General features: G+C 44.5%; 53 protein-coding genes (1 of these 53 running past the window's edge). 34 read left to right on the top strand and 19 right to left on the bottom strand.

Annotation, left to right across the window (positions count from 1 at the left end):
- Positions 1-1,036: the 5' portion of a maltose/maltodextrin ABC transporter substrate-binding protein MalE gene (malE, locus tag VHA02S_RS13415; RefSeq protein ID WP_005453405.1), read on the bottom strand. 143 nt of this gene lie to the left of the window's left edge; only the first 1,036 of its 1,179 coding nucleotides appear in the window; the start codon lies at positions 1,034-1,036; its stop codon lies off the left edge, out of view.
- Positions 1,037-1,704: 668 nt separating this feature from the next.
- Here malE and malK point away from each other — a divergent pair.
- From malK to katE2, 17 genes are all read left to right on the top strand, one after another.
- Positions 1,705-2,823: a maltose/maltodextrin ABC transporter ATP-binding protein MalK gene (malK, locus tag VHA02S_RS13410; RefSeq protein ID WP_005453403.1), complete on the top strand. Its 1,119-nt coding sequence runs from the start codon at positions 1,705-1,707 to the stop codon at positions 2,821-2,823.
- Between the two features lie 413 nt (positions 2,824-3,236).
- Positions 3,237-4,637 carry an undecaprenyl-phosphate glucose phosphotransferase gene (locus VHA02S_RS13405; protein ID WP_038899231.1) on the top strand — a complete coding sequence of 467 codons (1,401 nt, stop codon included), beginning with the start codon at positions 3,237-3,239 and terminating at the stop codon, positions 4,635-4,637.
- The gene (locus VHA02S_RS13400) at positions 4,627-5,853 is read left to right on the top strand and encodes an outer membrane beta-barrel protein (protein ID WP_005453399.1); all 1,227 of its coding nucleotides are present in this window, start codon (positions 4,627-4,629) and stop codon (positions 5,851-5,853) included. Before VHA02S_RS13405 ends, VHA02S_RS13400 begins: the two co-directional genes overlap by 11 nt.
- Before the next feature lie 12 nt (positions 5,854-5,865).
- Positions 5,866-6,399, top strand: coding sequence for a polysaccharide biosynthesis/export family protein (locus tag VHA02S_RS13395; protein WP_005453398.1), 534 nt, complete (start codon positions 5,866-5,868; stop codon positions 6,397-6,399).
- Positions 6,399-8,594, top strand: a complete 2,196-nt coding sequence (locus VHA02S_RS13390; RefSeq protein WP_005453395.1) for a GumC family protein — start codon at positions 6,399-6,401, stop codon at positions 8,592-8,594. Before VHA02S_RS13395 ends, VHA02S_RS13390 begins: the two co-directional genes overlap by 1 nt.
- Complete coding sequence (locus VHA02S_RS13385) at positions 8,572-9,381, top strand: putative capsular polysaccharide synthesis family protein (protein WP_017188677.1); 810 nt, start codon at positions 8,572-8,574, stop codon at positions 9,379-9,381. The genes VHA02S_RS13390 and VHA02S_RS13385 overlap by 23 nt, the downstream gene beginning before the upstream one ends.
- 2 nt (positions 9,382-9,383) lie before the next feature.
- Entirely contained in the window at positions 9,384-10,436 is a 1,053-nt protein-coding gene (locus VHA02S_RS13380; RefSeq protein WP_009697146.1) for a glycosyltransferase, read from the top strand.
- A complete protein-coding gene (locus tag VHA02S_RS13375; protein ID WP_038899230.1) occupies positions 10,402-11,652 on the top strand; it encodes an O-antigen ligase family protein in 1,251 nt (416 codons plus the stop codon). The genes VHA02S_RS13380 and VHA02S_RS13375 overlap by 35 nt, the downstream gene beginning before the upstream one ends.
- 72 nt (positions 11,653-11,724) lie before the next feature.
- Positions 11,725-12,555, top strand: a complete 831-nt coding sequence (locus tag VHA02S_RS13370) for a putative capsular polysaccharide synthesis family protein (protein ID WP_009697148.1) — start codon at positions 11,725-11,727, stop codon at positions 12,553-12,555.
- Positions 12,555-13,586, top strand: a complete 1,032-nt coding sequence (locus tag VHA02S_RS13365) for a glycosyltransferase (RefSeq protein ID WP_038899229.1) — start codon at positions 12,555-12,557, stop codon at positions 13,584-13,586. The genes VHA02S_RS13370 and VHA02S_RS13365 overlap by 1 nt, the downstream gene beginning before the upstream one ends.
- Positions 13,587-13,594: 8 nt before the next feature.
- Positions 13,595-14,902, top strand: a complete 1,308-nt coding sequence (locus VHA02S_RS13360) for an oligosaccharide flippase family protein (protein ID WP_017188673.1) — start codon at positions 13,595-13,597, stop codon at positions 14,900-14,902.
- A 2-nt stretch (positions 14,903-14,904) separates the two neighbouring features.
- A complete protein-coding gene (locus VHA02S_RS13355) occupies positions 14,905-15,294 on the top strand; it encodes a VanZ family protein (protein WP_038899228.1) in 390 nt (129 codons plus the stop codon).
- 151 nt (positions 15,295-15,445) lie between these two features.
- Positions 15,446-15,766 (top strand): N(4)-acetylcytidine aminohydrolase, encoded by a 321-nt coding sequence (gene yqfB, locus VHA02S_RS13350; RefSeq protein ID WP_005432046.1) that lies wholly within the window; start codon positions 15,446-15,448, stop codon positions 15,764-15,766.
- Positions 15,767-15,816: 50 nt separating this feature from the next.
- Entirely contained in the window at positions 15,817-16,404 is a 588-nt protein-coding gene (locus tag VHA02S_RS13345) for a TetR/AcrR family transcriptional regulator (protein ID WP_038899227.1), read from the top strand.
- 102 nt (positions 16,405-16,506) lie between these two features.
- The gene (gene curA / locus VHA02S_RS13340; protein WP_038899226.1) at positions 16,507-17,538 is read left to right on the top strand and encodes an NADPH-dependent curcumin/dihydrocurcumin reductase; all 1,032 of its coding nucleotides are present in this window, start codon (positions 16,507-16,509) and stop codon (positions 17,536-17,538) included.
- Between the two features lie 15 nt (positions 17,539-17,553).
- The gene (locus VHA02S_RS13335) at positions 17,554-18,171 is read left to right on the top strand and encodes a glutathione S-transferase family protein (protein ID WP_038899225.1); all 618 of its coding nucleotides are present in this window, start codon (positions 17,554-17,556) and stop codon (positions 18,169-18,171) included.
- 300 nt (positions 18,172-18,471) lie between these two features.
- A complete protein-coding gene (katE2, locus tag VHA02S_RS13330) occupies positions 18,472-19,908 on the top strand; it encodes a catalase KatE2 (protein WP_005451376.1) in 1,437 nt (478 codons plus the stop codon).
- Positions 19,909-20,109: 201 nt separating this feature from the next.
- On the opposite strand, the gene VHA02S_RS13325 is transcribed toward katE2, so the two are convergent.
- Together VHA02S_RS13325 and VHA02S_RS13320 are read right to left on the bottom strand one after the other, a co-directional pair.
- Positions 20,110-20,988, bottom strand: coding sequence for an NAD(P)-dependent oxidoreductase (locus VHA02S_RS13325; protein ID WP_017819353.1), 879 nt, complete (start codon positions 20,986-20,988; stop codon positions 20,110-20,112).
- 100 nt (positions 20,989-21,088) lie between these two features.
- Entirely contained in the window at positions 21,089-21,457 is a 369-nt protein-coding gene (locus VHA02S_RS13320; RefSeq protein ID WP_038899224.1) for a DoxX family protein, read from the bottom strand.
- 101 nt (positions 21,458-21,558) lie between these two features.
- Between VHA02S_RS13320 and VHA02S_RS13315 the strand changes: the two genes are divergently transcribed.
- Positions 21,559-22,446: a LysR family transcriptional regulator gene (locus VHA02S_RS13315; protein ID WP_038899223.1), complete on the top strand. Its 888-nt coding sequence runs from the start codon at positions 21,559-21,561 to the stop codon at positions 22,444-22,446.
- 321 nt (positions 22,447-22,767) lie between these two features.
- Here the strand turns inward: VHA02S_RS13315 and VHA02S_RS13310 are convergent, their stop codons facing one another.
- On the bottom strand, positions 22,768-24,639 hold the full coding sequence (locus tag VHA02S_RS13310; RefSeq protein ID WP_038899222.1) for a fructose-specific PTS transporter subunit EIIC: 1,872 nt from the start codon (positions 24,637-24,639) through the stop codon (positions 22,768-22,770).
- A 233-nt stretch (positions 24,640-24,872) separates the two neighbouring features.
- Here VHA02S_RS13310 and VHA02S_RS13305 point away from each other — a divergent pair, with 233 nt between their 5' ends.
- Positions 24,873-25,172, top strand: coding sequence for a PTS fructose transporter subunit IIB (locus VHA02S_RS13305; protein WP_005441202.1), 300 nt, complete (start codon positions 24,873-24,875; stop codon positions 25,170-25,172).
- A 12-nt stretch (positions 25,173-25,184) separates the two neighbouring features.
- The gene (locus tag VHA02S_RS13300) at positions 25,185-25,961 is read left to right on the top strand and encodes a PTS sugar transporter subunit IIA (RefSeq protein ID WP_017188665.1); all 777 of its coding nucleotides are present in this window, start codon (positions 25,185-25,187) and stop codon (positions 25,959-25,961) included.
- A gap of 12 nt (positions 25,962-25,973) precedes the next feature.
- Here the strand turns inward: VHA02S_RS13300 and VHA02S_RS13295 are convergent, their stop codons facing one another.
- Positions 25,974-26,816 carry a helix-turn-helix transcriptional regulator gene (locus tag VHA02S_RS13295; protein WP_005451367.1) on the bottom strand — a complete coding sequence of 281 codons (843 nt, stop codon included), beginning with the start codon at positions 26,814-26,816 and terminating at the stop codon, positions 25,974-25,976.
- Positions 26,817-27,198: 382 nt separating this feature from the next.
- On the opposite strand from VHA02S_RS13295, the gene VHA02S_RS13290 reads away from it, so the two are divergent.
- From VHA02S_RS13290 to VHA02S_RS13275, 4 genes are all read left to right on the top strand, one after another.
- Positions 27,199-29,106 carry a PTS fructose transporter subunit IIABC gene (locus tag VHA02S_RS13290; RefSeq protein WP_038899221.1) on the top strand — a complete coding sequence of 636 codons (1,908 nt, stop codon included), beginning with the start codon at positions 27,199-27,201 and terminating at the stop codon, positions 29,104-29,106.
- A gap of 77 nt (positions 29,107-29,183) precedes the next feature.
- Positions 29,184-30,416 carry a mannose-6-phosphate isomerase, class I gene (gene manA, locus VHA02S_RS13285; RefSeq protein WP_038899220.1) on the top strand — a complete coding sequence of 411 codons (1,233 nt, stop codon included), beginning with the start codon at positions 29,184-29,186 and terminating at the stop codon, positions 30,414-30,416.
- Between the two features lie 201 nt (positions 30,417-30,617).
- Positions 30,618-31,553 carry an ADP-ribosylglycohydrolase family protein gene (locus VHA02S_RS13280; RefSeq protein WP_038899219.1) on the top strand — a complete coding sequence of 312 codons (936 nt, stop codon included), beginning with the start codon at positions 30,618-30,620 and terminating at the stop codon, positions 31,551-31,553.
- 144 nt (positions 31,554-31,697) lie between these two features.
- The gene (locus VHA02S_RS13275) at positions 31,698-32,603 is read left to right on the top strand and encodes a LysR family transcriptional regulator (protein ID WP_038899218.1); all 906 of its coding nucleotides are present in this window, start codon (positions 31,698-31,700) and stop codon (positions 32,601-32,603) included.
- A gap of 64 nt (positions 32,604-32,667) precedes the next feature.
- On the opposite strand, the gene VHA02S_RS13270 is transcribed toward VHA02S_RS13275, so the two are convergent.
- The 6 genes from VHA02S_RS13270 to norV all read right to left on the bottom strand — a co-directional run bounded on the left by VHA02S_RS13270 (position 32,668) and on the right by norV (position 38,643).
- Positions 32,668-33,663, bottom strand: a complete 996-nt coding sequence (locus VHA02S_RS13270; RefSeq protein ID WP_005451361.1) for an HlyD family secretion protein — start codon at positions 33,661-33,663, stop codon at positions 32,668-32,670.
- Positions 33,663-33,986, bottom strand: a complete 324-nt coding sequence (locus tag VHA02S_RS13265; protein WP_005451360.1) for a DUF3302 domain-containing protein — start codon at positions 33,984-33,986, stop codon at positions 33,663-33,665. The genes VHA02S_RS13270 and VHA02S_RS13265 overlap by 1 nt, the downstream gene beginning before the upstream one ends.
- 426 nt (positions 33,987-34,412) lie before the next feature.
- A complete protein-coding gene (locus tag VHA02S_RS13260; RefSeq protein WP_009697166.1) occupies positions 34,413-35,270 on the bottom strand; it encodes a DUF2608 domain-containing protein in 858 nt (285 codons plus the stop codon).
- A gap of 330 nt (positions 35,271-35,600) precedes the next feature.
- Positions 35,601-35,939 carry a TehB family protein gene (locus tag VHA02S_RS13255; RefSeq protein WP_009697167.1) on the bottom strand — a complete coding sequence of 113 codons (339 nt, stop codon included), beginning with the start codon at positions 35,937-35,939 and terminating at the stop codon, positions 35,601-35,603.
- Between the two features lie 42 nt (positions 35,940-35,981).
- On the bottom strand, positions 35,982-37,130 hold the full coding sequence (norW, locus tag VHA02S_RS13250) for an NADH:flavorubredoxin reductase NorW (protein WP_038899217.1): 1,149 nt from the start codon (positions 37,128-37,130) through the stop codon (positions 35,982-35,984).
- 10 nt (positions 37,131-37,140) lie between these two features.
- A complete protein-coding gene (gene norV, locus VHA02S_RS13245; protein WP_038899216.1) occupies positions 37,141-38,643 on the bottom strand; it encodes an anaerobic nitric oxide reductase flavorubredoxin in 1,503 nt (500 codons plus the stop codon).
- A 190-nt stretch (positions 38,644-38,833) separates the two neighbouring features.
- Between norV and norR the strand changes: the two genes are divergently transcribed.
- The 3 genes from norR to VHA02S_RS13230 all read left to right on the top strand — a co-directional run bounded on the left by norR (position 38,834) and on the right by VHA02S_RS13230 (position 41,801).
- Entirely contained in the window at positions 38,834-40,366 is a 1,533-nt protein-coding gene (norR, locus tag VHA02S_RS13240; RefSeq protein WP_038899215.1) for a nitric oxide reductase transcriptional regulator NorR, read from the top strand.
- 97 nt (positions 40,367-40,463) lie between these two features.
- Complete coding sequence (locus VHA02S_RS13235) at positions 40,464-41,111, top strand: HAD family hydrolase (RefSeq protein ID WP_038899214.1); 648 nt, start codon at positions 40,464-40,466, stop codon at positions 41,109-41,111.
- A 156-nt stretch (positions 41,112-41,267) separates the two neighbouring features.
- A complete protein-coding gene (locus tag VHA02S_RS13230) occupies positions 41,268-41,801 on the top strand; it encodes a cytochrome b (RefSeq protein WP_009700145.1) in 534 nt (177 codons plus the stop codon).
- Positions 41,802-41,873: 72 nt separating this feature from the next.
- On the opposite strand, the gene VHA02S_RS13225 is transcribed toward VHA02S_RS13230, so the two are convergent.
- The gene (locus VHA02S_RS13225; RefSeq protein WP_029790113.1) at positions 41,874-42,788 is read right to left on the bottom strand and encodes a LysR family transcriptional regulator; all 915 of its coding nucleotides are present in this window, start codon (positions 42,786-42,788) and stop codon (positions 41,874-41,876) included.
- Between the two features lie 92 nt (positions 42,789-42,880).
- The gene (locus tag VHA02S_RS13220) at positions 42,881-43,750 is read right to left on the bottom strand and encodes an AraC family transcriptional regulator (RefSeq protein ID WP_009697173.1); all 870 of its coding nucleotides are present in this window, start codon (positions 43,748-43,750) and stop codon (positions 42,881-42,883) included.
- Between the two features lie 124 nt (positions 43,751-43,874).
- Between VHA02S_RS13220 and VHA02S_RS13215 the strand changes: the two genes are divergently transcribed.
- Positions 43,875-45,023 carry an aminotransferase-like domain-containing protein gene (locus tag VHA02S_RS13215; RefSeq protein WP_038899213.1) on the top strand — a complete coding sequence of 383 codons (1,149 nt, stop codon included), beginning with the start codon at positions 43,875-43,877 and terminating at the stop codon, positions 45,021-45,023.
- Positions 45,024-45,460: 437 nt separating this feature from the next.
- A complete protein-coding gene (locus VHA02S_RS13210; RefSeq protein ID WP_038899212.1) occupies positions 45,461-46,510 on the top strand; it encodes a hypothetical protein in 1,050 nt (349 codons plus the stop codon).
- A 54-nt stretch (positions 46,511-46,564) separates the two neighbouring features.
- Here the strand turns inward: VHA02S_RS13210 and VHA02S_RS13205 are convergent, their stop codons facing one another.
- Together VHA02S_RS13205 and VHA02S_RS13200 are read right to left on the bottom strand one after the other, a co-directional pair.
- Complete coding sequence (locus VHA02S_RS13205; RefSeq protein ID WP_038899211.1) at positions 46,565-46,891, bottom strand: DUF4156 domain-containing protein; 327 nt, start codon at positions 46,889-46,891, stop codon at positions 46,565-46,567.
- A 79-nt stretch (positions 46,892-46,970) separates the two neighbouring features.
- Positions 46,971-47,435, bottom strand: a complete 465-nt coding sequence (locus VHA02S_RS13200; RefSeq protein ID WP_038899210.1) for a hypothetical protein — start codon at positions 47,433-47,435, stop codon at positions 46,971-46,973.
- 238 nt (positions 47,436-47,673) lie between these two features.
- On the opposite strand from VHA02S_RS13200, the gene VHA02S_RS13195 reads away from it, so the two are divergent.
- Positions 47,674-48,381: a lipoate--protein ligase family protein gene (locus tag VHA02S_RS13195; protein WP_038899209.1), complete on the top strand. Its 708-nt coding sequence runs from the start codon at positions 47,674-47,676 to the stop codon at positions 48,379-48,381.
- A 68-nt stretch (positions 48,382-48,449) separates the two neighbouring features.
- Here VHA02S_RS13195 and VHA02S_RS13190 read toward each other — a convergent pair whose 3' ends face one another.
- The 3 genes from VHA02S_RS13190 to VHA02S_RS13180 are packed head-to-tail and all read right to left on the bottom strand — an operon-like array spanning position 48,450 to position 52,147.
- A complete protein-coding gene (locus tag VHA02S_RS13190; RefSeq protein ID WP_038899208.1) occupies positions 48,450-49,487 on the bottom strand; it encodes an HlyD family secretion protein in 1,038 nt (345 codons plus the stop codon).
- 1 nt (position 49,488) lies between these two features.
- Complete coding sequence (locus VHA02S_RS13185; protein ID WP_017819371.1) at positions 49,489-50,805, bottom strand: glycosyltransferase family 2 protein; 1,317 nt, start codon at positions 50,803-50,805, stop codon at positions 49,489-49,491.
- Complete coding sequence (locus VHA02S_RS13180; RefSeq protein WP_038899207.1) at positions 50,792-52,147, bottom strand: TackOD1 domain-containing metal-binding protein; 1,356 nt, start codon at positions 52,145-52,147, stop codon at positions 50,792-50,794. Before VHA02S_RS13180 ends, VHA02S_RS13185 begins: the two co-directional genes overlap by 14 nt.
- Before the next feature lie 901 nt (positions 52,148-53,048).
- On the opposite strand from VHA02S_RS13180, the gene VHA02S_RS13175 reads away from it, so the two are divergent.
- Positions 53,049-54,650 (top strand): DEAD/DEAH box helicase, encoded by a 1,602-nt coding sequence (locus tag VHA02S_RS13175; RefSeq protein WP_038899206.1) that lies wholly within the window; start codon positions 53,049-53,051, stop codon positions 54,648-54,650.
- A 65-nt stretch (positions 54,651-54,715) separates the two neighbouring features.
- On the opposite strand, the gene VHA02S_RS13170 is transcribed toward VHA02S_RS13175, so the two are convergent.
- A complete protein-coding gene (locus tag VHA02S_RS13170; protein ID WP_050567835.1) occupies positions 54,716-55,585 on the bottom strand; it encodes a Vmh family MBL fold metallo-hydrolase in 870 nt (289 codons plus the stop codon).
- 160 nt (positions 55,586-55,745) lie between these two features.
- On the opposite strand from VHA02S_RS13170, the gene VHA02S_RS13165 reads away from it, so the two are divergent.
- The 3 genes from VHA02S_RS13165 to VHA02S_RS13155 all read left to right on the top strand — a co-directional run bounded on the left by VHA02S_RS13165 (position 55,746) and on the right by VHA02S_RS13155 (position 57,650).
- The gene (locus tag VHA02S_RS13165; protein ID WP_009697182.1) at positions 55,746-56,639 is read left to right on the top strand and encodes a LysR family transcriptional regulator; all 894 of its coding nucleotides are present in this window, start codon (positions 55,746-55,748) and stop codon (positions 56,637-56,639) included.
- Between the two features lie 85 nt (positions 56,640-56,724).
- A complete protein-coding gene (locus VHA02S_RS13160; protein ID WP_009697183.1) occupies positions 56,725-57,102 on the top strand; it encodes an MmcQ/YjbR family DNA-binding protein in 378 nt (125 codons plus the stop codon).
- An 8-nt stretch (positions 57,103-57,110) separates the two neighbouring features.
- Positions 57,111-57,650, top strand: a complete 540-nt coding sequence (locus VHA02S_RS13155) for a nucleotidyltransferase family protein (RefSeq protein WP_038899204.1) — start codon at positions 57,111-57,113, stop codon at positions 57,648-57,650.
- Positions 57,651-57,671 lie beyond the last annotated feature (21 nt).

Below are 57,671 nucleotides of genomic sequence, written 5' to 3'. Positions count from 1 at the left end.
CGTTGTCCATTGTTGCTGCGATACGAGTATCTGAATCTAGCTCACGTTGGAATGAGTTAAGCGCTACTGCACCTAGAGGCTTGTCGTTGTTAACCATACGTAGACCATCGTTAGTTAGTAGGTAGTTCTCGATGAACTCTACCGCTAGGTCTTTGTTAGGTGATGCAGTGCTGATACCAGCAGTTAGTACACCAACGAATGGCTTAGAAGACTGACCTTGGAATTTAGGCAGTGTTGTTACACCGTAGTTGATGCCAGACTTCTCGATGTTGCCCCAAGACCACGGACCGTTGATAGTCATTGCTGCAGTACCTTGGTTGAACGCAGACTCTGATACTGAGTAGTCCATATCCGCAGAGATTACGCCTTTGTCTACTAGACCTTTAACGAAGTTCATCGCGTCTTTCACGCCTTCCTTCGCGATACCAGCATCTTTAATGTCGTAACCTTCAGATGTGTATTTAAACGCGTAGCCGCCATCAGCTGCCATTAGTGGCCATGTGAAGTACGGTTCTTTTAGGTTCCACATGATCGCAGACTTACCGTCTTTCTTAAGCTTCGCATCTAGCGCTGCTACTTCTTCCCAAGTCTTAGGTGGGTTTGGAACAAGGTCTTTGTTGTAGATTAGAGATAGAGACTCAACTGCTACTGGGTAACCGATAAGTTTGCCGTCGTAACGAACTGCATCCCATGCAAAATCAACGATGCCGTCTTGAATTTCTTTAGATGGTTTGATTTCAGCTAGTAGACCAGATTCTGCGTAGCCACCGAAACGGTCGTGAGCCCAGAATACGATATCAGGACCATCACCTGTCGCTGCAGTTTGAGGGAACTTGTCTTGTAGACCGTCTGGGTGAGCCACTGTTACCTTGATGCCAGTGTCTTCTTCAAACTTCTTACCAACTTCAGCAAGACCGTTATAGCCTTTGTCGCCGTTGATCCAGATAGTCAGTTGTCCTTCTTCGATGGCAGCATTAGCACCAAAAGAACCCAAAGCAACAAGAGTACCTAGTGCTACAGCGCTTAATTTTTTCATGTTCGTATCCTTTTTATATTTTTGATGTAGGGCTAGTCCATTGAGGTTCAGCCGTATTTCGACATATATCATCTGAAATAATCCTATATGTCTCATCCTCCTAATCCCTACGCCCTTGCAATTATGACGTATTTTCGTGATCTGAATCGCCAAGGGTTAGAGACTCAAATCACAAAATGAATACTTCCTGTGATCGGTTTCAACTTTAGGTCACGCAATAATGTGATTTCAGCCCAACTCCCACTCTACTCCTCCTTTTTGACTCCTCCCCGCCTACTCCCCCTACAATTATTTCGATTAGGAGGATGTAGCAGTGAACACAATCTTAGAAACTGCAGTCATCCAAGAGTGGATGGTAAGAACCCTTTCCCAGCAGTACCTACCCTATAGGTGAAAAGATTTGCTGGTTTTTCATTGCCATACGAGTGGAATGTCATTATTGGTGTTGTTTGTGGTAATTATTTCACGGGGGAGACAACACGAATAATGTGGGGGAGAGAAACTCGTATTTGGCTATGATGGGTAGTGCTCCAGTTCAGGACATTTGGAGCGCTACCCTGTTTTTCTTACCAATCCCAATAACTTACCGATTCCTACTGTTACTGCTCGCTAGATAATTCATATAATGATGAGCGGTGAATAATAAAAATTGATCGAGGACGAGCTACATGGCGAGTGTCACGTTAAAAAATGTTTGTAAAGCGTATGGCGACGTACTGATTTCTAAGAACGTAGATCTAGAGATCAACGAAGGTGAATTCGTTGTTTTCGTAGGTCCATCAGGTTGTGGTAAATCTACCCTGCTACGTTGTATTGCCGGTCTTGAAGACATTACTTCAGGTGATTTGTATATTGGTGACCAGCGCATGAATGACGTAGAACCATCCAAACGTGGTGTTGGTATGGTGTTCCAGTCTTATGCTCTTTACCCACACCTAAACCTATATGACAACATGTCATTTGGTCTGAAACTAGCAAAAGCTGACAAAGCTGAAATCGATAAGCGTGTTGAACACGCAGCAGAAATTCTACAGTTGGGTCACCTGCTAGAGCGTCAACCAAAAGCACTTTCTGGTGGTCAACGTCAACGTGTTGCGATCGGTCGTACGCTTGTGTCTCAACCAGATGTATTCCTTCTTGATGAACCATTATCGAACTTGGACGCAGCACTGCGCGTAAACATGCGTGCGCAAATCACGAAGCTACAACGCCAGCTTGGTTGTACCATGATCTACGTTACGCACGATCAGGTTGAAGCGATGACAATGGCTGACAAAATTGTCGTTCTTGATGGTGGTTATGTATCACAAGTTGGTAAGCCATTAGAGCTTTACCACTACCCACAAAACCGTTTTGTTGCTGGTTTCATTGGTTCACCAAAGATGAACTTCATGAGTGTTTTCATTGACGAAGTCGAATCAGAGCGCGTAAAAGTACAACTTTCTAACGGTGTATCATTCTGGATCCCAGTAGATGGTACGACGGTGAACCGCGGTGACCGTATGTCACTAGGTATTCGCCCAGAGCACTTAGTTCAAGCCGTTGACGCTGATGCGACAATTCACGGTGAAGTGATGATCGTAGAGAAACTAGGTAACGAGACTCAAGTTTACCTAAACCTAGAAGGTGCGGACGCAGACGTTATCTACCGTCAACCAGATACACTACCAGTAGAGTCTGGTGACAAACTAGAAATCGGTATCCCTGCACATCGTTGTCACCTATTCCACAGCGATGGTCGCGCATGCCGCCGACTACATAAAGAAAACGGCGTAGATTTCGAGTAAAACTTCTTTCACCTTTGCTTGCTACCAATCCCTCTCATTCGAGAGGGATTTTTTATTTCCGAAACTAACGTATTAATTTTCCGTCCTAAGAATTAATTCGATAGACCATAAGCAAATTAAAACCTTAGTTTCTTTTCAATCCTTTACGATTAGTACTTTTACCCGCCCTACTCAGACAAGTATTAAGTTTTTCCTAAACTGCCAATATTAGCCGAAGGTCTAAATTTCATTCTTATTTCCACTTACCTAAACAGAGCGAATTTTTAAACTAATTTCCGAATTATGGTGATTGATAGATCGGTTTTCTGCGGTCACCGACAAACACATTTTATTTATCACTAAAAAGCGTTAACGACACGGATATTGGGAAACGACACCCAATGGCGGTAGCGTGTCTTAAGGGAAATTAGGTTATGAAACACAAAGGACTCATACGTTCTCATGAGATGGAATTCGCATTTTTATACCGCATCTCTGATCTCGTAGTCATCGTCTCGTTTATGCTGTTTTTGGTTGTCAAAGATGCCAACACGTCACTCTACAAAGATTACGTTATCCTATCTTTCGTAGGCAGCGTTTCTTTCCTCATCATGGCTGAGAGCGGAAAGCTATATCGTTCTTGGCGCACCAGTTCATTTAAAGAACAAATATTTATCCTGTGCATTTCATGGTTAGTGACCTGCACCTTCCTGTTTATGGTTCTGTACTTTTCTCAAGTACATGTCTTGTTCGAGCGCTACATTCTTGCATCTTGGTTCTTAATTACACCAGTGCTACTTCTTTCTTGGCGCGTTGCGTTTCGTGCTGTCTTGGCATACATGAGAAAGATGGGCTACAACACTAGAACTGCAATCATTATTGGTCAAACGCCACACGGTTTAACACTTGCAAATGAACTAGAAAGCCACACAGAGCATGGTGTCTTATTTGATGGTTTCTACGATGAGCGCTCTAAAGACCGATTGCCAGAATCCGAATACCCAATAAAAGGCAATGTTGGTCTAGCCTTAGAACGAGCTAAACGCGGTGAAGTGGATTACGTTTATATCGCTATGCCAATGCACGCTAACGAGCGTATTGCATCATTCCTGACTCAGTTTTCAGACACCACGGCGAACACTTACCTTATCCCTGATTTCTTTACCTATAACTTACTGCACTCTCGTTGGGATCAAATAGGTCAAGTTCAAACACTCAGCGTTTTCGATACACCTTTCGCTGGTATTTCATCATGGGTAAAACGTCTAGAAGATATTGTTTTATCAAGCATTATCTTGCTTCTTATTTCACCAATCCTACTCGCAATTGCTATCGGCATTAAAGTTACATCTAAAGGTCCGGTTATCTTTAAGCAATTCCGCTACGGATTGGATGGCAGAAAAATTGAAGTTTGGAAGTTCCGTTCAATGACCACGATGGAGCAAGGGAACGACGTAAAACAAGCCACCAAAAACGATCCTCGCATTACACCATTTGGTGGGTTCCTACGTCGCACTTCTCTTGATGAACTGCCCCAGTTTATCAATGTTCTGCAAGGCACGATGTCGATTGTCGGTCCGCGTCCGCATGCGGTTTCACACAATGAGGAATATCGCCAAATCGTCGACCGTTACATGCTAAGACACAAAGTAAAACCAGGCATCACAGGCTGGGCACAAATCAATGGCTACCGTGGTGAGACCGATACACTCGATAAAATGGAAAAGCGTGTCGAGTTCGATTTGGATTACATCCACCAATGGTCAGTTTGGATGGACATCAAAATCATCTTCCTGACGATATTCAAAGGATTTACAGGTTCAAATGCGTACTAAGTCGATCATGATAAAAAAGACGTACTTGGGGGTTGTTCTAGTACTAAGCTCTGCTGCTTCAATGGCAGAACCGATGGCTTACAGAACCGAATCAGGCATTGAGTTTATCCCTACCGTAGGCGTGTTTTATGAAGGCAATGACAACATTGCGAAAGCTGACCAAGGTGAAAACGTTGAATCAGTAAATATTTGGGGTGTTGAGCCAAGCCTATTAACAAAGATTGAACGCAATCAATACCGTGCAGACTTGCTTTATAAGTTAAGCGCGGGCTTCTCCTCTGATGAACAAAATGATTACGATGATCATCTTATTCAATTCACTAACTTCTTTGAGTTTAATCATCGTAACCGCTTGGTCTTGGATTACCAATTTCGCGCTCAGCATGAAGAAAAAGGTGAAGAGTTTACTGAGGGGCAAGGAAACAAAATTACCGATCCGTTGGAGTTTCATCGCAATGTTTTCAGATCCAATTACATATTGGGCTCTGACGGTTCAAAAGGACGGTTTGAGTTTGGTATAGGTTACCAAGATAAAACCTATCAGAACTACCGTGATGGACTGCCAGGAAAGCCTGACTCTAAAACCAAATACAACGACTTTCGAGCGCCGAGCGCGCATCTCGAATTTTATTTGCGCGCCACACCCAGGACTTATTGGTTAATCGGAACAAAACAAACCTTAACAGATTATCAAACAGATAATCCAAATGTACCTTCCAAAGATAATCACTCGGGCTTCTATTACACCGGTGCTCAGTGGGAAGTCACGGGTAAAACACAAGGTATCGCGCGATTGGGTTACCAAATAAAGGACTTCGATAGTCATCAAAGAGAAACCTTCGAGGGATTTAGTTGGGATATCGGATTGGAATGGCAACCACAGGAACACACGCTCCTGACCTTAAAGACGACTCAAGCTGCGGTTAGCCCAGATCAGGATGGCGATTACAACTTGCAAACTCGTTATACGCTAGCGCTCAAGCAAGATTGGAACAGCTACTTAACCACACGTTTAGAAGCACTCTATCAGCAAGATGACTATACCGGCGTCACACGTAACGAGGATCGCTACGCCTTGTCCGCAGGTGTGGATTATCAAATTAAGCGCTGGGTACTACTTAAGGCAGATTGGCGCTATCAAGATAAAAACTCCAACTTGCAGGGCTATAGTTTTGACCAAAACGTTTGGTCTATCAGTGCCCGATTCTCTTTATAACAAGGAATATCAATGAATCTTTTAACAACGCTGCTTGGCTTAACGCTGGTTCTATTTAGCGCCTTTGTTTCGGCAAATACCAGTGAGCAAGATTATTTGCTCGATACAGGCGATACCATTTCTGTACAAGTGTATGGCGAAGAAGATCTGACGATAAAAAACATCCTAATTACGTCAGATGGCTACTTCGATTACCCATACCTAGGACGCATCAAGGCGATCAACAAAACACCAAAACAGCTGAAATACGAAATAGAAACCGGGCTAAAAGGTGATTACCTCATTAACCCTAAAGTCATGGTCACAATCAACAGCTTTCGACTTTTCTATGTGAACGGTGAAGTAAGAAAACCAGGTGGGTTTGAATATCAACCAGGGCTCACCATAGAAAAAGCGATCGCTCTAGCCGGTGGTTTGACCGACCGAGCATCAAGAAAAAGTATCAACCTTACCCAACATGCAACAGGTAAAACTGTTGAAAGCGTCAACATGCAGCGCTCGGTAGAGCCTGGCGACATTGTATTTATCGATCAGAGCTTCTTCTAATGACAGGCAATTCAATGAACGGAATTCATTCTACTCATCCTTCTTCCAATCGCATCGAGTTGATTCGTTTTGGGCATCACTACCGAACACTTAAAAAGAATTGGTTAAGCATTTTAGCGTTTACCATCATCTTTTCTCTCACTTGCACTTGGTATATCTATTCGAAAAAGTCGGTATACCAAGCCACTGCTACCCTTCTTATTCAAGAAGAGCAAAAAAGTGCACTCTCAATTGAAGAAGTGTACGGCGTGGACACCACTAAAAAAGAGTACTTTCAAACTCAAATCGCCATTCTTAAATCAAATCACATTGCCGACAAAGTGATTACTCAGCTTAACTTAACCCAGCACCCTGAGTTCACAGGGTCAAGTAGATTTGAGCAGAAAATTGATGAGATTAAGTCCATCCCACTAGTACAAGATGTGTTACGAGTGTCTCCAAACCCTGAAGAAACTCAACAGCATGCAAAGCCATACTACCAAGCTCTTCAAGCATTCAAAGAGAAGCTAGAGATCGAACCTGTACGTAACACTCAGCTAGTGAAAATTCGCTTTCGCTCTACTGATCCCGAGCTTGCGACCAAGATTGCGAATGCCGTCGGTCAGGCATACATCGATACCAACTTCGAAGCCAAGCTAGTAATTACTCAAAACGCAGCGACTTGGTTGACCAATAACTCACAAAAGCTAGAACAACGCTTGAGAACGTCTGAGCAAGCGCTACAAGACTTCTTATTGCAAGAAGGTCTGATTGATATCAATGGTATTGATGATATCTACGCCAGTGAACTCGAAGAGCTAAGCCGCAAGTTAAATGCCGCGATTAACAACCGTATTGAAGCGCAGACTCTGATCGACCTTTTGAAGCGTAAATCTTCACAAGACTTAGATAGCCTTCTGTCTATCGACGAATTTGCAAACCAAGCGCAGATCCGCGATCTTAAACTTTCTGAAGCTCAAGCTGAGAAAAATGTCTCTGAGCTTTCTCAACGCTATGGACCAAAGCATGACCGTATGGTTCAAGCTAGGGCTCAGCTAGATTCAATTCGCACCCGAACTCAACAGCTGATTCGCGAAATCTCATTCAGCAAACAACAAGACTTACTCGCAGCGAAAGCGCAAGAAGATATGCTTCGCGCGGAATTAGACAGCAAAAAGTCAGATTTCCAAATGTTAGGCTCCCAAAAAGCCAAGTATGAGCAACTGAAGCGAGAGGTCGAATCGAACAAAGATTTGTATGAAGCGTTTTTGAACCGCGAGAAAGAGACCAGCGCCACTAGCGATTACAAAAACGTCACTGCGCGTTTTACTGATCCAGCAATCATTCCGCTTTTCCCGATTGCGCCACAACGTATGAAGCTGGTGTTAATTGCAACCTTCTTTGGTTTTGCTATTGCCTGTGCGCTTGTCATCATTTTAGAAACATTGCGTGAAGTGATTCGTACTTCCTCAGATGTACAAGAAAAGCTGGGTGTCACCTGCCTAGGCACAATACCAAGAGTGAAAAAGCGTAATCTACGCAAAGGTGGGGTGAGCTATACCGCTTATCTCGACAAAGATGAGAAACTGTTCAGCGAAGCCTGCCGCTCGGTCAGAACCTCTCTCCTGCTCAGATTAACAAACTCGAAACAGAGAGTGCTCCCTTTCACTTCAGCTATTCCAGAAGAAGGCAAAACATCAACGAGCATCAATATGGCAGTGTCTTTTTCCACCATGGAGAAAGTCTTGATCATCGATTGTGACTTACGCAGACCATCGATCGCCAAACGTTTTAATATCTCGGAGTCGAGCCCTGGACTCACCAATATCCTTACGATGGATACATCGCTAAGTGAGTGTATTGTTCGCAGCGAGGAGGCGAATCTAGATGTATTGCCTGCAGGGATTATTCCACCAAACCCACAAGAGTTGTTGGCATCCGATCGTTTCGACAAATTGATCGAATACCTCAAGGGGAAATATGACCGCATCATTATTGATACGCCTCCACTGCTATCAGTGAGCGATGCACTCATTCTAGGTAAGAAAGCAAACGGATTAATTACGGTAATCCGATCAGAATCGACCAAGGCATCATTGGTTAACGCAGCGCTATCTAAACAAATTCAACACTCAGTTCCTTCGCTTGGCGTTCTGATTACTCAGGCAAAATCAAAGGAAGGAGAAGCGAATTATGTCCAGCAGTACGCCTATTAGCCTTAGCATGCAGTGGTACCAACTGTTAAAGGAGCAGGACAGCCCGGTACTGATTTATCAAATGGGAAAAGTGGGGTCGAGCGCGTTGGAGAAATCGATTCCAAAATCGATTCATCTACACGATCTGATGTCTATCGATGCAGAAAAACAGATATCTCCAGTTCGTGCACAACTGCATAACCCTGCGACTAACTACATCAAGCGCTTATTAAAGCGCTTGATCATGAGTCGCATGCTCAAGCGTAAGAAACAAGTCCGCATCATTTCTTTAGTGCGTGAGCCGATTGGTCGAAACATATCCATGTTCTTCCAATCCCTACCATTCTGGATGGCGGCAAAGTACTTAAACGATGACAGTGCAGTACGCTCTGAACGTTCTCAATTGTTACATGAAGCTTTTGAGGAGCATGTAAACCATCAATATCCATTGGAATGGTTTGATAATGAAATCAAGCCACTCACTGGCATCGACGTGTTTACACACCCTTTTGATCATGAGCTTGGATATCAAGTTTACCAAAAGGACAACTTCTCTCTTATGGTTGTTCGTGTCGATAAACTCGATCAGTCACAAAAAGCAATTAGCACCTTTTTACAACAAGAAGTAAAGGTGCAGCATGATAACCAAGCCGATAACAAGTGGTACTCCCCTCTTCTTGTTGAATTTAAACGTACTTTTCATCCAAAAGTAGCGCTCATTGAAGAAATGCTCACTTCTAAATTCACTAAGCATTTCTTTTCTGCATCTGAGATCGAAAAGTTCAAAAAAGATTACTTATCTGCCTAATTATGAAAACAAAAATACTTCATATCATCAATGACTTATCCAAAAATGGGGGCGCGCAAAAATTCCTTGTGGATCTTGTGATGGAACACGCACCTCAATACGATATAAAGATTCTTGTATTGTGCGATGACAACGACTATCTGGACTTGTTATCTGCTCAAGGCATCGAATGTTTTAACTGGAAAACGCTTTCACTAAAAGAAAAGTGGTCACTGTTGCGTTGGCCTGATTTAGTTCATGGTCACCTATATCCTTCCATCTATCTCGCGCTATTAGCTGTGGGGAAAAAACGAATTCAAACCGAGCATTGTTCTTATAACCGCCGACGTGACTACCCCCTATTCAAATTCATGGAACACCTGCTTTACAGAGGTCATAACCTTACTGTTAGCATCAGTGAAAAAGTGCAAGAAGAGCTCGTGAAATTCATGCCTCACTACCAACACAAATATCGTGTTGTACACAATGGCGTTGATCTCGAACGTTTTCCAATGGTCGCAAAGTCCGCCAGTTCAGTGCTACAAAAGCCAGTTATTAATATCGGTATGGTCGGAAGACTGCATGAGCATAAAGACCATGAAACCTTGATTCGTGCGACTGCCCTAATGCCGACCAATTATGAGCTTCACTTAGCGGGAGATGGTAGTAAACGCACCGAACTACAGTCTCTTAGTCATCAACTCAATATTGCCGAAAGGGTTCATTTTCACGGCATCATCTCTGATATTCCGTCATTCCTGAGCGACATCGACGTATACGTCCAGTCTTCTAAAGTGGAAGGCTTCGGTTTAGCTGCGGTTGAGGCGATGGCAGCAGGTTTGCCAGTATTGTCTTCTGACGTACCTGGATTAGATGAAGTCATGGGCAGCAGCGAATACCTGTTTGATCTGGGAGATTCAAAGCAACTTGCCCACAAATTAACTCAACTTTGCACCACCCAAGAAATGTACAACAGAGCAAGCGAGTACTCAGTTAATCGCGCCAAGTTATACACCATCGACAAATTCCGAGACGGTTACTATGGACTTTACCAGCAACTCTGCACCAGTAAGTAGTCGCATCTCATTACTGGCAGCAATTACGATCTCCCTCTTTTTCGCACCATTTAAAGTGGGAGCAGGTAGCCTCGTACTCGCGCCTTCCGATATTGCAAGCTTGCTCTCGATCGGTTTAGTCGCTCTTATCATACTGGAAGGTAAAACCCATGCATTGCTACATCCTCGCATGGGCTTCTTATTACTGTTTACCAGCTACGTTTTTGTCAATGGACTTCTTAATCGTGTCCCATTTATGCCTTTGGTCACGGAGACAGTTCAATGGGTAGCCATATTAAGTTTGCTGTGTTTACTTTACGCCTACGGTGTCTTTAACGACGAGCGAATCATGGTCTATTTTACATACAGCTTACTGGTAATTTGCTCTCTTGTTGCGCTGTGGCACTTCTCACAAGGCTATCAGAGTGGATTCAAGCTATTGGGCGTGAGTAAGTACGCCTTCGGTGTTCTCTGCTCCCTACTCTACCTTTACAGAGACAAAATCCGCGCTTTTCCCCTATTAATGCTATTTGCATTCGTACTACTGGTTCTTTCTCAAGAGAGAAAAGCGTTGCTCGGTTTTTGCTTGTTGGTTTTTATGGATCAACTGGTGATCAAGCGATTAGTACGACAAACCATCAGTGAGACCTACACTTGGACTGTTCTGATTGGGGTAAGTTTAGTCATCTTCTTCGTCGTATCAACAACGCTTTACGTGGGTTTTGACCAGCTTGCAGACAAGCTCGAAATTACTCAGGAAGACATCCTATTTGCCAACCAAAGTGAAGCGCGTTGGGTCTCCAATTTACACCGTAAATTGCTCTTGGCAAACGGGCTAGACATCTTGCTTCAATATCCAATTTTAGGTGTCGGAGCAAAGATGTTACCTCACTACATGATCAACTACTTTAACTACGATGAGTTAGCGATTTACACCCACAACTTTGTTCTAGATACCTCTATCGAATACGGGCTATTAGGCATTTTGTTGTTATTTGGTGGTTATGTGCACTTTATGAAGGGCTGTTTCAACTCATTGGAAGAGAATAGAAAGAGCTTCCTACTCGCAATCTACGCTCTAATCATGGTGTTTTTTGTCGCCGTGAATACCACCATCATTTTAATACTTTTACTACCCGTCATGATCAGTAAAGCAAGGCATTATAACCTCCAGCAAGAGACAACCGTTTCGGCAGAGTTCCACTCTCAACCTGCTCATGATTCAAAACCCAATTAACTGATTTCGCCACCAACCAACAAATAGAAATGGCGAAGAGCAAACAATTTAAAGCTATCAAGGATAGGATAAATGAAATATTCAATCTCTCGACAATTTGAGAAAAACCGAGAACTTCAAGCAGACAATTTCGTGCTGGTTTACCAAATGGGTAAAGTCGGTTCGTCGTCTATTGAGCATACTTTGGGTGAGCGTAAAATTCCGAGCTACCACATCCACACGTTTGATGATCACGAAGAGTTCCAGATGTACCACAATAAAAAAGATGTGAGTAAATTCTTCGACTTTAAAAAACGCACCATGTATCGCCTTGTTCTCAACAAAAGAAAACGCATCTTACAAAAGCGCGACAACATCAAGATTGTGACTCTGGTACGTGACCCAATTGCAACGGTTTTCTCCCGCTTTTTCCAAGACCTGCATATTCAATTCATCGAAGGCAAGAAAAACGACGCTATCCATCGCGATATGGATGTGACTTACAAACATTTAGAGCATTGCTTCGATAACTACCTTAACCTTAATTATTTTGCTAACTGGTTCGATAACGAGCTTAAACGTAACTTCAACATCGATGTACTTCGCCAAGAGATTGATAACACTCAACCTTTTTATACATTCAGTAATGAAAAGGCGAGTGTCATTCTAATTAAATGCGAACAGCTGAGCTCCCTTGATAAAGAGATCGGTGAGTTTCTTCAGCTTGATGATTTTATTCTTAAAAACAGCAACGAAGCAAAGAACAAGTGGTATTCCAATATCCATCAGTACTTTAAAGAGCGTTACGACTTCTCCAAGCTTTTCTACATGTACGATCTTCCTCTTTATCGTCACCTTTACTCAGAGCAAGATCGTGAAGCATTTAAGAACAAGTGGAAGCAAACTCCAGGGACCAAAGCATAATGAAAAAAGTACTGCACATAACCGAAGCTTTTGGCGGTGGGGTTCAAACAGCACTCTACAGCTACGTTCACTCTTCGCGTAGCGAAGCATTCGAACATTCATTGCTTGCTCGTGCTCGCTCAAATGATATGACTAATGAATCAAGCAACCATGTCTTTAGCCACACAAAATGGGTAGAGGGCAACTTATTGCAATTCATGAAGGACGCAAACGCATTCATTGCGGAGATCAAGCCAGATTTTGTTCACTTGCACTCAAGTAAAGCGGGCTTCCTCGGTCGATTCTTAAAGCTCGGTCATGCTCGCCTTATCTACACGCCCCACTGTTATGCATTTGAACGTGAAGATATTTCCAATTTTGCCAAACAGATTTACAAGACGTTAGAAAAAATCGCGCTCAAAAAAATCGATGTTGTTGCTGGGTGCAGTCAACGCGAATGCGATTTAGCCATCAGCATAGGCGCTAAGCGCGCTGAGTTACTCAATAACTACGTAACCTATGGTAGCGAAGAGCGCAGTCCAAATACTAACAAAACTCAACTGAAATTGGTCATTCTAGGACGAGTCGCTCCACAAAAAGATCCTCAGTTCTTGCTTGATACACTCGGTCAAATCAAAAAGGCTGAGTTAGCACATGATATTGATATCACTTGGATTGGTGGCGGCGAGAGAGAGCTTGAAGATCAGTTACGTGCACAAGGTATTAAAGTCACGGGCATGATTCCACGAGATGAAGTCGTTAGCCTACTCAAAACTTCGGATTTGTACTTACATACTGCAGCTTGGGAAGGTATGCCGCTGACCATTCTTGAAGCGGCGAAGCTGCATTTACCTATGGTCATTCGCTCTATCGGTGCCACCAAAGATCTTAACTACCCTTTCTTGGCACAAGGTCCACAAGAGATGGCAAAACAAATCACCCATTGCATTAATCACTACCACGATATTGACTTCAATCAGTACTCAAAGGTGCTCAATGAAACATTTAGTGAAGAAAAACAACGAATCGCGCTAATCAGCATTTACAGCTAGAGGATCAAATGCTTCAACAACTACAACAAAAGCGCGCAGCCACTCAGAACAAGGAAAAAAGTCTGTTTTCCCTCGGCTTTCAAACCGCAGTTACCCGTGTTCTAAGTGCTGGTTTTGCGTTTCTTTTAACGCTCATCGTTTCCCGAGTCACAGATGCATCGACATCAGGGCAGTTTTTCTTTTTGTTTAATCTCGCTTACTTCACTGCCATTATTTCTCAGTTAGGATTTGATGTTTCGCTTGTTAAGTACAACGCTATTGGTTTCTCGAATAACAATAGTGAGGAACAGAGCAACAACTACCGTATCGCGCTAGCACGAAGTCTGTTGTTTAGTGTAGCAGCGTGTACTTTTATCTACTTGGCATTCAACTTTTTCCCTAAACACGTAAACACAACTGGCGTTTCCGACGCTGCACTGGCACTTGCTTTGTTGTCGATCCCATTACTCGTTATTGGGCAGACAAATAGCCGAGTATTGCAAGCCTCTAGACGAGTTGTCCCCTCGCTATTTGCGTTACAACTCGGCGTGAGCTTCTTTATGGTTGCGCTGGTATTAGTGGCTCAGAGAGCTTACTCAATTGATGCAGATCTCCTTATGATTTTACTCGTCATAGCAACAGGGGCTGTCGCTCTCCAATCGAGCATCAAATGGCTTAAGTCTGATCAATATAGTCATGGGAAAACGGAGAAAAATACCGAGCTAACCTATTCAGCAAAACAAGTTTGGTTTGGCAGCATCTTTTCCAATTTGGTTCAGTGGGGCAGCTTGGTCATTGCGGGTTTCTTTCTCGCAACTTCCGATCTTGGCTTACTCGCAGCAGCACAACGCACCTCATTACTCATTGGCTTTGTGTTAGTCACAATTAACTTCGTCGTCGCTCCGATGTTTGCTTCACTCTATAAGGAAGGAAAACTAGATCGACTGCAAAGCCTTAGTCGTTTGGCATGCCGTGCAAATATTGGAGCAGCAATGATTCCCGTGGTTGTGTGCGTCGCCTTTCCTGAGTTTGTTATGCAACTGTTTGGCAAAGAGTTTACTGCAGCTGCGCCTTTACTCGTTGCATTGTCGCTAGGGCAACTAGTGAATGTGGCAACAGGTTCAGTTGGGTTTTTATTGCTTATGAGTGGACATGAAAAGACCATGAAATACATCACTATCGTATCTGGTGTCATCTCCATTACATTACTGGTCACGCTCTCTCAATGGTACGGCGTATTAGGCGCAGCTTGGGCAATGGCGATAGGTTTAGCAATCCAAAACTTAGCCGCACTCTACTTCGTGAAACGTTATCTTGGCTTTTTTCCAGTGGGGTAAATATGACAAATACGATTGCACGAATTAGCTTTATCGGAGTGTTACTACTGACGATTTCTCTATCGCTTTGGAAAAGTTCTGATATCAATCATGTCACGTACCAAAATCTAGAGAATTATGTCGGCGGCTCAAGTACGTTACATTTTACCTTTAGCCTTTTGATTGGTTTTCTAGCCGTGTTTAACTTCCCTAAATGGGTGACAGCAACAAACGCGGACATGTTTGGTATTCGGTTACTGATCGTCCTATTGTTTATCGTCTCTTTAGAGGAGTTCAGCCAATTGTTTATCGCAACTCGCTCCTTCAGTTTTGATGACTTAAGCACTAATTGGATCGGTATTATATTAGGTTATTTCTGTGCCAAACTTATAAAATTCATTGTTAAACAATAACATTTTCGGCGCACTCAACACTCTAAAGCGACAAACTACACACCTCGAAATAGCGACTCTACATAGGCGTCTTTGGTGAGCACTTTTTTGGATATTTTTCTTAAAGGGCGAGATATACTCTCGCCCTATTACATTAATATGAGCATCGGTTATGTCTTCACATCCAACTAAAATCACCTTCTTTGAATTCCTAACACCACTTATCACTGCAGGTAAAAAGACAATCACGATTCGTGATGAATCAGAAAGCCACTACGTGCCCAATACCGAAGTGGAAGTGTTTACCTTAGAAACAGATCGCAAGGTATGCGACATTAAAATCCTGTCAGTAGCACCACTGAAGTTTGATGACATCAATGAGTTCCACGCAGAGCAAGAAGCGATTGAACTGCCAAAACTGAAAGAACTTATCCGTGAGATCTACCCAAATATCGATGAGCTGTATGTGATTGAATACGAACTGATCAAGTAAGATTTACAAATTACTAGACGACTGGTCTAATCGCTTTTATAGTATTAGTCATGAATGCAAAAACGAACGATACACGCCAACACATTCTTGATGTCGGCTACCAGTTGGTAGTGACCAAAGGTTTTACCAGTGTTGGACTCTCAGAACTATTAAAGGTAGCGGATGTGCCGAAAGGCTCTTTCTACCACTACTTCAAGTCGAAAGAGCAATTTGGTGAGGCATTGATTGAAGATTACTTCTCTCGCTACCTTAAAATGATCACAGCCCACTTTACTGAAAGTGAAGGCTCTGGTTCCGAGCGCCTGTTGAGCTACTTCGAGCGCTGGATGGCGATTGAAAATGGTCAATGTAATGCCAACAAATGCTTGGTGGTGAAATTGAGCGCGGAAGTTTCTGATCTTTCAGAAGCAATGCGTGTAAGACTGGCTTCGGGTGCCACTCAAGTGGTGAAAGCCATCGAAGATTGTATCCAAGCGGGCATTGAAGACGGCTCTATCCAAGTTGAATCAGCAGAACAAACCGCCCACTTGATTTATCATCAATGGATTGGTGCAAGCTTACTCAACAAACTGTATCAGGATCGTTCCGGCTTAATACGCAGCTTTGAGAGCACTCAAAGTATGCTAAAAGGCAAATAACGAACCACACTTAATCCGCCTTATCTTTACCCAAAAAGTACGGCGGATTTTTTAGGAATAAAAACTAGACGACTGGTCTAATAATTAATATAGGAACTTACCATGACCCAAACGCTTAACCGTCAAATCGTATTGGCTAACCGTCCAAAAGGTTCGCCAGTCCCAGAGAACTTCCGTTTAGAACAAACTGCTATCCCTACTCCAAGTGAAGGTGAAGTGCTTCTGCGCAGCGTATACCTATCTCTCGACCCATATATGCGCGGTCGAATGAATGAAGGCAAATCCTACGCAGATCCCGTTGAACTAAACGACGTGATGGTTGGCGGGACCGTTTGTCAGGTCGTGGAATCGAAGAACTCTGACTTCCAAGCAGGCGAATGGGTGGTAGCTTACACAGGCTGGCAAGATTACGCGCTATCTAACGGCGAAGGTCTATTTAAATTAGGCTGTGAGCCGACGCATCCTTCTTATGCCCTTGGTGTACTTGGTATGCCTGGCTTTACCGCTTATGTGGGTTTATTGGAAATTGGTCAGCCTAAAGCTGGTGATACCTTAGTTGTCGCTGCTGCAACCGGTGCGGTCGGTTCTATGGTTGGTCAAATCGGTAAGCTAAAAGGTTGTCGTGTAATCGGTATCGCAGGCGGCGCAGAGAAGTGTCAGTACGCAAAAGAGACCCTAGGATTTGATGATTGTCTTGATCACACCGCAGATGACTTTGCAGAGCAACTAGCAGCAACATGCGACAAAGGTATCGATGTCTACTTTGAAAACGTAGGCGGTAAAGTCTTTGATACCGTGTTACCTCTGTTAAATGTCGGCGCTCGCGTGCCACTTTGTGGTTTGATTTCTCAATACAACGCTACAGCGTTACCAGAAGGTCCCGATCGTATGTCGATGTTGATGGGCAACATCCTGCTCAAACGCATCAAGATGCAAGGTTTCATCATTTTTGATCACTATGAGCAAAGCTACACAAATTTCGTGAAAGATGTAAGCCAATGGCTAGCGGAAGGCAAAATCCACTACCGTGAGCATTTAGTGGAAGGTTTAGAAAATGCGCCAGAAGCATTCATCGGTCTGCTGGAAGGCAAAAACTTCGGCAAACTTGTTATTAAAACTAATCAACCTGTATAAGAAAAGGATTCTTCTATGATTAAACTGCATCACTTAAACCAGTCTCGTTCAAAACGCATCATTTGGTTACTAGAAGAGCTGGGCGTAGATTATGAAGTCATACCTTACCTTCGTGACAGTGTCACCTTTCTTGCTCCACCTGAGCTCAAGAGCATTCACCCACTCGGCAAGTCACCCGTATTGGAAGATGGCGACGAGATCGTTACAGAGTCTGGTGCCATCACTGAATACTTAATTGAGAAGTACGCGGACGGGCGTTTTGCACCAGAACGTGGCAGCAAAGCTTACACGCAATACATTCAATGGATGCACTTTGCAGAGAGCTCAGCCATGGTTCCATTGCTTCTCAAAATGTTTGTCGCTAAAGATGGCGTGCAAACGAATTTCCTAGCTGACTATGCAGATGCGGAAACCATGAAAGTCATGGGTTACGTTGATCAAAGCCTTAAAGGAAAAGCCTACTTTATTGAAGAACGGCTAACAGGCGCGGATTTCATGATGTCGTTTATTGTCGACATCCTAAACAAGTTTGGCGTTATTGAGCGTTTCCCTAACATTCAACGCTATGGTGCACAGCTTGCCACTCATCCAGCATTCCACAAAGCTGAAGAGCTAGAGGTAAAGTATGGCTAACTTAATGACTGCCAATCTGCGCTGAGTAGCCTAAGTTTCTGTCTATTTCCGATTTAATTGAAATAGACAGAAATTATTCATATAAGCCATATTCAAGAACAACCTTTAATCCATACGACAAATAATGTTAATTGACACAAAGGCATTGTTTAACAAGCACTTAAAGCATAGGTGATACCTATCACACTGATTGCTAATAACAGTTTTTTTATTCTCAGTTGCAGCGCTATTCTCCTTGCATAACTTTCGAGCAGTTGCCGAAAAGTCGATAAATAATCACTATATTGCAAGGAAAATCAAATGAGCAAAAAACTGACTACAGCAGCAGGTTGCCCTGTCGCCCATAACCAAAACGTTATGACTGCTGGTCCTCGTGGCCCTCAACTATTACAAGACGTTTGGTTCCTTGAAAAATTAGCGCACTTTGACCGCGAAGTGATCCCAGAGCGTCGTATGCACGCAAAAGGCTCTGGTGCTTACGGTACGTTCACTGTAACGCACGACATTACAAAATACACTCGCGCGAAAATCTTCTCTGACATCGGTAAAAAAACAGAACTATTCGCTCGCTTCACTACCGTAGCAGGTGAGCGCGGTGCAGCAGATGCAGAGCGCGATATTCGTGGTTTCGCACTAAAATTCTACACTGAAGAAGGTAACTGGGACTTGGTTGGTAACAACACACCAGTATTCTTCCTACGTGACCCGCTAAAATTCCCAGACCTAAACCACGCAGTAAAACGCGACCCTCGCACTAACATGCGTAGCTCTACCAACAACTGGGATTTCTGGACATCACTACCAGAAGCATTCCACCAAGTGACTATCGTAATGAGTGACCGTGGTATCCCAGCTTCTTACCGTCATATGCATGGTTTTGGTAGCCACACATTCAGCTTTATCAACGCAGAAAACGAGCGTTACTGGGTGAAATTCCATTTCAAAACTCAGCAAGGCATCAAAAACCTAACTGACCAAGAAGCAGAATCAATCGTCGGTAAAGACCGCGAAAGCCATCACCGTGACCTTTACGAAGCGATTGAGCGTCAAGACTTCCCTAAATGGAAGATGTACGTACAGATCATGCCTGAGCTAGAAGCGGATGAAGTCAACTTCAACCCATTCGACCTAACAAAAGTGTGGTCTCAAAAAGACTACCCACTGATCCCAGTAGGTGAGTTTGAACTGAACCGTAACCCAGAAAACTTCTACGCAGAAGTTGAGCAGTCAGCGTTCAACCCAGCAGCAGTAGTCCCTGGTATCGGCTTCTCTCCAGATAAGATGCTACAAGGTCGTCTGTTCGCTTACGGCGATGCTCAGCGTTACCGCCTAGGTGTGAACCACCATCAAATCCCTGTGAACGCACCTCGTTGCCCTGTTCACAGCTACCACCGCGATGGCGCAATGCGCGTTGATGGTAACTTTGGTTCAACACTGGGTTACGAGCCAAACTACAAACAAGAATGGGCAGAGCAACCAGATTACTCTGAGCCACCTCTACGCATCAATGGCAACGCTGATCACTACGATCACCGTGTAGACGAAGACTACTTCAGCCAAGCGGGTGACCTATTCCGTCTGATGAGCGAAGAGCAACGTCAAACTCTGTTCGACAACACAGCTCGCGCAATGGACGGTGTGCCAGAGTTCATCCAACAGCGTCACGTTCAACACGCATACCAAGCGGACGAAGCGTACGGCAAAGGTCTTGAGATTGCACTAGGCTTAAACAAGTAAGCGAACGCTGTAATCATCACACTGTGTGATTAAAAGACATAAAAAAGGAGGTGCTCTACAGCACCTCCTGATTTCAAATCACTAATCCTTAATCACAGGTCACTAATCACAACCATACTCAAGGAGATTCATTATGATTAACTTAGATTTCTTTAAGCTCTTTGATACCAAAGAACTGTTTATCTATTACTGATTCATCAACTACTGATTTTTAGCTACCGCTTTGATCAGTACTGATGTATCCATGCGACCTAAACCATCTCGTTGAAGGTCTGCGTATTGCTCATCCACTTTCTTAGTCAGTGGAAGTTCTAGACCCACTCGCTCTGCTTCTTGCAGACAGAAACCCAAATCTTTGCGCATCCAATCAATAGCGAAGCCAAAATCGAACTTATCTTCCGCCATCGTATTTGCACGGTTTTCCATCTGCCATGAGCCTGCAGCGCCATGCTTCAGCGTTTCTACAACTTGAGCGATGTCCAAACCTGATTTTTGTGCCAGCAACAAAGCTTCACTCAGACCTTGTAAAACGCCACCAATACAGATTTGGTTTACCATTTTACAACGTTGACCCTGACCGTTTTCACCCAGTAGCGTCATCTGCTTCGCGTACACATTCATCGCTGGAGAGACACGAGCAAAAATGCTTTGTTCACCACCACACATGATGGTTAGAACACCATTTTCTGCGCCCGCTTGACCACCAGAAACTGGCGCATCAATGAAGTGATTGCCGTATTTAACACACGCTTCAGCCAGTTCAACCGCTAGGTCTGCAGAAGTCGTTGTGTGGTCCACTAACACAGCATCCGCTTTCAAGCCGACCAGAATGCCTTCTTCACCGTAAACAACGCTACGAACGTCATCATCATTACCCACACAGGTAAAAACGATGTCACAGCCTTCTGCCGCTTCACGTGGAGTTTCACAAGCCACGCCTTGGTATTCTTCAGCCCACTTGTCAGCTTTCGCCTTTGTGCGGTTGTATACTTTGGTTTCATAGCCCGCTTTACTTAGGTAACCAGCCATTGGGTATCCCATCACACCCAGACCAATAAATGCTACTCTTAGTTTTTCCATTGCAAGCCTCCTTGAATTCGAAATAAGTGACGTTTTGAAACTATTACTATTTGAAACATGTTACTAAAGATTTCAGAACATTACTTGCAATAATTTCGTCTTAAATAAGCGCAACAAACTCAATCAAAGGCGAAGCTACCAAAAGTGACAATAAAAGCGTCACAATAGACGGAATCGCATCTTTCCAAGTATCAAAACGAAAATGGAAAAACATAGCACCAACGGAGGTGAAAACAATAAAACTTGCACCTATCGCACTTAACAAGTTGTTCGCCGATAGCAAGCCAATTAACATCAAAATTGCACCCGTTACCTCAACCAGTCCAACCAAAAACATGGCGGCACGGTTCAATCCATATTTATGAAAGAAAGCGAGCTGTGGCTCAAAAATCGGCTTCACCCAACCGATGATTTTGATAGAACTGGCAAACAAGAAAAACGCGATTAACAACCCTTGAATCAAGACCATAATTTTAACTCCCGAACAGATGATGGAAGTATTAAAGCATTCCACTTGAAACTTAAGGAGGGTAATATTTAGCTACTTATCATTCCAAACAGGAATGCCTCATGGATAAATTTGATTGTTTGAAAGTCTTTTCTCGTGTCGCTCAGTTAGGTTCATTTACCTCGGCCGCCAATGAGCTCAATACCACTCAGAGCGCGGTGAGCAAGAAGATCGCTTGGCTTGAGAGTGAAGTCGGCATCACCTTGTTTCATCGTCATGCTCGCGCTATCAGCTTAACTTCTGGTGGAAAGCAATATCTCGAGCTGGCGCAGACACTCACAGAACAAATGGATTCCTTCGAGTCGCAGCTTAGACAAGAGCAAGCGTCGGTCTCTGGCGAGCTCAAGCTTTCAGTGCCGAGTGCGTTTAGCGTTCGCTTGTTATCTGCGCCACTGAATGAGTTTCTCAACCAACATCCGGAGCTTAGCGTCGATGTGTCAGTTTCGGACAAGTTTGTCGATTTAGTTGAAGGCAATGTTGATATCGCGATTCGTGCCGCCTACCTAAAAGACTCGGGTTTAAAAGCACGCTGGTTGATGGATAACGAACTGGTTTACTTCGCGTCTCCCAGTTACCTCGACAAGCAAAAATCTATTCATACCGCTAACGATTTGAGCAAACATCTTTGTTTAACCTACTCACTCTCAAATCCATCTAACTTGTGGCGTTTCAGCGATGGAAATGAAACCATTAAAGTCAAAGTGAAAGAGCAGGTTCGAAGTGATAGTCCTGAGATGTTGGTGCAAATGGCAAAGCTTGGGCAAGGTATCGCTGCAATGCCAAAATGGATGGTAGAACAAGAGCTTAACAACGGTGAACTGATTCAAGTACTAACGCAATATCAATCAGTTAAGCTACCAATGTACTTGGTTTACAAAGATAGTGAGTACCAACCTCAGCGCATTCGCACTTTTATTGATTTCTTGGTTCAGCACTTTTCTCAGGGATAAAAAAAGCTCCATCAAAAATGATGGAGCTAACTAGCAGATAGCCTTAGTTGGGATTATCCCCAAGTGACTTCAAGATGCAGTATTCAGAGCTTGGTCACTGACTCGAGTTCGAGGAAAACATCGCAGCGTAATAGTGATCTATTTCCAAAGAGTTTGACAAAGAAATCGCTTCAGTGACAAGCTCCCGAAGGGCGAGTTGATTTGCATACTTTGTTAACGATTTTTGATTTAGCACCACTAGAACTTCAAATCGTTGCCTCGTCTGAAAACCAAATCATTCTCGCTGAACCATGCATATCGAGGTTACTTGGGGATATGTACTTAAGGGATTCTTTTCGCCTGCAACAGTGCTGCAGCATTGAGCATCGCATCTTTAGTGCTGACATCCAGCACCTTCATTTTTCTAAATCGCTCCGGCTCTTTGATGGCTACATCGTGAGCGAAGATAACAAACCTCGCCTTGGCGATATCTTTGTCAGTGATTCGGTTAATGATGCCGTTCGCACCTTGCGTTTCGACCTTGATCTTAATGCCTAACGCACAGGCGGCTTTCTCTAGTGACTTCGCAGCTAAGAAGGTATGCGCCACACCTGATGGACAAGATGTCACGGCAAGAATATCTGCTTCGCCCTCGCCTTGCATAGATGTATACGCTTGAGATTGACCGACAGAGCTATCGTCTTCCGTTACCGTCTTCTTAAGCGCGATAACAATCAGTGCTGTAGTAAGCGAGCCTGCAACTGTGCCAACTATGTAGCCAATCTTGCCGTCCACAACTGGCAGCACAATCCAGCCGCCCCACGGAGCATGGTTAATGACATGGAACATAAACCCAATCACGTTACCGACGATACCACCAGCAACAATCGCAGGCAGTACGCGAGCTGGGTCACCCGCCGCAAACGGAATTGCTCCTTCGCTGATGCCAATCATACCCATGATGCCCGCGGCTTTACCCGCTTCACGTTCATCACGTTTAAACTTACTTGGCGATAGAAAAGTTGCTAACGCCATACCCAAAGGCGGGGTACAAATCGCGATACCGACACCACCCATCAACCACGGCTGAGTATTCACTTGAGTCTGAGCAAACAAAGTCGCCACTTTGTTGATAGGACCGCCCATATCAAACGCGGTCATTGCGCCCAGTACGGTGCCCAACATCACTTTACCTGAGCCCGCCATACCCGTGAGCACATCGTTCATGGTCGTCATTGCGCTGGCGATAGGTGAACCAATCACCCACATCACTGCGCCACAGGTGACAAACGTACCAACCAGTGGGTAGATAAAAATCGAGCCGAGGGAGCTCATGCTGTCCGGCAATTGAATCTTCTTCAGTAGCCAAACCACAAAGCCGGCGAAAAATCCGACGACAATCGCGCCCAAGAAGCCAGTGTTGTAATGACTAACCGCAATCCAAGATCCAATCATTCCCGGAGCAAGACCAGGCTTATCAGCGATCGAATAGGCAATGTAACCACCTAATACCGCGGTAAATAGTGTCAGACCAGCAATACCCATTTTGGCGATATCAGCCAGAATGCCTTCTTTCGGAACCCCACCATGACCTGAGATCATCACAGAGAGAGATAGCAATACACCGCCCGCGACAATAAACGGGATCATATGTGAAGTGCCGAACAGCAAGTGCTCTTTCATTCTGCTCAGCTTTTGTGCCCAAGGGCTAAGGGGTTCAGATGCGAATTCCAGAGGATCTAAACCTGAGTCGTTTGCGTTCGACTGAATGTCAGTGAGTAGTTCGTGCGCTTCATCCACTGACTTCGCCGCTTTTAACTTATTGACGAAACCATCTTCAATGATTTTAGTGGAGATTTGTGCCAAGACTTCGATGTGGTGATGATCATCCCCATCTGGAGAAGCCAGCATGAAAAATACGTCAGACAGTTCGCCATCATCAGCACCGTAATCAATCCCTTTGCGGCTGATGCCCACTGCAACTGCGGGTTTTGCGACCGCATTGCTTTTGGCGTGAGGAATGGCAATACCCTCGTCAAAGCCGGTATTGCCAATCTCTTCTCGTTTCCAAATGTCCGCCAAGAACTGACTTTTGCTAGTGAGCTTGCCCGCCGCGTCCAACAATTCGACGAGCTCTTTGAGCGCTTCATCTTTGGTTTGAGCATGCAAATCCAAGCAAATGGTTTCCGGTTCAATAAGGTTTAATATGTCCATTGTTTGTACCTTGCAATGTTCACGCTCGAGAGTCATGAGTTATTTGTTCCATCTATGACTGTGTACAGAGTAACCAACACTCGTCCTTTCCAATACAGGACAAAAAGTGCATTAACTGGATTAATGTAACATGAGATTTAAACTGTGATAGAGCTCTTGCGATTATCTGCTTTAAATCCATCCTTCCGACGGTCACTATGCTAAAATCCACAAAAAAATAAAGTGGATAGAACATGAAGATCGTAGCGGTGACAGCGTGCCCTACAGGCATCGCTCATACTTATATGGCGGCAGATGCACTAATGAAAGCTGCGCCTAAGCATAACGTACAAATTAAGGTTGAGACGCAAGGCGCGATGGGTATTGAGAATCAGCTCACTCCCCACGATATTGCACAAGCGGATCGTGTCTTAATTGTGTCCGATATTGAGATTGAACAACCAGCTCGCTTTGAAGGCACCAACAAAGTCCAAATCCCGATTGAAGACGTGTTACTCAATGTCGATAAAGTATTCCTTGTACACTGTCGATGATACGCTGTGCTGATGAACGAATACCAAATCACCTTTTTTGTCGACGATATTAATGCCAGTGCTCATGTCGCACAGCCCCTCAATCGCGTCGCCAAAAAGTTCAAAAGCACATTACACATCATCAACATAACCCAAAATCGCGTCGCTGAACTCACTAAGTCAATCGCGGTTTTACAAGTTGGCTTGCAGCAAGGCGACTTGTGTCAAATCACGGCTATTGGTATTGACGCCGAGCTTGCCTGTTTCGTTATCAAAGATATGATTGCTGAGAACTTCACCGTTGTGGGTTCTCACATCAACTACGAATTCTCAAGCCAACTTGCTGAGCGTCTTCCGCAAATTTGCCCGCCTTGTGAAATTAAATGGCATTACGCCAAAGCGCACACTGAGCTCACCAAGTTTGAGTGCTTGAAAGGGCTAGCGCAGCTTATTCATCCTATTCATCCAGACGAACTCATTCTCGCCTTTATCAAACGCGAAGAACGATCTTCAACCGCAGTAACACCGGGCATTGCCCTGCCCCACGTCATGTTCGAAGGTGTGGACCACATTTCTATCGCAGTGATCGCAAATGAGATACCGATGGATTGGGCATCTAAAATGGGTGAAGTGCATCTTGCCATAGCATTAGTAATGCCAGCAAAGCCCACACGCGAGCACATCATTGCAGCGACCAACTTAACTCGTAACCTGCTGACCGACCAAATGGCTGAGCGTTTACTGCTAACAAAAAGCAGCGTCGACTTACAGGCACTTCTGATGTACGCCATGTCGAGGCTGCTCGCTTAACCTTTACTTGCTTTAAATTGAACCGCGATACTCCGTCGGCGTTCTGCCCGTTCGGTTCTTAAAGACTCGGCAGAAGTAGTTCACATCTTTGAATCCACAGCGCACCGATACCTCATTCAACTTAAAGTTGTATTTCTTGAGCATGAACTTCGCGCGGTCTACCCGTACCCACGTAATGTAATCGGCTAACGTCATGTGACCTTGCTGACGGAACAAACGCGACAAATGGTTAGAAGAGATGCTGAACCTCGACGCAATACTGTCACGCGTGATTGGGCGGTGAAAGTTCTCTTGGATGTAGATACAAATGCCCTGATACAGATCTTGCACTCGGCTGTGCGCCTGCGTCTCTATAGGCGCATCTAACATCGACTTAGCGTATTGCAACAAGGCTTGCAGCAACAACTCATCCATAGGTTTCTTGTTACACTCACGAGCCAATGAGCTCAGTGCTTCCAAGATATTATCAATCGCAAATCCAGAACGAGTTTGAATACTGTGTTTTTGAATATCGTAAAAGCTCGCTTCCCCTTTACGTTTGGACACGAGACTCAAACCCAATTGACGGCGACCAAAGAGAATACTTAATACCGAGCAATCTGTATCCCAGTCAGGTTTATTCCAACAGTTAGGCGGAATAAATATCGCATCACCGGTTTTCGCTACGATATGCGTCACTTTGCGATCATGACTTTCCATTTCATTAATATATTCACCAGACAAGACCAATTCTAATCGAGGGAAGTTAACCTGATAGCTAAATTCAGGCGGTGTATGAAAATCACCAGCAAACCATATATTGTGGAATGGTTCTCGCTCGTTTAATACTGATGAAATCAAATCATGAAAAATCATTTTACGTACTCTTAAACACGCATCCATGATGCTATACCTATAGATATACACCCTACTGGATTTTTGTGCTATTGAGCAAAATCACACTTCCATTTTAAGGTTACAAAAATCCAGTTAACGCATCAATTCTCCAGTCTATCAAATCATCAATAAAGCCCTTAAACCCTTATATATGGGAGCAATAACACATTTCACTTATGGTTCATCGACTTCCACATAATGTCACAGATATGCAGTAAGCTCATCCAGTAGACGATCTACATCACACTCTAGTAGGGCGGTTACAATCGTCCAGTAAATGCATTTTTTCTTCACTACTGTCTCCGCTTGGTTAATTTCAAAATACCCCTGAAATAAAAATTATATTTATAGGGGTTCGACAATGATCACCAAACTAATAAATGAAGACTTGATTAAGCTTGATCTTCAAGCGACTTCAAAAGAAGACGTATTTAAAGAACTGGTTGCAGTTCTACACGCCCAAGGTCGTATTTCAGACCAAGAGCAATTTCTTGCAGATATAAAAGCACGTGAAGAATTAGGTAACACCGGATTTGAGGATGGCGTTGCTATCCCACACGCGAAAAGTGCCGCGGTTCTTGAACCAGCGGTTGTGATCGGCGTAAGCAAATCAGGTATCGAATACGGCGCAGAAGACGGTTTGCCTTCAAAACTGTTCTTCATGATCGCTTCTCCAGACGGTGGCGATAACCACCATATCGAAGTACTTGCAGAGCTGTCTTCAAAACTGATTGAAGATGGTTTCATTGATGCGTTCTTAGGTGCAGCAAACAGCCAAGACGCACTGGCACTTCTACTTGCTAAAGAAGAGCCTCAACCAGTGGCAGACGCCCCAGCAAACCAAGGTTTCATCATTGGTGTTACTGGTTGTCCTGCGGGCGTTGCGCACACTTACCTAGCAGCAGAAGCGTTAGAGAAAGGTGCAGCGGCGATGGGTTACGAAATCAAGGTTGAAACGAACGGTTCAATCGGTGTGAAAAACAGCCCAACCGCAGAAGAAATCGAACGTGCAGACGCAATCATAGTGGCATGTGACAAACAAGTCGACATGAACCGCTTTGCGGGCAAACGCGTGGTTAAAACCAACGTAAAAGCCCCTATTCGCGATGCTCAAGGTCTGATTAACGAAGCGTTAAGTGCTCCAGAATACCAAGCAGCAGCAAGCAGCAATGCACAAACTTCTGTTGCAAACAAAGCCTCTCAGGCTCGCTCTGACCTGTACCGCTACTTGATGAACGGCGTATCACACATGATCCCATTCGTTGTCACGGGTGGTCTGTTGATTGCACTTGCTCTTGCAGTCGGTGGTCAGCCAAGTGAAGCGGGCATGGCAATTCCTGAAGGCAGCATGTGGAACCAAATCCTCAACGTAGGTGTGGTTGCCTTTACGCTGATGATCCCAATCCTAGCCGGTTACATTGCTTACGCGATTGCTGACCGTCCTGCTCTGGCTCCTGGCTTGATCGGTGGTTGGATTGCAAACAACGGTTCTTTCTACGGCGCAGACGCTGGTACAGGCTTTATCGGTGCCATCATCGCTGGTCTGCTTGTGGGTTACTTCGTGAAGTGGATTACGTCGATTAACTACCACAAATTCATTCAACCTTTGGTGCCAATCATGATTGCGCCAATCACAGGTTCGCTATTCATCGCTGGTCTTTTCATCTTCGTTATCGGCGCACCAATCGCAAGCCTAATGGACGGTCTGACTGCGCTACTAACGAGCATGAGCACAGGTAACGTCGTTCTACTGGGCATCGTACTTGGTGGCATGGCTGGCTTCGATATGGGTGGTCCATTCAACAAGGTCGCGTTCCTATTCTCTGTGGGCATGATTGCGAGTGGTCAAACTCAATTTATGGGTGCTATGGCGTGTGCAATCCCTGTTGCACCTCTAGGCATGGCACTGGCAACGGCGCTTGGTCGTAAGTTCGACCTGTTCGAAGAATCAGAAACCGAGGCGGGCAAAGCAGCAGGCGCTATGGGTCTGGTTGGTATCTCTGAAGGTGCGATTCCGTTCGCAGCGCAAGATCCAATGTCAGTGATTCCAGCAAACGTACTTGGCTCAATGGTGGCGGCAGTAATGGCGTTCTCATTCGGCATTACCAACAGTGTTGCTCACGGCGGTCCAGTTGTCGCTCTACTTGGTGCGATGAACCACCCAGTACTTGCTCTGATTTGTATGGCAGCTGGCGCAGTAGTTACCGCAGTAACGTGTGTAACTCTGAAGAAAGTTCGCAAAGCGAAAATGATGCAAGCAGCCGCTTAATCACCCCTACCCCCAAATGGCTCCTATGGCTTGGGCAATATCGTCCAAGCCATGATTTTCTCTCATGGTGACACTCTATGTCTGATTTAACGATGTCCGATACACAAACGATTCAAACTCAAGCTAAGCATCCGATGTTTTTCCTGATGAACAACGTGATTCAAAACTACGCTTGGGGCAGTACTACTTCTGTTAACCAACTGTTTGGCATTGAAAACCCAACGGGCGAACCACAAGCAGAAGTATGGATGGGCGCGCATCCAAACGGTTGCTCATTGGTGATGGTAAACGGTGAGGAGACCAAACTCTCTTCACTGATTGCTCAAGACATGAATGCCTTTCTGAGTGAAGAAGTCACAAACCGTTTTGGTGAACTTCCATACCTGTTTAAAGTGCTTGCTGCTGAGAAAGCACTGTCGATTCAGGTTCATCCAAACAAACAGCAAGCAGAATTAGGCTTTGCACTGGAAGAAAAACAAGGCATTCCCCTAACCGCTGCAAACCGTAACTACAAAGATCCAAACCACAAACCTGAATTGGTTTACGCGCTAACTGAATACCAAGCGATGAATGGCTTCCGCCCAACAAGTGAAATCATCAGCTTCTTCTCTGAACTGGCGATTCCTGAGCTACAAGGCTTGGTGGATGACCTTATCGCAAACCAAACTCCAACTGGCTTGGCGACCTTCTTCTCGGGTCTACTGTCACTAGAGGGCGAACAGAAAGAGATGGCGTTGACGGTGCTATTGGCTCAAGCTCGCATCACCGACTTACCTCTGTTCAACCTTATTCTTGAGCTAGAGAAGCAATACCCTGGCGATATTGGTTTGTTTGCACCACTGATGCTTAATGTGATTACCCTGCAACCGGGTGATGCTATGTTCTTGGATGCAGAAACACCACACGCTTACTTGAAAGGTACGGGTCTTGAGATCATGGCAAACTCAGACAACGTACTGCGCGCAGGTCTGACACCAAAATACATGGACGTGAAAGAGCTCGTTGCGTGCACACGCTTCAACGAGAAGCCATTCGACAGCTTATTGCTCGCACCAAACGAAATCGACGATATGTTGGAATACCCTATTCCCGTGGACGATTTCAAATTCGCCATCGTTAAGCAAGCTCACCAGCGTACTCTAGAAGTTCAAACCGCTGAGATCCTTATGCCTCTGGACACCAAACTTGTGCTAACTCACACAAACGGCGAAACATGCGTAATTGAAAAAGGACAATCTGTTTTCATTCCGGCTTACGCAAAACAGGTTACTTTGGATTGTGAAGGCCGTATCGCACGCGCTTACAGTTAATCGTTATTATTAATAGTACGCCACTAAAACCAACGCCTCGCCACTCGCGGGGCGTTTTGCTTTTAACCCTAGTCTTTTTAACCCTAGTAAAGCAATGGTTAATTAAGCACTATAGTCTTGATCCAAAACAGAAAAATTTCCCTACAAAACCAAGAAACTGTGTAAGACTTATTGAGTAGCCCTGTTGATAAAGGTGGCAAGATGACTCATAGAAACGCTCGCTCTCTTCATGCCATTATCGGCGCACTCGTCGGTGATGCAGCATCTCTCGGATTTCATTGGCTTTACGATCAAGAACTCATCAGGCAGTTTGGTTCTCCGCATCCGGAATTTCATCAACCGAATCGAACTGAATACCATGACAAAGGTTATTTTGCCCACGGTAGCAAGCAAGTCGGTGACCTCACCCACTATGGCGCGCAGCTTGTTGCCATGTTAGACGCTCTGGTTCAAACCGGACACTACGACGAAGCGCGTTACATTCGCTCCTTTCGAGAATGGTTTGATTTTGGTGGTAAATGGCAGGGCTATACAGACAAACCGACTAAGCAAACACTGCTCAACATTCATGAGTTGGAAGCCAAAGAACTGCGCGTAACTTTGTGCGGGGCTGACGACACACAAAACCCTGCATTATCTAAGCTTCCGCCTTTGGTGGCTTTTCATTCCGATGATGACAAACTCGCCAAACTGGTCGATTCCGCCGTGCGGGTTACCAATAACAACGACACCGCAGTTATGTACGCCCAAGCTGTCGCAGTGATGATTCAGATGGCGTTGCAAGGCGCCGCGCCCAAAGCGTGTGTGATGGCAGCTCAGACGGTTTCTCCAAAGATTGCTAACGATATTCAACGTGCAGAAGCGATGAGCGGCAGAAGCGCCACCAGCGTTGCGGAGTCCGTTGGGATGCATTGTGGTTTAGATGCTTCATTTGTGGTGATTTGTCATTTGTTGATGAATTCAGAAAGCTACGAAACCACCATGCGTGAGAACATTTACTGTGGCGGCGATTCAAGTGGACGAGCCATTCCGCTCGGTGCCATTCTTGGGGCAAGTTATTACGACACGCCAATGTCGATTCCAAATCACTGGATGGATAAAACCGCACTACCTCGCCGTTTACTGCAGTGTTTATAACCCTCTTGAACCAGCGAAAAGAGCAGAACCCATACTCTGGTCTTTTCGTTGGTGATGATTTGAATCTCGCCTGACAGAAATAATCCTCGAAATCTTTACGCTATCCATCTACATTGAAGATAAAGAAAATCAAAGAGATAGCCTATGGACCTTAACTTGTTAAAAACGTTTGATGCAGTCATGAAGTCAAAAAGCGTCAACGATGCTGCTAGCGCTTTAAACATCACTGCGCCCGCCGTGAGTCACGCACTCAACAAGTTAAGAGATCAATACCAAGATCCCCTATTTGTTCGTCAAGGCAGAGGTATCGTCCCGACGAATTTCGCGATTGAGCTACACGCAGAAATCAAAGAGCCTTTGAGCCTATTGATCAACGGTTCGAAATCTCGTCAAGAATTCACGCCAGAAACCAGCCAACGCACTTTTCGAATCTCTAGCCATAAAGATATCGATTTAATGCTCGTGCCAGCCTTAGCGAAATACAAATCTCAGCATGCGCCCTTGGTTTCTATTGAAGCGGATGTGGAACACTTGAACGAACAAGACCGTCAAGACGACTTAAGACGCCGACGCGTGGATGTGATTCTTGCGACCGTGCCTTTGACGGATCATGGTTATCACAATGAATTGCTGTTTGAACAGGAACTTATGGTAACGGTAAGCCAAGATCACCCTCGTATTCAGGACGAGCTCACGTACGACGACTTCATGCGTGAATCACATGTAACTTGGCGAACACAGCGACTCAACACCAACGCTTTAGACTCTTTGATCATCGAAGATACTCTGCCCCCGAGACAAGTGGCTTACTCCACCGGCTCGACCATGACAGCGCTTCAATTAGTGTCTCAAACCGATTGGATATGCGTCACCTCGCGTTGGTTCTCTGACAACTTGGCGAACAGCCTCGGATTAAACGCTTTCCCTCTGCCTTTTGAAGCCAATAAGGTGCCTATTTACATGACTTGGCACCAATCACAAAAGAGCGACAAAGGGCATGAATGGCTGAGGAATGCAATTAAACAGGCGGTCGCTCAATCCATTGACTAACAGACAAATAATCACGAACATCCATAGAACAAGGGCGAAGCCTGCTGCTTCGCCCTTGTTGCTATTAGCCTTCGAATAACCAGTTTTGCCAACTCTGCATTCTCAGAATCACTTTACGTACGATACTGAACATTTCCCATTTCGGTGAGTACACCGCAACATGTGCATCTGTGCCGGATGGCAATGGCATGTCTTTTACCAAGTCTGGATTATCCAGTTCCACTTTCACTAAGATTCGACCACCAGCAGGAATTTGTTCTGGGTACTTCATATTGCCTGATGGTGATACCGCGCCTTGAGCAAAAATGTCATTCACTTGTGTCACATGCGCCTTGTAAGCATGACCGGGAATGGTATTGAAGGTCACTTCCGCCGGATAACCGACTTTCACGTATCGTGCTGGCGCTTGTTTAAATGCAGCAAACAGTTGCTTGTCTTCTTTGTGGACGAAGGTCAGGTTGCCTTGAAACGGCACAATGCGACTCTTCATCCCCGGACGCAGCGCCACTTGCGTGACATAGCCATCCGTTGGTGCGGTGACGGTGGTTTTGCCTAGTTTAAACTCAGCAACAGCTAACTCTGATTGATATTTGCTCTTATTTGCCTTTTGTTCCAGCAATTGGTTCTCAATATCGTCCACTTTCTCTTGAGAAGAATACCCCTTACGCCCTAACTTTTGGTATCTCTCCAGCTCCGCCTGATAGAAATCAATCGCTGATTCGGTACGACTGATATCACCTTGAATACGGCTCACTTTATCTTTGAACGGTGTATCGTCAATTTGATAGAGAGGGTCACCCGCTTTCACTTGTTGGTTTCCTTGCACATACACTTGAGTAATTATACCTTCTACCTGAGAAGTGATTGGTGTCGTCACACTGTACAAACGCGCCATGCGAGAAACGGGTTGATACATTGCCATATAGAGAAAAATCCATCCCACGATGAACATGCCAATAACGGATGCCGTGGTGAGTGTCCACTTGGTTTTAGGTACACGAAATACTCGAAATACGATAACGCACAGCGCTACGTAACTTAGGATGATAAGAGTTTCCATTATTCGCCCCCTCTCGCTTGCTCAAGTTGATTGATACGAACCAATAGTTGCTCATAATCTTGTTGAGATACCGAAGGCTTAGCACCTAACCAGTTTTGCTTCTCTCCGTCGTACATGGCTGCCCATATCCAAAGAAACGGCCAAATCACATGAAGAAAGAACAAGCTCACCCAACCGGCAATATGAATCGCATCGGCATGGGGATGGTTGCGCTTTTTTGCAATTTCGTAGGGGATATCATGTAGGGCTATCAATCCAAAAATCAAAATTAACAGCACCACAAATAAGATCGCCAGAGAGGCGTAGTCCAACATTAAATTCATTGTGGAAGCTCCTAGTTTAAGACGCTTTAGACGTTTAAGACGATCTAAACAATGCTAAAACGTAACTGAGTGATGACTTTCCTTAAGCTTGTCGCTCCATCGCAATGAAGAAATTGTAGGATGAGGCTTACATCAGGACTATTGATTCCTATTTAAATGACAGTTTAGTGATATTTAATTGTCTATAAAATCATCAAGTTAGACCTCTATACCCATTCAAATCCTGAATGATTTCAGAATAAGCAGAACAGGATCGAATCTAGCTTTCTACAGGCAGAAAAAAAGCGATACCAACATTGATATCGCTTTGGATAAGGTTGCAAGACCAGTAAATAATCCGAAAAAATCGATTGGACCCCTCCATCTCTCTAAACGGGTATTAATAACCCGGCACAAGCAACAAACCTAAATCACTTTTTCATCTGGTTATTGACCCAAACAAGTGTCACCCATACGTGCAGGCGCAATCTGGTCCAGGACTTTGTTTAACGCTTTCCAATCACTCGCCATCTTATTTGCTTGTTCCTGTGTTAGTACTGCTCCATTTGCTGCAATACGGTCATGCTCTACTTTGGTATAGTGGAAGATTGTCATATCTACTGCTTTGTCATCTTTGTAGGCATTCTTCATATTGACGACGTTCTTCTCACTGTCATCAACAAACACAACGTCACTAAAGCTTTGATCTGTCTTATCTAAAATGTACTCAAGCATGGTGCCTTTGTTCATACCTGTGGTCATCATTATGCCATTGATGTAGCTCAGCGGGCGCTTGGGATTATCGATATAGATAGGCAGTGCATCTGAACCTTTCTCTTTAAGCGCAGTGCGTGTCATATCAAATTGATTACGCATCATTTCACGCTCTGTGGCGTAACGATAATTTGGAGAACGAGACGTTAGAGCCATCACCGTTAGACCATCATCTTGCCAGCCGCGCAACATCGCAGGCACGCCATTTTCGATGGTTTTCATCGGTACTAGCTCGTACAGCATGCCGATAGAGTCTTGAAAAAGACAATCGACTTTATCGCCATCTTTCGGCTTCACATCCAATTTACCGCGTTGCCATTGGTACCAAATATCGCCCCCAATATCGGAAGTCGAAGTCAGCAAAGTATTGTCGATATCAACCACGATCAGTGGATTTTTCCCTGCTTCTTTCAGCTGATTTACTTTAGCCGCAACATCGTTAAAGTTGTTGGTATCTTTGACCTCCACATCTGCCATTGCGTTAGTTGCGAATGCCAGTGCGCAAAATAGAGCCACTTTTTTTAGCGTCATAGTATTTCCTTAAGTTGATTCTTTCCGAATAACTCGAGCTTTTCAATATTAATTACGTTATAACATAACAAAAATATCGTAACTTTTTGTTACATTCCAACTATATAATTGATATCCATTACATAAATGAGAGCACGGTTTCGTTTTAACGCTCTTCTCGTCGGAGTTCTGTGTACGCAAACCATTATTCAACATCATTTGTAATCGTCGTAAAGTAAGAGACAAAAAAGAGCAGAGACGAATCTCTGCTCTTTTGCCTACGCTTAATGCATAGTGTGATAGTAAACGCTTCTTCCCGACAAATTAGCGCTGTATTCACTTCTGTATGCGTTATTTCTTCGCGTGGAACATCGCTTGCCCACTCTTATCTTTGTTCGACCAAAAATTGATGTTGAACTGAGCATCATCGCTCATCTCAATTCGGTGCCAATATTGCGGAGGACTGGTAGCAAACTGACCTGCATTAATCACCACCACCAATTCTGCTTCTGTGGCATTTTCATCAGCAAAGCCGTAGTAAGTCACTTGCCCTTCCATGACACACAGCTGCCCAAACACACCCTCAGCGGTATTATGATGAGTCAGTAGCGCTGGTGGCACATTGTCTTTAGTGAAGAAAGGCGTTGAACGTTGAACAGTCCAGTCTTTAGGAATTCGTAAGTGCGACATAATGATACCCTCTCTAATTACAATTCTTTTCGTTTAAATCGGTTAAGCCTGACCGGCTTGAGACAACTCTCGAAGTAATGGAAATGCTTGGCTGACTTGTTCGCCCGTCACGACGAAGCCCTTGAGTCGGCTATTTTCATCTTCAGCCTTTGCGGCAATACCAGTTTGAGAAATCTGCACGCTCCAGTTCGTCACCGAACTAAAATCGCCCGCTAATTGAATTGGGTAGCTCGGCGTTTTCACCTTTACCATCATAGGTGGTAGTTTCAACTCTGCTTCTTGCCCCAGTAGCTGTTTGCCTAACACATTGGCACTTAGCACGATCGGTTGGAGATACGGCATCATTCGACCTTGGATCTCGGCGCAATCGCCTAATGCAAATACATTGGCTGCTGATGTCTGTAATCGAGCATCCACCTTGATGCCTTTATTGACGCACACCCCACAAGCCTTCGCTAACCAAGTGTTAGCACGTAAACCCGCCGCTGAAATCACTACATCGGCTTCGATTGCATTACCTTTGCTCACGCTTGCTACCAGCGAATCATCTGAGTGATTGATCGCGACAACCCCAGTATCCAAAGCAAGTTGAATACCTTGCTGCTTAAGTTGGTTTTCGAGCGGTAATGCGACGAATTCAGGAATCAGGTTAGCGAGCAAACGGGGATTTGGCTCAACCACCGTAACCGCTTTACCACTGGTCGCGAGATCCATGGCAATCTCGACGCCGATCAACCCACCACCAATCACTAAAACACGTTTCGCACGGCTAATTTTCTCTTCTGCCAATTGGTATTCTTGGAGTGAATTTAACGTGATCACCTCAGATGCCGCATTGCCTGACATCGGTGGCACAAAGGCTCTCGCACCTGTCGCAAATACCAATTTGGAGTAAGGATAGACTTGACCATTGACTACCACTTGCTGAGCTTGCACATCGACATGCTCAATCATGGTATGGGCAAATAACTCAATGTTGTGTTCCTGTGCAAACGCTTCTCCACTCTTAACCACTAGGTCCTGGGCGGTTTGCTTATTGCTAAATACATGACTCAAATCAGGCTTGTTGTATTCCGCGCCATCATCAGCAGTAAACACTTGTAGCGGAATATGTGCGTCCATTCGACGCACTGTTTTCACCAATTGGTAAGCCGCAAAGCCGCTACCAATAATCACAATAGGAGCTTGCATATTCGCCCCCTTACCCGTTGTATTCGACAAAAACGTCTTTACCCAAGTGGCATTCTGGGCACAAGAAGTAATCTGGCACTTCAGTCCAAGCCGTACCTGGTTCAACACCTTGATTAGGCTCACCTTTAGCTGGGTCGTAAACCCAATTGCAAACCGTACAAACCATGCATTGACAATCTGCAGGATGCGCCTCGGTACTAGGGTTACTAGGAGCAACATCTACCACAGCTTGTGTTGCTACTTGTGCAGTGGGTTGTGATTGAACTTGTGGTGCAGACGCAGCAATCGCCGGAGAAATAACAGGACTTGTCAGGTCATGCTTTGCCCACAATTTCGCGATGTTTTGACCATGTTCGCGACATTCTCGCATCGCTTTACCATCTGGTCGCCATTTGGTTTTCAAGCTCACCGCCGTTTCAAAGCCTGCGTCAGTCAATCGAGCATGGATACGATCCACCGCACCACCGTTCCAACCGTAGCTACCGAACGCAGCGGCTTTCTTCGCTTTAAAGCGCAGACCGGTAATTTCTTCTAACATGCCTGCGATCTTCGGCATCATGACGTTATTCATGGTAGAAGAACCAACCAAAATGCCTTTTGAGCGGAATACATTGGCGAGAATTTCATTCTTATCATGCTTAGAGACATTAAAGACTTTAACCGCCACACCAGGGTCGACATCGTGAATGCCTTGCGCAATGGCATCGGCCATCATTCGAGTGTTGTTTGACATAGAATCGTAGAAAATCGTAATGCGATCTTCTTGATAATTGTCTGCCCACGCCAAGTATTGCTCGATGATTTGAACCGGATTATCGCGCCATACAATACCGTGTGACGTTGCGATCATGTCGACAGGCAAGTTGAAGCTCAGTACTTCTTTGATTTTAGCGGTTACCAAGCTGCTAAATGGCGTTAGGATGTTTGAGTAGTAACGCAAACACTGCTCCATCAATTCATTTTGGTCCACTTCATCATTGAACAGACGTTCATCGCAGTAATGCTGACCAAATGCGTCGTTACTGAATAGCACCGCATCGCCCGTTAGGTATGTCATCATGCTGTCCGGCCAATGTAGCATTGGCGCTTCCACAAACACCAGTTGCTTGCCATTACCGATATCGATACTGTCGCCCGTTTTTACGGTTTTGAAGTTCCACTCGGGATGGTGGTGATGACCAACGATGGAGTCAATCGCCGCTTCTGTACAGTAAATTGGCGTGTTCGGAATCTTCTCCATCAATGCAGACAATGCGCCCGAGTGATCTTCTTCTGCATGGTTTACCACGATAAAGTCGATAGACTTAAGGTCGATTTCCATCTCTAAATTTTGGATGAATTGTTGACTGAATCGATGATCGACCGTATCAATCAGTACGGTTTTCTCTTCACGAATTAGATAACTGTTGTAGCTGGTACCTTTTGTCATTTTGTATTCTGTACCATGGAAGTCCTGAACTTCCCAATCGCGCTGACCTACCCAATGAATGTTGTTTTTTACGTGAATTGTCATAATTACTACCTTGAATGACGAAATAAATAAGAAGAACTGACTTTTATATAGCATCGGGCATGCCAACTTTTTACTTCCTTTATTTTCAACAAGTTAAAACAAAACCAACAATAAAGACTGTCATTACGACACAGTTGAAAATTGTCATTAAGACACTACAATAGTCATATTGACACAATTGGTATTGGTTATGACTTCTTTAATCGCGCAGTGGCTACACATCACGCAAGACCTTAACTCGGCACTCACTCAGCAAGCTCGTTTTGATACGTTGTTGACCACGATTCGAGAGGTATTAAAGTGTGACTCTTCGGCCCTTCTTTTGTATGAAGATCAGCACTTTAAGCCATTAGCGATCAATGGTTTGGCAGAAGAAGTGCTGGGACGCCGTTTCTCCATTGAGCAGCACCCAAGGTTAGAAGCCATTGCCCGAGCTGGCGACATCGTGCGCTTTCCCTCTGACAGCGACTTACCTGATCCTTACGACGGCTTGATTCCAAACCACGATGACAAACTGCATGTCCATTCCTGCATTGGTTTACCTTTGCTGATCGACGATCAACTCATTGGTGCTATTACGATTGACGCCTTCGACCCCAACCAATTTGATGGGTTGCGTAACCAAGAATTACGTTTTGTTAGTGCATTAGCCGCAGGTGGCTTACATACAGCTCTACTGTTAGAGCAACTAGAAACTCAAACGAGCCTGCCACGTGATTCCTACGCCGAAAAACGCACCTTGAGCAACGAAATCATTGGCAACTCTCAGGGGATGAAGAATCTTCAAGAACAAATAGATGCAGTCGCCGATACCGAGTTGTCTGTACTGATCATGGGTGAGACTGGCGTGGGTAAAGAATTAGTCGCCAGCGCTATTCACCATCGCTCCAATCGTTCCAGCAATACCTTGGTTTACCTCAACTGTGCGGCTCTGCCTGAGTCCGTAGCAGAGAGCGAACTGTTTGGGCACATCAAAGGCGCATTTACGGGCGCAATCAGTAATCGTAAGGGTAAATTCGAACAAGCAGATGGCGGCACACTGTTTTTGGATGAAGTCGGTGAACTGTCATTAGAGCTACAAGCCAAGTTACTTCGAGCCCTACAATACGGCGACATCCAACGAGTGGGTGACGACCGTCATATCCGAGTCAATACACGCATTGTCGCCGCCACCAACCGTATTTTGCATGAAGAAGTCACCGCTGGGCGTTTTCGAGCCGACTTATATCACCGCCTAAGCGTCTTCCCACTTCATGTGCCACCTCTTCGCGAACGCGAGGATGATGTTGTGTTGCTGGCGGGCTTCTTTGCTGAACACTTGAGAAGTAAGCTCGGATTGAACAGCATTCGCTTGTCCCCTACGCTCGTTCACGCACTTAAGGATTATTCGTGGCCAGGCAACGTTCGAGAACTCGAACATGTCATCAAACGGGCTGGAGTTTTGGCAAAAGCACGCACCCATTCCATGGATATTGAGTTAGTCGAACAAGATTTTGATATTCGAACGCCGAATCAGAACATCAAGAACGTTGAAGAAACGAAACAAAACTCTCGCTTAGAGCTGCCAGAAGGCGGATTAAAACCAGCCACAGACGCATTCCAAAAAGCGATGATTGTTCGAGCACTGGAAGAGAACCAAGGTAACTGGGCAGCAACGGCACGTCAACTTGAGCTGGATAACGGTAATTTGCACCGTTTAGCAAAACGCTTAGGAATAAAATAAGGATTGAGTAAAAAGCATGTGAGATGGTGGAATTCCACAAGAAAATCGTTTTCGCTTATGTCAAAATGCGCCATCTCAATCGACAAGTCATAACGTAATGAATTTTCAAGCTGCTATTTTTGACATGGATGGTTTACTCCTCGATACGGAACGTGTGTGCATGCGCATTTTCCAAGAAGCGTGTGAAGCACAAAACCTCCCATTCTATAAAGACGTTTACCTTTCAATCATTGGTCGCAATGCAGCCGGCATTGAAGTGATTTTCCGCAAAGCTTATGGGGATGATCTTGATCGCTTACACAAAGAATGGCGCGACCGATACGATGCGGTAGTTAAACACCAAGCCATTCCGGTCAAAGAAGGAGTGATTGAGCTACTTGAATGGTTGAAAGATCAAGGGTTACCCATTGCTGTTGCCACTTCTACAGCAAAAGAAGTGGCGAAAAAGAAGTTGGAATTGGCAGGTTTGAGCCAGTATTTCGACAACTTAACTACCGGCTGTGAAGTTTCACACGGTAAACCCGATCCAGAAATTTATTTGCTTGCGGCAAGTCGTTTAGACATAGAACCAACCAAATGTCTCGCCTTTGAAGATTCAAATAATGGCGTTCGTGCTGCTGTTGCTGCCAACATGGTAACTTTCCAAATCCCAGACCTCGTTGAACCTTGTGAGGAAGTGCGTGGATTTGGTCATGCGATCGTTCCTTCACTGCACCACGCTCTCGCTGAGTTAAAGCAAGGCTAAGCAATTTTTGCTCATTGAATTAACGCAAAACGCTCCAACTTTCGGAGCGTTTTTTGTGAACAAAATTTACCCAACTTTACACTGGCATGTGTAGTTCTATTCACAACATTAATGGATAATCGTTCGCATAACCACAAAGAAAAAGAGGATTATCTTATGCTCAACAAAACGCCTTTAACTTGGCAAACTATCGCTTTGCACTGGGTAACTGGACTCGCTTTTATTGGTGTGTTCGCACTTGGTTTATACATGGTGGATTTACCACGCAGCCCAGTAAAATTCGAATGGTACGGGATTCATAAATCGCTAGGCGCTATCCTTTTAGTTATCGCTCTTGCTCGTCTAGTGTGGCGCTTAAAAGAAGGCGCTCTACCACCAGCTTCTGAGATGCCAGCATGGCAAGATAAAGCAGCCAAGGCAGTCCACGGTATTCTACTGTTAGCCACCTTAGCAATGCCTATCTCTGGTATTGCTATGAGTGCTGGCGGTGGTCGAGCTGTTGATATTTTCGGGTGGGTGATCATCGCAGAAGGCGCAGAAACACCTTGGCTGCAAGAGCTTGGCTCAACGATTCATCACTCTGCGGTAGAAGTGCTCATCTTAGTGTTTGTTTTGCACGTTGCTGGCGCTATCAAACACCAAGTGATCGATAAGGATGGCACCATCTCACGTATGCTTGGTCGCAGCTAATCTTCTTAACTTTATAAGAAAAAACGCCACTTAATGCGAATTAAGTGGCGTTTCCATTGAATATTATTCAGGCTACTTTTGCTGTTCTGCCAGTTCAAGCTCCCAATAAGGCGGTTGACCGTAATACTCCGCGAAATAGTCAATAAACGCTCTAACTTTAGGGGCGATCAGGCGAGAGCTCGGGTAGACCGCCCAGATACTCGCATTCATCACTAATGGATAGTCTTGTAATATTTCGACTAACTCGCCTTTTTGTAGCTGTTTGTATACACTCCAAATCGAGTTAATTGAAACCCCAAGCCCATCAATGCAAGCATCACGCATTGCATCACCATTGTCGGTTCTAAAGCTGCCAGAAGCGCGCATCGAGTACTGCCCTTCTGGGGTTTCAAATACCCAGTTCTCCAAACCAGCCAAAGTCACACATTCATGATTTACAAGCTCTTCTGGCGATTGAGGTGCGCCATGCTGCGCCAAATACTCCGGTGACGCGACAACAATACGACGATCTGGAGCAAGTTTGCGTGCCACCAGAGACGAGTCTTTGAGCTCGGCAAGGCGAACAGCAACATCGAAGCCACCTTCCACCATGTCGATAATCGAATCGGAGAAGCGAAAATCAATGGTCAGCTCTGGGTACTTTGCCATAAACCCTTTAAGTGCTGGCACTAAATGCAAGCGCCCAAAAGATGCAGATGCGGTGACTCGTAACGTCCCTGTTGGCGCCTTGTGACCAACACCTACAGCACCTCGTGCCGCTTCAACCGTTGCCAACACTTCTTCAGCATGAGGTAAGAATGCCTGCCCCTCTTCTGTTAACGAGACCTTGCGCGTGGTTCGATGTACGAGGCGCACACCCAAACCTTCTTCCAATTTATTAATATGGGCACTAGCAACCGCAGGAGATAATCCCAGCTCTTGTCCCGCCATACTGATATTGTGGGTCGATGCTAAACGAACGAAAAGTTTTAGATGTTCTATGTTCATTTCATTTTCAACTTATTCTATAAAGTCTGAGGTTATTAATGATTATTTTCTTCCCACACAATAGTAAAGCAATCAATTTGAAGCAAAGACTTTTAGAAGAAACTGATAGGTAAATAGAAATCTAACTCGAAGACTTCTTCGTGATTAAGAAAATGGTTTTTATGATAGTGCACATAAGCAGGTGTCGAACGTTGCTTAAAACCAGAGTTAGGTAACCACTTTTCCAATACCATGCTGATTTGCGGCAAAAGCTCACCATAGACGCCTGTTAATCGGAACACCGCGTGTAAGCCACCTGGAATGGTCATTTGATTCACCACACCACGGTATTTAAGCGGTTTATCAATCGCCATGCACGCGACATAGCGACACTTATCCAGCTCTACCCAAGCAGGGTTGGAATGGTGCAAACCATATTGAGTAGAGAAATCACGCTGCTCAGAGTTCGCCCACGCTTTCAGCACCAGCCACGCATTACGAATCGAACGGTTGTAACCTTCATGGCGAACGTACGCAGCAAAGCGTTGTGGAACTTCAATAATCTTTGGCTCTGGTAGAGTGCGCTTTGCGACTCGATGATACCCTGCTGCCACTTCCGGATCCTTCAAATACGGCTTTTCTGCCACATGAAGGTCATGCTTACGCCATGCTCCTGGAGACAATTCAAACGTCGCTTTAAAAGCACGACTAAAAGACGACACTGAGCTGAAACCACACTTATTAGCAATTTCCAATACCGACGATTTAGTATCAAACATCAACTGGTTTGCGGCGTATTCCATTCGCGTACGACGTATGTATTGATGAATAGACTCACCCACTACATCTTTAAATATACGGTGGAAGTGCTGTTCAGAATACGCCGCTACATCAGCTAGCTCTTTGGCGGATAATTCTCTACTGATGTCTTGATGAATATAGAACAGCACGTCATTGATTCTGGAAACCTGTTGCTGGCTCATAACTTATCGCTTTACTGAAATAGCATAAATGGACATGTTTAACAGCATAAATGGACACACCTTAGTTAGCAAATCCCATGTACTATCTTTCACATAAAATTAAAAAATACGAGAAACACAACACATGGAAATCGCACAGTCACTGCAACAAGTAAAGTCATCGTACATTCGTGAGATCCTCGCTGCCGCTAGCGATAAAAACGTCATCTCACTTGCTGGTGGTTTGCCAGATGAAAAAACCTTTCCTATCGAGCTGATGAAGCCAACATTAGAGAACTTGGCAAACATGCCTGAAGTTTTCCAATACGGTTCAACGGCAGGCTATGGACCACTACTAAACTTCCTAAACGGTTACTTCAAACTGCCTGAAACACACACTGCGATGATCACTACTGGCTCCCAACAAGGTTTGGATTTGATCGCACGTGCTTACGTGAATCCAGGTGACAAAGTCGTGATGGAAGCGCCAAGTTACTTGGGTGCCATGCAGGTGTTTGGTTTGGTTCAAGCAAACATCGTTACCGTTTCTCAAACAGAATTTGGTCCAAATCTTGATGAGCTGGAGCAATGCTTCGCTAAGCAACAACCGAAGATGTTCTACGCCGTGCCAGATTTCCATAACCCAACAGGTGTTTGCTGGGCACTGGAAACACGCCAAAAGGTTGCGGAGCTTTGTATTCAATACAACGTGGCTTTCATTGAAGATGCACCATACCGCGAGTTACGCTTCTCTGGTGAAGTTCTGCCTTTGGTATCTGACTTCTGCCCACAAAACTCTATCGTGTTGCGTTCTTTCTCTAAGATCGCTTCTCCGGGTTTACGAATCGGTGTTGTAACGGGTAAAACCAGATACCTAGAGCCACTGATTAAAATCAAACAGGGTGCAGACCTGCATTCTAGCGTGCCTATGCAAGCTCTGTTGCACGGTCTATTGCAACACGATAACTTTGCAACCCACATCTCTACTATTTGTGAGCTATACAAATCGCGCTACGACGTGATGTATGCAGAATTAGAAAAACAGCTTCCGACAAGTTGTGTATTGAAACCGGTTGATGGCGGCATGTTCGTATGGGTGGAGATTCCAGAGTGCGATACGTTTGAGCTAGCGAAGTCATTGCTTGCGAACGGTGTAGCTGTCGTACCGAGCCCAGTGTTCTACCCAGAAGGTTCAGAAGTAAAAGCAGCGCTTCGCTTGAACTTCACCAACGCAACACCTGATGAACTCAGAGTTGCCGTAACCCGTTTAGCTGATGTACTGAACGCGCTGTAATACGAATTCCCCTTTAGAATCCAATCACCTGCCTTTGGGATGCGAATTAAGTCCCAAAGGCAGCAGTATAAAAAGTTCCCTAAAAAATTTATTTTTTTCTCTCAAAATCAACTCTCTAGCTTAAGTGTCTGTTTTCGCTTGATCCTCGCACTATCGCAAAAAATAGATCTCGATCACGTATTTGAAGCTTGGAAAAGTTACGTCTATCTTTCAGAAAAAAGACATCGCCCTTGCAGCATCATCTGCGAGTTCAAACACTTTTGATCGTGATGGCTTATCACCATCGAAAGTCGAGCTGACACCATCAGCAATGTCGTCTTGTGAAGATGAACGTGGTGAGGACGCAATTACAACCATTCTGAATGTCGCTATACCAATCCGCGATTGGTCTTATACACGTCGGCTTAGCGCATCATATTACAGAGGGGTTTATCAGGATGAACAATCGACCATCGAAAGGACTCGTCTTCACGGGCTTGTCCGCCATGCTTTCTCTCGCAGCCATACAAACAGCGCATGCGGGCAATTCACCAAACTGTAGCGACGTACTAGCGGGTAACAAGACCGCCGCTTCTCAGAAAATGACGATATTGCTGGGTGAAGACATCACCAAATCAAATCTAATCACTACTGTTGTCCCAGCAAAAAATAATCCGTTTGTGACCGAAGAGCTTGTCTCTGTCTCTAACAATGTTTCACCAAATGGACCGTTATCCAAGCAGTCATTAGAGGAAATCAAGCAAGTACGAGAAAACATCGAAAAAGCAGGCGTAGAAGTGAGTAAGCTTCAAGGGACTTTTGAAGTAGCGTTTGTGAGCCTTATTGACGGGCACTGCCAGTTCTCAACCAACCAACTCACTACGCATGCAAAAATCGATTTTGACCATTTAGAGGGGTTAACTGCATTTTCAATACCAGCTCTGCTAACAATGGTCGATAACTCTTATTCGATGGCAGAAAAACGTATTGCTGAAGAAGAAGCGAAGCTCGCAGAAGAAAAGGCGCGCCAAGAAGAAGTAGAACGTGAGAAAGAAAGACAGCAAGAGTTAGCGGCAGCCGCAGCAGCAGCTCGCTATCAAGACCCAAATGTTTTGGTTAAAGTTGAAAAGTTCGATGGCTCCAATGTGACCTTCTCTGTGACTAACCTATCCGCTGATGGTGAACTACAACCAAACTTCAATACGTTTAGAGCATACCAAACAGACAAAGGTGAACTTATCTACAAATCAGAATCCTTATTGAGCTTAGTGGACAGCGAGGGAAATGGTCTAACAACCGTGGGAATCGCTGAACTCGGTCCAGAAAGTGGAACTGTTCTGGTGATTGCTCCGGGAGAAACACGCACTTTCATTACCAGTATCGAGTCGGAAGTCGCATCCGAAATGAAGCTTAGCCTAGAATTTCCTGCGAAAGTGTTGAATACCGACGAAGCATTCTCGGTGTCATTTACTGATGCGGTCGCCATGGCAACGGCGGGCTTGAATTAGATAGCAAAATTGACGATTACACAAAAACAAAAGCAGACCTCAGGTCTGCTTTTATTAGTTCTGGCATTTATACGCGTTAGCGAACATTGTCACTGAGCTCGAAAAACCAAACGGTTGGTACAAATAAAGAGTGTCCCCCCCCAGTTCAGCAGCTTTGATACGCATTTGGTTCAGCGTTCCCCAAACCATATCTTTGTCCGCATGCAACCAGTAGTCATAGAAGTGACCTTCTGAACCGATCACTGTACCTAAATGTTGGCAGTTCGCGATTGCGTTTGCGTCATCCCAAATCACTTTTACTTGTTCAGACTCTTGTGTTGGGAACGTCACACAGCCAGTTAATAACGCTGCTAATGCTGCACCAGTCATTAACTTTTTCATAATTTCATCGCCTTAGAATTAAATCGTCTGCGGATTCTATTTATCGTTTAGACAATGACCAACAAATTATTTTTATGCTTTACATAACCGCTCGTTTAGGAGCTTTCTTAGGCTTCTTTAATGCACGCGCATCGCGAATGTTCAGCGTCATCAATGTTAGGTTCGTGAAACCAGCAAGCAACTCAACCAACTGAACAACATAGAAGGTCGTATCAAACTGATTACTTGCGGCTAAATGCTGCAAATAAATCGCCGCCGGAACCAAAATCAAGATGCCGTTCATCGCAACGAAAGGCATACGCTTTTTCTTTGCCGCTAGAGGTCCTTTTTTCACATTCGGAGCCATCTTTGATCCGGTTATGCCGGCTGCTGCCATAAGAGGGACAACTGCCCAAATCGCGTACGAGATATAAGTTTTAACCGCCAAAATTGTGTGATGATCACCAAACAACTCAACCGCGACTGTACTGGTGAAAAAGCTCATGATGAGCAGGTATGCACTAATAGAGGTGATTCGATGAGCAAAGCTGAGTGTCTTTTTCATAGCGATATTCTCTTTTCATGTTGTTGGGACTCACGGTACAAAAAAGATTACACAACAATCATTGCATACGCAACACTTGCACCTGAAATAAAATCATTAAAATTTAGCTTAATTAAATGGATTTTTATTAAGTTTATGTTTTAGTTAATAATTTAATAGAAAACATAAATAACTAGGCGATTTGCTTTTTGACCAAATTAGAGTAAAACAGAGGAGTAAGCGGCAAGAGGGACTGAATTTGACTTCGAAAAACAAACTGATCCGTTACCAATCTAAAGAAGTAGCTGACGTATTCAGCAAAGAAGACGAGTTAATCAAGCTTGTTCAATCTGGTCAACTTTCTCAAGTATTACTGTTGTGGCAAGTCAAAAGCCCTACGCTAGTGCTTCCAGCAGGTAAGAAGTGGACAATTTCAGAGCAACTAGAACAAGGTCTAGCAGACTCAGGTTGGAGGCTGTTTTCACGTAAAACCGGCGGTGCACCAGTTCCACAGGTTCCGGGGATCATAAACCTCTCTCATATCTACCACTGGCCTGAAGGTCAACCTTACGACATTAAAAAAGCGTATCTCGACTTATGTTCCGTACTCGCCGTGTTTTTTAAACAGTTAGGTGTCAAAGTTGATGTGCACGCTACGCCAAACTCCTATTGTGATGGCGAATACAACTTAAATATTGATGGGAAAAAAGTGGTTGGGACAGCACAACGTGTCTTACTGAAAAAAGGCGGAGGACAAGTAGTGCTCTCTCAAGCCTGTATTCTCATAGATGCTGACGTAGAAAAAATCGTTGAACCAGTAAAGCTATGTAATCGCCTTTGCGGGCATAACGATGATATTCGTGGCGACGTTCATACTCCCCTATTCGACCATATAGAACAAAAACTAAGTGTTGATACGTTGTTTCAAACGCTGACTCAAGCGTTTTTGGATCACGCGAAGCGTTGAGTCTATTCGCGATATTCATCAAAAAAGGGAGCATTTGCTCCCTTTTATCATTTATTAAACTCATTAAGTTAAAAACGAACTTCCACTTCAACGCCCTCAATCCATCTCGTTTGCTCTACGGGTTCGTCAAAAGATAATGTGACTTTCAGGTACGCTGGTTGACCCTCAAATGGGCTTTGCAGCTCTTGGGGTAGCTTGTTAACCACTTCAACCGGCCTTGAAACTGTCGCAGATAACTTTTTACCGTCAGGGAAGATGACCTTCGCTTTGGTTCCTTTTTGGCTGTAATCCAGATACTTAGGGTTTAAAAATGCAGTAATGTCCGGTGTTACGTTCTGAGCTACCGTCAATAATGGTGCATTCTCTGTAACGCGCTGACCTTCATGAACATGAATATCCAAAACTCGACCACTAAACGGTGCTCTAAACGTCAAGCTCTCTTGTTGGGCACGCTTTACGACAAGCTCTTGCATTAACGCTCGATACTGCTGTGCAACCGGACCTGCCAATGTCAATTGCTCTCTATCACGTTTGGCATTGATGTAAGCTATTTCTTGGTCGCTCAATTGGCTATCAATGGCATTGCTCACGTTAACTACCGCAGCGTAATCCACTTCCGACACCTGACCTTTCTTTCTAAATTGGTCGTACTTTTGCTGAATTTGTTGCACCTTAGCGAGGCTTGTTTTGGCACTGGCTATCGCTTGCTGGTACAACTCATCAGTACTTTGAACCTTGTTATTGGACAACGAAACCAACTCTTTTTGTAAAAACTCGACTTCTTTGTTTAACGCACTATCTGCCAATAGAATTAAAGACTGCCCCTTGCCTACCTCGTCTCCAACATTCGCCGGAATCGGTCCAACAATTGCGGCTTGAGTCGCCGTTATCGTTAATGGATAAGAGGTCACGATACCGGGCGCAGTCACTAGAATCTGCGTCTTAAACAAGTAATAAGCCATAAATAACAGCGGGCTAATGACAATTGCCAAAATCAGATACCAACGAAGTCGATAACCACCACGCTTCGCCTGACCGTAGGCGACTTTCATGCCACTCTCAGATTGTGGCTTGTTCTTTTTATCTAAGTGAAAGTTAACTTTCATACTAAAACTTTTTGCCTCGTTTCAATACCCACCAAGGTGCCATGCTAGATTCTTCGTGACTGCGTCTTACTACCTCATTCACCATCGAAAACGCCGTTATTAGACGCATGAAAAACTGATAAACGGGGTATAGAAATAGCCATTTCGTAAATTTTAAGTCTTCTTTTCTTCTCTCAGACACCAGCCCGATATAAACAATAAATATAATTAAAGAGAGAAATAAATACGTTAAGTACAGCAACAGCATTAACGCTAAAACAAATTTAAGCGGATACGCTATAAGCATATACACGGTAAAAATAACAACTAACAAAGGTAATAAGACGTTTTGAACCACACCATAAGCGAGAGTAAATAGAAAATTACCCCACCCCAAAAGAGATGGTGATAATCCTTCATTGTGCTTACGCAAAAATAGGAAAAGCAAATCGCCATCCCACCTTAAACGCTGCATAACTAGCCCTTTTAAGGTATCTGGAACATCGGTATGCCCAATCGCATGTGTGGCAAAAGCTAATTTATTGTTTGGATAGCGTCGCTTATATTGTTTTAAACGCATGGTTAGATCCAAATCTTCTGCAGTATGCGTATCCCAGCCACCTACTTGTTTGAGTAAGTTTTTTCTAAAAGCCCCAAACGCACCTGAAATATTATTTAATACGCCCCATTTTGCCATCCCAGTTTTGCCTGCTTGCATGGACAACATGTATTCTAAGGACTGCATTTTTGTCAGAATATTGGCGTCATGATTTCTAACCCGTAACGCGCCTCCGCTTGCAATCACATCTTTCGATGTAAATTGTTTCATCATGGTAAACACCATGTCGTTATCAAAGGAGGTATCACCATCGACGTTAATCACAATCTCGCCCTGAGCAACAGATAAACCAGCATTAAGAGTCGACACTCGACCGCCACGTTGCCACTTTGGAATAACCCGTACTTTGCGATTGCGGACGCCAGCGTGACGTAGTTCTCCGTTCAACGCCGCTTGGTAAGTATCTTGGTTCTGTACCGCGCCATCTACGACGGCGAGAATTTCTATGTGACCCGGATACACTTGTTCAACTAAAGTGTCGATGGTGATTCCAATCGCATCCCCTTCGCCATAACAAGTGATGACAAAACTGATCGATGGAAACTGCGTCAACTCAACGTCTTCCTGATCATACGACCATCGAAAAATGCCCGTTAATACCAACAGGTACAAGGGCAGTTCGATAATAATCATGACCGGGAATAGCAGTAGCCACAGCTCTTCATTGTGCAGCAGCATCCCGCGAAGATAATCAAGCAGAACAAGACTATCTTGCAGCATAAATATCACCAACCAGTGTTTCTAACCATACCGCTACGCCATCTTCAATACTTGCTTGAGGAAGTGCCCATGAGAAGACATTGAGTTCAAACTCTTCATCTTCAATTTGGCTTCCCAGTACCGAGAGTTTGTTCTGCAATACCGATAAGCTAGACGTTTCGGTATTCGGCATGAGCACCAGCAACACATCTTGCTTAAATTGGCAGCAGATATCCGTATCTCTGAATATCTCACTAAGACGCTTAGTCAGTTGATCCATCAAGGAGAAAAGCTTGGCGTCACCGTGCTGCTTTCCGTACTCATCTAAAGATGGAAGGTGTAACCCCAAAAGTAGGTGATGCTCTTTGTGGCGCATAGCGACTTTATTTAGCCACGCGAGTAAGTTCTGGAAGAAACTGTTCTCAACCTTACCTTTGATTGAGAGCTCAGGAGCTTGAGAGGACTTTCCGTGCTGGAATATGTATTCTCCTGCTTCACCTAAACGGTATTGGTACAGCTTGCGCACAACGAGATCATCAACCTTCATCTTCTCATCACAACTCAAGCATTGGCTCATCGTTGCTGCTTCAACAAAAAGATTAGAGCACTGATTACAAACGTGATTCTCTAGAGGGCGGTCGTAGTCCACACCAATGTGTCTTAGTTGCGTTAAACACTTTGGGCATTCCAACTTACCGCGGCGTTGAAATGACTGCTGCTCACCAACGTGACCACAAGTAAAGCAGTGGAGCGAACTCTGAGACTCAATGTCGATACTGCTGCATTGAGGGCAAACTTCAACGTAATTCAAGTGGCCGCTGTTGCAATGCGTACAGACACGAATACGATCCATCAGTTGTTCACTTTCTAAAATATCTCGTGCTTTCTCGGACAGCACGTAGCGATAGGTTGAGTAAATGTCAGGGTAAAACGCTTCTATCAGTGGATACGTATAAATTGAAGATGATTCAAGGCTTTTCATCGCCGTTAATCTGCGGTTTCTATTTATGCCAAGCCAGCCAATCAGCGGATCTAACGACGTCACTTGAGATACCGATTCAAGGCGGCTTCGCGAGCTTTGCCATGCTTTATAGGACGTCGTTAAATCAAAAGTGCCATCAGTAACACATCGAGAATATGGTGTTTCAATCGTGGTGTAGACAGCCCAACTCCATCGCTCTTGCTGTTGGTAAAAAGCTTTAAGTATTCCTTCAAGTTGCTTTGGTTCCGAAGCGTTTACACAAAACATACCTCCCATACCAGCAGGCAGTGCCTCTACGTCATTGATATACTCTACATTTTCAAGTTCGTATTCAGTTGGTTTATCCCCGAGCCAATAGAACTTTTCATTCTCAATTAACATGATTATTACTCACACAAATATTAGAACGACCTACTAATTAAAAATATAGAACCTTTACAGATCTTTTTTGAATAATTTAATCGACAGGAACGCAAAAAATGCCTTGAACCCGAACCGCTAAATGACGTGGTCAGGTAAACAGCAGTGAATTTATATAATTTTCAAATCAGGGCGTTACATAGCGGTACTTTCACGCTGGCACGCCGAAGCAGTCAATTAATTGACAGAAAGAATAACGTTGAACTTATAATAAAGAAATGAGGATATATATTTTAAATTAATACGAAGAAACGAGAACATTAAGGAACCTTTATTAAGCAAGCTGAATATCATTTATCTATGTGGTTTATGATCGCTCTTATTACCACTATATCTATTTATTTTAATAGCCGTTTCGGCGTTCAGCATTTAAGCACAGCAATTGGTCTCATTGTTAAGACGATTATTTCTATTTTTTCATCTTCACTTTACACACATGAAATCAATTAGATTAATTCTTAATTTTCAATTACAAAGCGTCGTTTTATCGTTTGCTATATTTTTGCTTTATAAATAGAAAGATAATTTAATTTGCATAACCAAATATTATAAAATAAAAAAGACACCTTTAAATTAATAAGCAACAATTACATTTAGCAACAGCATTCATATCTATGAAATGTGTTGTTAAGCCTCCCTCCTCTATCATCACGACCAAAAATGCCAAAGGTATGAGAGCTCTTCTTCAACGCTCAAATCGCTTGATTAACTCACTCAATTTCGAAATGAGATCTACCTCAAACATTTATCCATGACGGAAATAGTTGAAGCTAACGCCCAAAAGCCTCAGAATGTCGCACTTTTCGCGTCGCGCATAAAATCGACGCCTTGTTATCAAACTCGACAATTGAGAATCATACATATGGGTTTTACCTCGTTAGGTCTATCTGCTCCAATCCTTAAGGCTATTCAGGAAAAAGGCTACGACACCCCTTCGCCGATTCAGGCTCAAGCAATTCCTGCTGTTTTGGAAGGGAAAGACGTAATGGCAGCAGCACAGACTGGTACAGGTAAAACGGCGGGCTTTACGCTGCCAATTCTTGAACGTCTGTCAAACGGTCCACGCGTACGCGGCAACCACATCCGCGCATTGGTGCTGACACCAACTCGTGAGCTTGCTGCCCAGGTACAAGAAAACGTATTCATGTACAGCCGTCACCTACCTCTAACGAGTGCAGTGGTATTTGGTGGTGTGAAGATCAACCCACAAATGCTTCGCCTGCGTAAAGGTGCAGACGTATTGGTTGCAACACCAGGCCGCCTAATGGACCTATACAACCAAAATGCAGTGAAGTTCGACCAACTAGAAATGCTAGTACTGGACGAAGCAGACCGCATGCTTGACATGGGTTTCATTCGCGACATTCGCAAGATTCTTGAATTGCTACCGAAGCAACGTCAAAACCTATTGTTCTCTGCGACATTCTCAAACGAAATCCGTGAGCTTGCGAAAGGTCTGGTCAACAACCCTGTTGAGATTTCAGTTAACCCAGCAAACTCGACAGCACGCACCGTAGAACAATGCATCTACCCAGCAGACGTGAAGAAGAAAGCACCAATGCTGGTCAAGCTGATCAAAGATGGCGATTGGAAACAAGTATTGGTATTTACCAAAACTAAGCATGGCGCGAACCGCTTAGCCAAGTTCCTAATCGACCAAAAGATTACAGCAGCTGCAATTCACGGCAATAAGAGCCAAGGCGCACGTACTAAAGCTCTGGCTGACTTTAAATCTGGCGAAGTTCGCGTATTAGTCGCAACAGACATCGCTGCGCGCGGTATCGACATTCCTCAGCTTCCTCAAGTGGTTAACTTTGAGCTGCCAAAAGTAGCTGAAGACTACGTTCACCGTATCGGTCGTACCGGTCGTGCTGGTGAAGTGGGTAAAGCGATTTCTTTAGTATGCGCACTTGAAGCATCCGAGTTGTTTGCGATTGAACGTTTAATTCAACAACTGCTGCCTCGTAAAGAACTGGAAGGCTACGCACCAACTAACGTATTGCCAGAGTCGAAGCTTGATACTCGCCCTATCAAGCCAAAGAAACCGAAAAAGCCTAAGAAGCCAAAAGTAGAAGGTGAAAACGGTCAAACAGCTGAGAAGAAAAACAACGGCGGTAACAACAAACCAAAGCGTCGTTTCAACAGCGACAACAAAAATGGCAAGGGCGAAAACAAATCAGGCAAGGGCGAAAACAAATCAGGCAAAGGCGGCGCTGGTAAGCCAAAAGGCAACCGTGATGGTCAAGATCGCACAAACGACAAGCCAAGCGGTAACAAGCCGAATACCAAACAGCCTAATACGAACAAATCAGGCGCAAATAAAAATGGTAACGGTGGTAAACCATCAGGAAACCGCAAGCCTAACAGCGGTAAACCTGCGGGTGCAAAACCTTCAAACGGCAAACCGTCAGGCAACAAGCCATCAGGACAACGTCGCAAGCCACGTCCACAAGCAGCAAAATAATAAAAAACAGCCCCTCACAATGAGGGGCTGTTTTTTTGGGCAGTATGGCGAATAGCAAGCTTAGATTAATGCCATTCCATTTCACCACTTAGCACTTTCGCGCCCAGTTCAAGATCGCCTTCTGTCGCAGCAAACTGTGGGTACTTAGCCTTCATCGCTGCCGAAATCTCGCTTGATGATGGCTTGCTTGACTTTTCTAACGTCTGCTCAATGTCTGCGATGTAGTTTATAGTGAATTGAACACCTTCCACACCTTTCGGCATATCACCAAGGTAGTGTCCCGGAATCACGGTTTTTGGTTTCAGTGCTTTCATGCGCTCCAACGATTGAGACCATTGAGCACGCTCTTGTTTCGACTGAGTGTCCGCCATCCAAACATGAACACCACTGTAAACCGATACACCACCAAATACCGTTTTCTCCGCAGGCACCCAAAGGTAAGCATCATGAGTATTGATTTCTTTTACTTCAATGCGCTTACCTTCAAGCGTCAGGGTGGTGTCATTGAGCACAGTAGGCACAACAATTTTTGATGGTGCCCCCTCTTCCAAAATAGGTCCCCAGTACGCCAGTTTCGCGTCTTTTGTACGTTCGATATGTTTAACAACCGCTTCGCTCGCAACCACTTTTACATCAGGGAATGCAGCAACAATAGGCTCTAAGCCAAAATAATAGTCTGGGTCACCGCTGCTGATGTAAATCATCGACAGCTCTTTGCCACTGTTTTTAATCTGTTCCACCAATTTTTTTCCGTCTTTGACGCTAAATTGTGCGTCAAACAACATCAGCTCTTTTTCACCAGAAACAAGCACAGAGCTTGCAGGAAAGATCGCATTTTTACCGGGGTTGTAGTGGGTAATCGTTAAGTCCGCAGCCGACACATAGTTCGATGCCGCTAGTGCTGTAATCAGTAGAGTAATTGAACGCTTATTCATCATCTTATTCCGTATTAGAGAACCAACTCATGCGGCTCGTTTAGTGTTGAGGTCATCTTATTTGATTGGTTTTAGATGAAATAGACAGCAAATCAACTTTCACTATTGCGAAATCCGGACATATACTGTGACGGCGATTTTCTTAAGGTGAAGCAACAGAATGGACAGACTTGAGGCAATGAACGTCTTTGTCACGATCGTAGAGCGAGGAAGCTTAAGTGCTGCCGCTGAGCATCTCGATCTTTCGCGAACTAAAGTGACACGTTATTTAGGTGAGCTCGAAAAGTGGATGGATACTCGTTTACTCCACCGCACAACTCGAAGCCTCAGCTTAACCAGTGCAGGGAAAGAGACGCTTGAGATTGCACGAGAGCTACTTGCACTTGAAGAGTCCCTAAGCGGAATCCGAAACCAAAATCGAGTGAATCTAAAAGGTCAATTGCGTATTACCGCAAGCTATTCCATTGTGAGTAGCTTCCTCATTGATGCAATCACAAGCTTTGTTGAACAATGGCCAGATGTGGCGATTGATATTGTGTCGACAGATGAAACCGTAAACCTTGTGGAATCACGCATTGATCTTGCCATACGCATCACCAATGAGTTACCTGCTAATGTCGTAGCAAAGCAATTAGGTGAATGCCGCTCGGTGATATGTGCGTCCCCCAAATATATCGAACAAAAAGGCGCACCGTTAAACGCCCAAGATCTAGGACACCACAATTGTCTTTCCTTTAGCTATTTTGGTCGTTCCGAGTGGATATTCTCTGGACCAAACGGTGATGAATCAGTCTCCATCAAAGGCAATATCAGCGCGAATACCCCAGAAGTACTGCTTGCTGCCGCTTTAAATGGTAACGGAATCAGCTTACAGCCTTTCCCAACCGTGAAGGATTTGCTCACTGAGGGTAAGTTGATTCAGCTGTTACCAGAATGGCACCCAAAAACGTTAGGCGTTCATGCCATCTATGGCACACGTAAACAAGTCACACCGTTATTAAGAGCCTTTATCGATCATCTCTCCATTAGCATGTCGGAATCCAAGCGCTGGTGAGCACTTTTCCGCAAACGTCCTAACCTTACTCTCAACCTGTGTTAGTCTAGCGAAATCCGTGACTAAGATAGGTTGAGACGTCATCATGACATACGATGAATTTAATCAATTCTGTGGCTCATTCGCTGCTACTTCTCATGTTGTTCAATGGGGTGATGCGCACGTTTGGAAAGTCGGTGGAAAGGTATTTGCTATTGGTGGCTGGAGTAAAGACAAGCAGCCTGCATTTACGTTTAAGACTTCCCCTTTAAACTTCGATTTTTTAAGTGATTATGAAGGCTATATTCCTGCCCCTTATTTCGCAAACCGTGGTATGAAGTGGATTCAACAAACGGAAACCTCCGGACGCCTAGACGAAGAGCTAAAGTACTATTTATCAGAATCTTATCGATTAGTTGCACTTGGCTTGAGTAAGCGAAAACGCGATGAATTGGGCATTGAGCTGCCACCAGCCAAATCTTAAGGGTGAACATGGAAGATCTTGTTCAATTATTGCTCGCCGACCCTGAGCGTATGAAAGCAATGGAATGTGCTCGCTCACTGGCTTTACCAGATTGCTACATTGCTGCAGGCTTCGTACGAAATCTAGTTTGGGACCATCTTCATCACAAACCGCAGCCAACCCCACTCAATGACCTTGATATTGTCTACTTCGACCCAAATGAAATAGATGACAAGGCGGCGTTGATTTATGAAGCCCAGTTAACTGCAATGATGCCAGAGTTCAACTGGCAAGTACGTAATCAAGCAAACATGCACCTAAGGAATGGTGATAAGCCATACCAAACTACCTTGGATGCGATGAGTTACTGGCCAGAAAAAGAGACGGCGGTTGCTGCCAGATTGAACGAAAAGAACCAGATAGAGTGCATTTCAGCGTTCGGATTTGAGTCTTTGTTTAGAGGTTACCTGACTTGGAATCCAGAACGACCATTGGTTTTATTTCGACAGCGATTAACTCAGAAAAATTGGCTAACCATTTGGCCAAACCTAAAACTTGTACTCAAGTAACCTCAAGGTTCTCGGATATAT

The sequence above is a fragment of the Vibrio harveyi NBRC 15634 = ATCC 14126 = KCTC 12724 genome (assembly GCF_001591145.1).
GTDB lineage: Bacteria > Pseudomonadota > Gammaproteobacteria > Enterobacterales > Vibrionaceae > Vibrio > Vibrio harveyi.
This window is presented reverse-complemented; position numbering and strand designations above follow the sequence as displayed.

Bases quoted from the DNA above. Each gene is read 5' to 3' on its own strand.
- malK (WP_005453403.1), top strand. From the start codon at position 1,705: ATGGCGAGTGTCACGTTAAAAAATGTTTGTAAAGCGTATGGCGACGTA.
- VHA02S_RS13405 (WP_038899231.1), top strand. From the start codon at position 3,237: ATGAAACACAAAGGACTCATACGTTCTCATGAGATGGAATTCGCATTT.
- VHA02S_RS13400 (WP_005453399.1), top strand. From the start codon at position 4,627: ATGCGTACTAAGTCGATCATGATAAAAAAGACGTACTTGGGGGTTGTT.
- VHA02S_RS13395 (WP_005453398.1), top strand. From the start codon at position 5,866: ATGAATCTTTTAACAACGCTGCTTGGCTTAACGCTGGTTCTATTTAGC.
- VHA02S_RS13390 (WP_005453395.1), top strand. From the start codon at position 6,399: ATGACAGGCAATTCAATGAACGGAATTCATTCTACTCATCCTTCTTCC.
- VHA02S_RS13385 (WP_017188677.1), top strand. From the start codon at position 8,572: ATGTCCAGCAGTACGCCTATTAGCCTTAGCATGCAGTGGTACCAACTG.
- VHA02S_RS13380 (WP_009697146.1), top strand. From the start codon at position 9,384: ATGAAAACAAAAATACTTCATATCATCAATGACTTATCCAAAAATGGG.
- VHA02S_RS13375 (WP_038899230.1), top strand. From the start codon at position 10,402: ATGGACTTTACCAGCAACTCTGCACCAGTAAGTAGTCGCATCTCATTA.
- VHA02S_RS13370 (WP_009697148.1), top strand. From the start codon at position 11,725: ATGAAATATTCAATCTCTCGACAATTTGAGAAAAACCGAGAACTTCAA.
- VHA02S_RS13365 (WP_038899229.1), top strand. From the start codon at position 12,555: ATGAAAAAAGTACTGCACATAACCGAAGCTTTTGGCGGTGGGGTTCAA.
- VHA02S_RS13360 (WP_017188673.1), top strand. From the start codon at position 13,595: ATGCTTCAACAACTACAACAAAAGCGCGCAGCCACTCAGAACAAGGAA.
- VHA02S_RS13355 (WP_038899228.1), top strand. From the start codon at position 14,905: ATGACAAATACGATTGCACGAATTAGCTTTATCGGAGTGTTACTACTG.
- yqfB (WP_005432046.1), top strand. From the start codon at position 15,446: ATGTCTTCACATCCAACTAAAATCACCTTCTTTGAATTCCTAACACCA.
- VHA02S_RS13345 (WP_038899227.1), top strand. From the start codon at position 15,817: ATGAATGCAAAAACGAACGATACACGCCAACACATTCTTGATGTCGGC.
- curA (WP_038899226.1), top strand. From the start codon at position 16,507: ATGACCCAAACGCTTAACCGTCAAATCGTATTGGCTAACCGTCCAAAA.
- VHA02S_RS13335 (WP_038899225.1), top strand. From the start codon at position 17,554: ATGATTAAACTGCATCACTTAAACCAGTCTCGTTCAAAACGCATCATT.
- katE2 (WP_005451376.1), top strand. From the start codon at position 18,472: ATGAGCAAAAAACTGACTACAGCAGCAGGTTGCCCTGTCGCCCATAAC.
- VHA02S_RS13325 (WP_017819353.1), bottom strand. From the start codon at position 20,988: ATGGAAAAACTAAGAGTAGCATTTATTGGTCTGGGTGTGATGGGATAC.
- VHA02S_RS13320 (WP_038899224.1), bottom strand. From the start codon at position 21,457: ATGGTCTTGATTCAAGGGTTGTTAATCGCGTTTTTCTTGTTTGCCAGT.
- VHA02S_RS13315 (WP_038899223.1), top strand. From the start codon at position 21,559: ATGGATAAATTTGATTGTTTGAAAGTCTTTTCTCGTGTCGCTCAGTTA.
- VHA02S_RS13310 (WP_038899222.1), bottom strand. From the start codon at position 24,639: ATGGACATATTAAACCTTATTGAACCGGAAACCATTTGCTTGGATTTG.
- VHA02S_RS13305 (WP_005441202.1), top strand. From the start codon at position 24,873: ATGAAGATCGTAGCGGTGACAGCGTGCCCTACAGGCATCGCTCATACT.
- VHA02S_RS13300 (WP_017188665.1), top strand. From the start codon at position 25,185: ATGAACGAATACCAAATCACCTTTTTTGTCGACGATATTAATGCCAGT.
- VHA02S_RS13295 (WP_005451367.1), bottom strand. From the start codon at position 26,816: ATGATTTTTCATGATTTGATTTCATCAGTATTAAACGAGCGAGAACCA.
- VHA02S_RS13290 (WP_038899221.1), top strand. From the start codon at position 27,199: ATGATCACCAAACTAATAAATGAAGACTTGATTAAGCTTGATCTTCAA.
- manA (WP_038899220.1), top strand. From the start codon at position 29,184: ATGTCTGATTTAACGATGTCCGATACACAAACGATTCAAACTCAAGCT.
- VHA02S_RS13280 (WP_038899219.1), top strand. From the start codon at position 30,618: ATGACTCATAGAAACGCTCGCTCTCTTCATGCCATTATCGGCGCACTC.
- VHA02S_RS13275 (WP_038899218.1), top strand. From the start codon at position 31,698: ATGGACCTTAACTTGTTAAAAACGTTTGATGCAGTCATGAAGTCAAAA.
- VHA02S_RS13270 (WP_005451361.1), bottom strand. From the start codon at position 33,663: ATGGAAACTCTTATCATCCTAAGTTACGTAGCGCTGTGCGTTATCGTA.
- VHA02S_RS13265 (WP_005451360.1), bottom strand. From the start codon at position 33,986: ATGAATTTAATGTTGGACTACGCCTCTCTGGCGATCTTATTTGTGGTG.
- VHA02S_RS13260 (WP_009697166.1), bottom strand. From the start codon at position 35,270: ATGACGCTAAAAAAAGTGGCTCTATTTTGCGCACTGGCATTCGCAACT.
- VHA02S_RS13255 (WP_009697167.1), bottom strand. From the start codon at position 35,939: ATGTCGCACTTACGAATTCCTAAAGACTGGACTGTTCAACGTTCAACG.
- norW (WP_038899217.1), bottom strand. From the start codon at position 37,130: ATGCAAGCTCCTATTGTGATTATTGGTAGCGGCTTTGCGGCTTACCAA.
- norV (WP_038899216.1), bottom strand. From the start codon at position 38,643: ATGACAATTCACGTAAAAAACAACATTCATTGGGTAGGTCAGCGCGAT.
- norR (WP_038899215.1), top strand. From the start codon at position 38,834: ATGACTTCTTTAATCGCGCAGTGGCTACACATCACGCAAGACCTTAAC.
- VHA02S_RS13235 (WP_038899214.1), top strand. From the start codon at position 40,464: ATGAATTTTCAAGCTGCTATTTTTGACATGGATGGTTTACTCCTCGAT.
- VHA02S_RS13230 (WP_009700145.1), top strand. From the start codon at position 41,268: ATGCTCAACAAAACGCCTTTAACTTGGCAAACTATCGCTTTGCACTGG.
- VHA02S_RS13225 (WP_029790113.1), bottom strand. From the start codon at position 42,788: ATGAACATAGAACATCTAAAACTTTTCGTTCGTTTAGCATCGACCCAC.
- VHA02S_RS13220 (WP_009697173.1), bottom strand. From the start codon at position 43,750: ATGAGCCAGCAACAGGTTTCCAGAATCAATGACGTGCTGTTCTATATT.
- VHA02S_RS13215 (WP_038899213.1), top strand. From the start codon at position 43,875: ATGGAAATCGCACAGTCACTGCAACAAGTAAAGTCATCGTACATTCGT.
- VHA02S_RS13210 (WP_038899212.1), top strand. From the start codon at position 45,461: ATGAACAATCGACCATCGAAAGGACTCGTCTTCACGGGCTTGTCCGCC.
- VHA02S_RS13205 (WP_038899211.1), bottom strand. From the start codon at position 46,891: ATGAAAAAGTTAATGACTGGTGCAGCATTAGCAGCGTTATTAACTGGC.
- VHA02S_RS13200 (WP_038899210.1), bottom strand. From the start codon at position 47,435: ATGAAAAAGACACTCAGCTTTGCTCATCGAATCACCTCTATTAGTGCA.
- VHA02S_RS13190 (WP_038899208.1), bottom strand. From the start codon at position 49,487: ATGAAAGTTAACTTTCACTTAGATAAAAAGAACAAGCCACAATCTGAG.
- VHA02S_RS13185 (WP_017819371.1), bottom strand. From the start codon at position 50,805: ATGCTGCAAGATAGTCTTGTTCTGCTTGATTATCTTCGCGGGATGCTG.
- VHA02S_RS13180 (WP_038899207.1), bottom strand. From the start codon at position 52,147: ATGTTAATTGAGAATGAAAAGTTCTATTGGCTCGGGGATAAACCAACT.
- VHA02S_RS13175 (WP_038899206.1), top strand. From the start codon at position 53,049: ATGGGTTTTACCTCGTTAGGTCTATCTGCTCCAATCCTTAAGGCTATT.
- VHA02S_RS13170 (WP_050567835.1), bottom strand. From the start codon at position 55,585: ATGAATAAGCGTTCAATTACTCTACTGATTACAGCACTAGCGGCATCG.
- VHA02S_RS13165 (WP_009697182.1), top strand. From the start codon at position 55,746: ATGGACAGACTTGAGGCAATGAACGTCTTTGTCACGATCGTAGAGCGA.
- VHA02S_RS13160 (WP_009697183.1), top strand. From the start codon at position 56,725: ATGACATACGATGAATTTAATCAATTCTGTGGCTCATTCGCTGCTACT.
- VHA02S_RS13155 (WP_038899204.1), top strand. From the start codon at position 57,111: ATGGAAGATCTTGTTCAATTATTGCTCGCCGACCCTGAGCGTATGAAA.